The 42,624-nt window shown below is 71.8% G+C and carries 40 protein-coding genes and 1 pseudogene (1 of these 41 running past the window's edge); 14 read left to right on the top strand and 27 right to left on the bottom strand.

Annotated features, from left to right (window positions below):
* Nucleotides 1–142 precede the first annotated feature (142 nt).
* Both ACZ573_RS00480 and ACZ573_RS00475 read right to left on the bottom strand, forming a co-directional pair.
* Nucleotides 143–1,039: a glutaminase gene (locus ACZ573_RS00480; RefSeq protein WP_390172347.1), complete on the bottom strand. Its 897-nt coding sequence runs from the start codon at nt 1,037–1,039 to the stop codon at nt 143–145.
* Between the two features lie 38 nt (nt 1,040–1,077).
* The gene (locus tag ACZ573_RS00475) at nt 1,078–1,770 is read right to left on the bottom strand and encodes a demethylmenaquinone methyltransferase (protein WP_471297392.1); all 693 of its coding nucleotides are present in this window, start codon (nt 1,768–1,770) and stop codon (nt 1,078–1,080) included.
* A 266-nt stretch (nt 1,771–2,036) separates the two neighbouring features.
* Between ACZ573_RS00475 and ACZ573_RS00470 the strand changes: the two genes are divergently transcribed.
* Both ACZ573_RS00470 and ACZ573_RS00465 read left to right on the top strand, forming a co-directional pair.
* Nucleotides 2,037–2,942: a DUF3152 domain-containing protein gene (locus ACZ573_RS00470; protein WP_471297390.1), complete on the top strand. Its 906-nt coding sequence runs from the start codon at nt 2,037–2,039 to the stop codon at nt 2,940–2,942.
* A 44-nt stretch (nt 2,943–2,986) separates the two neighbouring features.
* The gene (locus ACZ573_RS00465; RefSeq protein WP_471297389.1) at nt 2,987–3,379 is read left to right on the top strand and encodes a response regulator transcription factor; all 393 of its coding nucleotides are present in this window, start codon (nt 2,987–2,989) and stop codon (nt 3,377–3,379) included.
* Here ACZ573_RS00465 and ACZ573_RS00460 read toward each other — a convergent pair.
* From ACZ573_RS00460 to ACZ573_RS00445, 4 genes are all read right to left on the bottom strand, one after another.
* Nucleotides 3,345–3,989 (bottom strand): imidazolonepropionase-like domain-containing protein, encoded by a 645-nt coding sequence (locus tag ACZ573_RS00460; RefSeq protein ID WP_471297387.1) that lies wholly within the window; start codon nt 3,987–3,989, stop codon nt 3,345–3,347. The genes ACZ573_RS00465 and ACZ573_RS00460 overlap by 35 nt on opposite strands.
* 16 nt (nt 3,990–4,005) lie before the next feature.
* On the bottom strand, nt 4,006–5,205 hold the full coding sequence (gene mqnC / locus ACZ573_RS00455; RefSeq protein WP_471297385.1) for a cyclic dehypoxanthinyl futalosine synthase: 1,200 nt from the start codon (nt 5,203–5,205) through the stop codon (nt 4,006–4,008).
* 78 nt (nt 5,206–5,283) lie between these two features.
* Nucleotides 5,284–7,128, bottom strand: coding sequence for a serine/threonine-protein kinase (locus tag ACZ573_RS00450; RefSeq protein WP_471297383.1), 1,845 nt, complete (start codon nt 7,126–7,128; stop codon nt 5,284–5,286).
* Nucleotides 7,129–7,333: 205 nt separating this feature from the next.
* Nucleotides 7,334–8,197, bottom strand: a complete 864-nt coding sequence (locus ACZ573_RS00445; protein ID WP_471297381.1) for a menaquinone biosynthetic enzyme MqnA/MqnD family protein — start codon at nt 8,195–8,197, stop codon at nt 7,334–7,336.
* 237 nt (nt 8,198–8,434) lie between these two features.
* Between ACZ573_RS00445 and ACZ573_RS00440 the strand changes: the two genes are divergently transcribed.
* The gene (locus ACZ573_RS00440; RefSeq protein WP_030012116.1) at nt 8,435–8,638 is read left to right on the top strand and encodes a cold-shock protein; all 204 of its coding nucleotides are present in this window, start codon (nt 8,435–8,437) and stop codon (nt 8,636–8,638) included.
* A gap of 181 nt (nt 8,639–8,819) precedes the next feature.
* On the opposite strand, the gene ACZ573_RS00435 is transcribed toward ACZ573_RS00440, so the two are convergent.
* Together ACZ573_RS00435 and ACZ573_RS00430 are read right to left on the bottom strand one after the other, a co-directional pair.
* Complete coding sequence (locus tag ACZ573_RS00435) at nt 8,820–10,529, bottom strand: lytic transglycosylase domain-containing protein (RefSeq protein ID WP_471297379.1); 1,710 nt, start codon at nt 10,527–10,529, stop codon at nt 8,820–8,822.
* Nucleotides 10,530–11,964: 1,435 nt separating this feature from the next.
* Nucleotides 11,965–13,692: an AMP-dependent synthetase/ligase gene (locus tag ACZ573_RS00430; RefSeq protein WP_471297377.1), complete on the bottom strand. Its 1,728-nt coding sequence runs from the start codon at nt 13,690–13,692 to the stop codon at nt 11,965–11,967.
* 149 nt (nt 13,693–13,841) lie between these two features.
* Between ACZ573_RS00430 and ACZ573_RS00425 the strand changes: the two genes are divergently transcribed.
* Together ACZ573_RS00425 and ACZ573_RS00420 are read left to right on the top strand one after the other, a co-directional pair.
* Complete coding sequence (locus ACZ573_RS00425) at nt 13,842–14,900, top strand: AraC family transcriptional regulator (RefSeq protein WP_471297375.1); 1,059 nt, start codon at nt 13,842–13,844, stop codon at nt 14,898–14,900.
* 89 nt (nt 14,901–14,989) lie between these two features.
* Entirely contained in the window at nt 14,990–16,168 is a 1,179-nt protein-coding gene (locus ACZ573_RS00420; RefSeq protein ID WP_471297373.1) for a lipase family protein, read from the top strand.
* Between the two features lie 49 nt (nt 16,169–16,217).
* Here the strand turns inward: ACZ573_RS00420 and ACZ573_RS00415 are convergent, their stop codons facing one another.
* The 3 genes from ACZ573_RS00415 to ACZ573_RS00405 all read right to left on the bottom strand — a co-directional run bounded on the left by ACZ573_RS00415 (nt 16,218) and on the right by ACZ573_RS00405 (nt 20,830).
* Nucleotides 16,218–17,846, bottom strand: a complete 1,629-nt coding sequence (locus tag ACZ573_RS00415) for an alpha/beta hydrolase (protein WP_471297372.1) — start codon at nt 17,844–17,846, stop codon at nt 16,218–16,220.
* 100 nt (nt 17,847–17,946) lie between these two features.
* Complete coding sequence (locus tag ACZ573_RS00410; protein ID WP_471298978.1) at nt 17,947–19,818, bottom strand: AMP-dependent synthetase/ligase; 1,872 nt, start codon at nt 19,816–19,818, stop codon at nt 17,947–17,949.
* A gap of 97 nt (nt 19,819–19,915) precedes the next feature.
* Complete coding sequence (locus ACZ573_RS00405) at nt 19,916–20,830, bottom strand: NAD(P)H-binding protein (protein ID WP_471297370.1); 915 nt, start codon at nt 20,828–20,830, stop codon at nt 19,916–19,918.
* A gap of 86 nt (nt 20,831–20,916) precedes the next feature.
* On the opposite strand from ACZ573_RS00405, the pseudogene ACZ573_RS00400 reads away from it, so the two are divergent.
* Nucleotides 20,917–21,586, top strand: a pseudogene (locus tag ACZ573_RS00400) (AraC family transcriptional regulator).
* Nucleotides 21,587–21,730: 144 nt separating this feature from the next.
* Nucleotides 21,731–22,579 (top strand): DUF4190 domain-containing protein, encoded by an 849-nt coding sequence (locus ACZ573_RS00395; protein ID WP_471297368.1) that lies wholly within the window; start codon nt 21,731–21,733, stop codon nt 22,577–22,579.
* Nucleotides 22,580–22,607: 28 nt separating this feature from the next.
* On the opposite strand, the gene ACZ573_RS00390 is transcribed toward ACZ573_RS00395, so the two are convergent.
* From ACZ573_RS00390 to ACZ573_RS00375, 4 genes are all read right to left on the bottom strand, one after another.
* The gene (locus ACZ573_RS00390; RefSeq protein WP_471297367.1) at nt 22,608–23,465 is read right to left on the bottom strand and encodes a helix-turn-helix domain-containing protein; all 858 of its coding nucleotides are present in this window, start codon (nt 23,463–23,465) and stop codon (nt 22,608–22,610) included.
* Nucleotides 23,466–23,887: 422 nt separating this feature from the next.
* Complete coding sequence (locus tag ACZ573_RS00385; RefSeq protein WP_471297365.1) at nt 23,888–24,703, bottom strand: hypothetical protein; 816 nt, start codon at nt 24,701–24,703, stop codon at nt 23,888–23,890.
* An 83-nt stretch (nt 24,704–24,786) separates the two neighbouring features.
* Nucleotides 24,787–25,740 carry a hypothetical protein gene (locus ACZ573_RS00380; RefSeq protein WP_471297363.1) on the bottom strand — a complete coding sequence of 318 codons (954 nt, stop codon included), beginning with the start codon at nt 25,738–25,740 and terminating at the stop codon, nt 24,787–24,789.
* Nucleotides 25,737–26,447 (bottom strand): ABC transporter ATP-binding protein, encoded by a 711-nt coding sequence (locus ACZ573_RS00375; RefSeq protein ID WP_471297361.1) that lies wholly within the window; start codon nt 26,445–26,447, stop codon nt 25,737–25,739. The genes ACZ573_RS00380 and ACZ573_RS00375 overlap by 4 nt, the downstream gene beginning before the upstream one ends.
* Before the next feature lie 407 nt (nt 26,448–26,854).
* Here ACZ573_RS00375 and ACZ573_RS00370 point away from each other — a divergent pair, with 407 nt between their 5' ends.
* From ACZ573_RS00370 to ACZ573_RS00355, 4 genes are read left to right on the top strand one after another with little or no spacing between them, the layout of a single operon-like run.
* A complete protein-coding gene (locus tag ACZ573_RS00370; RefSeq protein WP_471297359.1) occupies nt 26,855–27,298 on the top strand; it encodes a hypothetical protein in 444 nt (147 codons plus the stop codon).
* Entirely contained in the window at nt 27,295–28,698 is a 1,404-nt protein-coding gene (locus tag ACZ573_RS00365) for a hypothetical protein (protein ID WP_471297357.1), read from the top strand. Before ACZ573_RS00370 ends, ACZ573_RS00365 begins: the two co-directional genes overlap by 4 nt.
* Entirely contained in the window at nt 28,695–29,015 is a 321-nt protein-coding gene (locus tag ACZ573_RS00360; RefSeq protein WP_471297355.1) for a hypothetical protein, read from the top strand. Before ACZ573_RS00365 ends, ACZ573_RS00360 begins: the two co-directional genes overlap by 4 nt.
* 18 nt (nt 29,016–29,033) lie before the next feature.
* A complete protein-coding gene (locus tag ACZ573_RS00355; RefSeq protein ID WP_471297353.1) occupies nt 29,034–29,348 on the top strand; it encodes a hypothetical protein in 315 nt (104 codons plus the stop codon).
* A gap of 43 nt (nt 29,349–29,391) precedes the next feature.
* Here ACZ573_RS00355 and ACZ573_RS00350 read toward each other — a convergent pair whose 3' ends face one another.
* From ACZ573_RS00350 to ACZ573_RS00325, 6 genes are all read right to left on the bottom strand, one after another.
* Nucleotides 29,392–31,290 (bottom strand): SMI1/KNR4 family protein, encoded by a 1,899-nt coding sequence (locus ACZ573_RS00350; protein WP_471297351.1) that lies wholly within the window; start codon nt 31,288–31,290, stop codon nt 29,392–29,394.
* 123 nt (nt 31,291–31,413) lie between these two features.
* A complete protein-coding gene (locus ACZ573_RS00345; RefSeq protein WP_382543922.1) occupies nt 31,414–32,733 on the bottom strand; it encodes a dicarboxylate/amino acid:cation symporter in 1,320 nt (439 codons plus the stop codon).
* Nucleotides 32,734–33,104: 371 nt separating this feature from the next.
* Nucleotides 33,105–33,377, bottom strand: coding sequence for a DUF4229 domain-containing protein (locus tag ACZ573_RS00340; RefSeq protein ID WP_471298976.1), 273 nt, complete (start codon nt 33,375–33,377; stop codon nt 33,105–33,107).
* 156 nt (nt 33,378–33,533) lie between these two features.
* A complete protein-coding gene (locus tag ACZ573_RS00335; protein WP_471297348.1) occupies nt 33,534–34,058 on the bottom strand; it encodes a GNAT family N-acetyltransferase in 525 nt (174 codons plus the stop codon).
* 100 nt (nt 34,059–34,158) lie between these two features.
* On the bottom strand, nt 34,159–35,322 hold the full coding sequence (gene mqnE, locus ACZ573_RS00330; protein ID WP_150258694.1) for an aminofutalosine synthase MqnE: 1,164 nt from the start codon (nt 35,320–35,322) through the stop codon (nt 34,159–34,161).
* A gap of 60 nt (nt 35,323–35,382) precedes the next feature.
* Nucleotides 35,383–35,838: an Lrp/AsnC family transcriptional regulator gene (locus tag ACZ573_RS00325; RefSeq protein ID WP_030009228.1), complete on the bottom strand. Its 456-nt coding sequence runs from the start codon at nt 35,836–35,838 to the stop codon at nt 35,383–35,385.
* A gap of 123 nt (nt 35,839–35,961) precedes the next feature.
* Between ACZ573_RS00325 and ACZ573_RS00320 the strand changes: the two genes are divergently transcribed.
* Nucleotides 35,962–36,096: a hypothetical protein gene (locus ACZ573_RS00320; protein WP_471299103.1), complete on the top strand. Its 135-nt coding sequence runs from the start codon at nt 35,962–35,964 to the stop codon at nt 36,094–36,096.
* Here ACZ573_RS00320 and ACZ573_RS00315 read toward each other — a convergent pair.
* Complete coding sequence (locus ACZ573_RS00315; protein WP_301368054.1) at nt 36,093–36,782, bottom strand: UbiX family flavin prenyltransferase; 690 nt, start codon at nt 36,780–36,782, stop codon at nt 36,093–36,095. The genes ACZ573_RS00320 and ACZ573_RS00315 overlap by 4 nt on opposite strands.
* An 86-nt stretch (nt 36,783–36,868) precedes the next feature.
* On the opposite strand from ACZ573_RS00315, the gene ACZ573_RS00310 reads away from it, so the two are divergent.
* Nucleotides 36,869–37,477: a rhomboid family intramembrane serine protease gene (locus tag ACZ573_RS00310; RefSeq protein ID WP_471297345.1), complete on the top strand. Its 609-nt coding sequence runs from the start codon at nt 36,869–36,871 to the stop codon at nt 37,475–37,477.
* Nucleotides 37,478–37,520: 43 nt separating this feature from the next.
* Here the strand turns inward: ACZ573_RS00310 and mqnP are convergent, their stop codons facing one another.
* From mqnP to ACZ573_RS00295, 3 genes are read right to left on the bottom strand one after another with little or no spacing between them, the layout of a single operon-like run.
* Nucleotides 37,521–38,444, bottom strand: coding sequence for a menaquinone biosynthesis prenyltransferase MqnP (gene mqnP / locus ACZ573_RS00305; protein ID WP_471297343.1), 924 nt, complete (start codon nt 38,442–38,444; stop codon nt 37,521–37,523).
* On the bottom strand, nt 38,441–38,923 hold the full coding sequence (locus ACZ573_RS00300; RefSeq protein ID WP_471297341.1) for a hypothetical protein: 483 nt from the start codon (nt 38,921–38,923) through the stop codon (nt 38,441–38,443). Before ACZ573_RS00300 ends, mqnP begins: the two co-directional genes overlap by 4 nt.
* Entirely contained in the window at nt 38,920–40,377 is a 1,458-nt protein-coding gene (locus ACZ573_RS00295) for a menaquinone biosynthesis decarboxylase (RefSeq protein WP_471297339.1), read from the bottom strand. Before ACZ573_RS00295 ends, ACZ573_RS00300 begins: the two co-directional genes overlap by 4 nt.
* A 91-nt stretch (nt 40,378–40,468) precedes the next feature.
* On the opposite strand from ACZ573_RS00295, the gene ACZ573_RS00290 reads away from it, so the two are divergent.
* Entirely contained in the window at nt 40,469–40,774 is a 306-nt protein-coding gene (locus ACZ573_RS00290; protein ID WP_471297337.1) for a PLD nuclease N-terminal domain-containing protein, read from the top strand.
* 229 nt (nt 40,775–41,003) lie between these two features.
* Here the strand turns inward: ACZ573_RS00290 and ACZ573_RS00285 are convergent, their stop codons facing one another.
* Complete coding sequence (locus tag ACZ573_RS00285) at nt 41,004–41,507, bottom strand: SRPBCC domain-containing protein (protein ID WP_471297335.1); 504 nt, start codon at nt 41,505–41,507, stop codon at nt 41,004–41,006.
* 25 nt (nt 41,508–41,532) lie between these two features.
* Nucleotides 41,533–42,624 carry the 3' portion of a c-type cytochrome biogenesis protein CcsB gene (gene ccsB, locus ACZ573_RS00280; RefSeq protein WP_471297333.1) on the bottom strand. The gene runs 6 nt beyond the window's last position, so 1,092 of the gene's 1,098 nt are visible here — the last part of the coding sequence; the start codon falls outside the window, past its right edge; its stop codon occupies nt 41,533–41,535.

Below are 42,624 nucleotides of genomic sequence, written 5' to 3'. Positions count from 1 at the left end.
GGGTTCGGCCCCCCCCCCCTCCCCCCCCCCTCCCCCCCCCCCCCCCCTCCCCCCCCCACCCCCCCCCCCCCTCCCCCCCCCCCCCCCCCCCCCCCCCCCCCCCCCCCCGCGCCTCGAACGCCGGCGAGGCTGAACGCGCGCCTCAGAAGACGGACAGGCCCGTCAGGGTCGTAAAGCGGTCGAGGGCGGCCACGCCCGCCACCGAGTTGCCCCGGGCGTCCAGGCCCGGGCTCCACACCGCGAGGGTGCACTGGCCCGGGACGACGGCGACGATGCCGCCGCCCACCCCGCTCTTGCCGGGCAGCCCGACGCGGTAGGCGAACTCGCCCGCCGCGTCGTACGTCCCGCAGGTCAGCATCACCGCGTTGATCTGCTTGGCCTCGCTGCGCGTCAGCAGCCGCGTGCCGTCCGCGCGGAGCCCGTGCCGGGCCAGGAAACGCCCGGCGCGGGCCAGGTCGGCGCAGCTCATCTCGATGGAGCACTGCCAGAAGTAGTGCTCCAGCAGTGCGGGCACCGGGTTGTCGATGTTCCCGTACGAGGCCATGAAGTGGGCGACGGCCGCGTTGCGGTCGCCGTGCTCCTGCTCGGAGGCCGCGACCTCGGCGTCGAAGCCGATGTCCGGGTTTTGGCTCTCCAGCCGCAGGAACTCCAGCAGCTCGCTGCTCGCGTCGCCCGTCAGGGTCTGGAGCCGGTCGGTGACCACGAGGGCGCCCGCGTTGATGAACGGATTGCGCGGAATGCCGTTTTCGTACTCCAGCTGGACGAGCGAGTTGAACGGGTTGCCGGAGGGCTCCCGGCCGACCCGCTCCCACAGGCTGTCGCCGCCCTCCGCCAGGGCCAGGGCGAGCGCGAAGACCTTGGTGATGGACTGGGCGGAGAAGGGGACCCGCCAGTCCCCCACTCCGAAGACGTTGCCGTCGAGGTCGGCGATGGCCATCCCGAACTGCCGCCGGTCCACGGAGGCCAGCGCCGGGATGTACTCGGCCGGGGTGCCGCTGCCGATCAGCGGGGCGATGTCGGCGGCGATCCGCTCCAGCAGGGGCCCGTAGTCCGTGGGCGCGACGTCTGGCACGGCGGTCAGTCCTTGATGCCCCGGTGCAGCGCGACGATGCCGCCGCTGAGGTTGCGCCAGGCGACCTTGGACCAGCCGGCCTTCTGCAGCAGGACGGCCAGCGCCGGCTGGTCGGGCCATTCGCGGATGGACTCGGCGAGGTACACGTACGGGTCGGGGTCGGACACCACCGTGCGGGCCACCGGCGGCAGCGCCCGCATCAGGTACTCCATGTAGACCGTGCGGAACGGCGCCCAGGTGGGCTGCGAGAACTCGCAGATGACGACCTGGCCGCCGGGCTTCGTCACCCGGTACAGCTCGCGCAGGGCGGCGTCGGTGTCCTGGACGTTGCGCAGCCCGAAGGAGATCGTCACGGTGTCGAAGACGTCGTCCTTGAACGGCAGCTTCGTCGCGTCGCCGGCGGTCAGCGGCAGCCACGAGTGCCTCTTCTTGCCCTCCATGAGCATGCCCAGGGAGAAGTCGCAGGGGACGACGTACGCGCCGGCGGCGGCGAAGGGCAGCGAGGAGGTGGCCGTTCCGGCGGCCAGGTCGAGGACCACGTGCCCGGGGCGCGCGCCGACCGCCTTGGCGACCTGCTTGCGCCACAGCCGGGCCTGGCCCAGCGAGATGACGTCGTTGGTGAGGTCGTATTTCGCCGCGATGCCGTCGAACATGGAGGCGACTTCGTGCGGCTGCTTGTCCAGGGAAGCCCTTGTCACTGGCGTTCGCCCCTCGGTGTGCGATGCGGATCGGCGGGTACGCACCCATCCTCTCAGGCCGCGCCCCCCGCGGGCCGCGCGGGCTCCGGCACCCCCGCCCGCCTTACCCACCGGACAGGTGTCGGAAACTGTTCCGAAGGACAGTTACGCCACGACCCGGCGGACACGTTGACTGACATGGTGCGGCCCGGTGAGGGTCACCCACCGGACCGGTGACCGAATCGTGGCCGGTCCGGCAGTGGCCGCCGCGAACAGGAAGCTTCACGATGCCGGCAGGCCATTCCAGCGGTCGCTCCCGCCGCAGCAGCCCGCGCGCCCAGCGCCGGGCCGAGCGGCGCAAGCGGCTGCGGCGCACGATCCTCCTCGGCTCGGCGGCCCTCGCCGTGGTCTCGGCGACCGCGTACACCCTGCTGCCCCAGGACGACGACGCAAAGGCATCCGCCGGCCGGGCCGCCGCCAAGCCCGACCCGACGGCCGGGGAATCCGGCGACGGTTCCGCGAACGCGGTCCCGCAGGGCGGCCAGCAGTCCCCCTCCCCGCAGCAGCCTCCCGCCTCGCCCGCGGCGCCTCCCCCGGCCTCGCCCACGCCGTCCCCCGACGCGGCGAAACCCACCCAGCCGGGCGCCTTCAAGGCCTCCGCCACCGCCGGCAAGGCGCAGGGCAAGGGGCCCGCGCGCCGCTGGCGGATCGAGGTCGAGGAGGGCAGCGGGGTCGACCCGGAATCGGCCGCCCGCTCGGTCGAGGCGATCCTCGGGGACCGGCGCGGCTGGACCCAGGACCCGACGTACGGCTTCCAGCTCGTCGGGGCGGGCCAGCCGGTCGATTTCACCATCAAGATCGCCACGCCCAAGACCACCGACCGCCTGTGCGAGGTGGTCACGCCCGAGCTCATCGGCGAGACCAACTGCAGCACGGGGCACACCGTCGTGGTCAACCTCAAGCGCTGGCAGGAGGGTTCGCCGCAGTTCGACGGCACGCCCGAGGAGTACCGGGCGCTGATCGTCAACCACGAGGTCGGGCACGAGCTCGGCCGCGGACACGAGGGCTGCCCGGGCCCCGGCAAGCCCGCTCCGGCGATGATGCAGCAGATCAAGGGACTGCAGGGCTGCAAGTCCAACGCCTGGCCGTACGACTCCGATGGAACCTACCTGTCCGGTCCGCACGTCCTATAAGGGGGAGAGCCGGCCATCGAACCGGCCGGGGGCTAGGAGAAAACGTGCGCGTCGTCAGCTTCAGCGTCCCGGCGTGGTTCCCCTCGTACGAGGAGCCGGGCACGCAGGCTCAGGCGCCGGGCGAGGACGTGCCGGGCGGCTCCGCGCCCCACGGGGACCGGCCCGCCGACACCCAGCTGACCGAGCAGGAATCGGCGGTGTTCCTGTGCCTGGCCACCGGTGCCTCCAACCGGGAACTCGCCGACGAGCTCCAGCTCTCCGTCAGTACGGTCAAGTTCCACGTGGTCAACATACGGGCCAAGCTGGGCGGCATCAGCCGCCTGCAGGCCTGCCTGCTGGCCGCCCTCGCCCGGGAGGACACCCGGCGCGCCGAGGACACCGCCCCCGGCGGGGAGAACGGGCTCAGCGACGGCGGTGCAGCAGCCGCCCGCCGATGACCGTGGCCACGCACGAGGTCGCACCCTGCTCCAGCAACTCGGCCTCATCCGCCACCGCGAAGACCGCGAAGCGCGCCGGAACCCCCGCCTCCAGGATCCCGTGGAAGGCCTCCGCCGCAGCGCCCCGCCCGGCGAACGGATCCAGCGCGGGCAGCCCCTCGTAGGCGGCGGGCGGCAGGATCGTGAGCCCGGACCGGGACACCGCCGTGCGCACCGCCGGGATCGTGAAGCGGCCGCAGACCGCCACCACCCCGCGGGCCAGCAGCCGCTGCGTACCGCGCCGGGCGCTGTGGCCCCACCGCGGCTCGGTCATCTTCAGCGCCTCCAGCGCGGCCGCCCCCCGGATCGGGTCGGCGCCGAGCTCGGTGACCTCGTACGGGTCGTCCGGGTAGTACGTGCGCTCCAGCAGCTCGTCCGCCCCGCGCACCACCAGCCCCGGGGTGATCACCCCGGGCCAGCGGCGGGTCCGGGCGTGCGGGTGGGCCGCGGCGACCTCCTCGTACGGCCCCACGCGGGCTATCCGGTCGCCGTCGACGAGGACCGCACCGCCGGGCAGCGGCGCGGATCCCGGCCCGGGGACCAGGAGTTCGGCGGTGTGCAGCGTCAGCATCGGTCGGCGGGCGTCGTCAGTTCGTGGAGATGAGCTTCAGCTCGGGGTGCGCCGTTCCGCCTTCGATGGCGGTGGAGGAGATGTGCGAGACCACGCGCTCGTCGACCGGGTCGTTCGCCGGGTCGTCGTGCACGAGCAGGTGCTCGTACGTCGTCGCGCGCTGCGCCGGGGTACGGCCCGCCTTGCGGATCAGGTCGATGATCTCCTGGCGGTTGGAGCGGTGCTTGGCACCGGCCGAGGAGACGACGTTCTCCTCCAGCATGATCGAGCCGAGGTCGTCGGCGCCGTAGTGCAGCGAGAGCTGGCCCGCCTCCTTGCCGACGGTCAGCCAGGAGCCCTGGATGTGGGCGATGTTGTCGAGGAACAGCCGCGCGATCGCGATCATGCGCAGGTACTCGAAGATCGTCGCCTGGGTGCGGCCCTTGAGACGGTTGTTCTCGGGCTGGTAGGTGTACGGGATGAAGGCGCGGAAGCCGCCCGTACGGTCCTGCGTGTCCCGGATCATCGCGATGTGCTCGATGCGCTCGGCGTTGGTCTCGCCGGTGCCCATCAGCATGGTGGAGGTGGACTCCACGCCCAGCTTGTGGGCGATCTCCATGATCTCCAGCCAGCGCTCGCCGGACTCCTTGAGCGGCGCGATCGCCGTGCGCGGCCGCTCCGGCAGCAGCTCGGCGCCGGCACCCGCGAAGGAGTCGAGGCCGGCGGCGTGGATGCGCCGGATGGCCTCCTCCGCCGAGACGCCCGAGATGCGGGCCATGTGCTCGACCTCGGACGCGCCGAGGGAGTGGATGACCAGCTGCGGGAAGTCCTTCTTGATGGCGGAGAAGTGGTGCTCGTAGTACTCGACGCCGTAGTCCGGGTGGTGCCCGCCCTGGAACATGATCTGGGTGCCGCCGAGCTCGACGGTCTCCGCGCAGCGGCGCAGGATGTCGTCGAGGTCGCGGGACCAGCCCTTCTTCGTGTCCTTGGGGGCCGCGTAGAAGGCACAGAACTTGCACGCCGTGACGCACACGTTGGTGTAGTTGATGTTCCGCTCGATGATGTACGTCGCGATGTGCTCGGTACCGGCGTAGCGGCGGCGGCGCACGGCGTCAGCCGCCTGGCCCAGCGCGTGCAGCGGCGCGTGGCGGTAGAGGTCGAGCGCCTCTTCCTTGGTGATCCGGCCCCCCGCGGCGGCGCGGTCGAGGACAGACTGGAGAACGGCCTGGTCGGTCACCGGTGAGTCACCTTTCGGCGGTGTGTCTGTGTCAAGGTCCGGACCGATCCAGCCTACGCCAGCACCCGGCGGCGTTTTTCAGGGGCTGCGGGTGAGGTCTCCTTCGGGGTTCCCGGCCGGGCTGTCGCCCGACTTGTAGTGGAGCGTTCCGTTGGAGTTGAGGGTGAAGCGCTCGTCGGCGGAGCCGTTGGAGCAGACGCCGGGGGCGGGGTTGGGGTTGCCGGCGGTGTCCAGGACCAGCGAACGGTCGGTGGCCGAGGAGAGCTTCCAGTCGCCGCTGCAGTCGGTGCCCAGGGCGGCCAGGACCGACTTGTCCCGGGCGACGACCTCGCCGACCTTGCCGCCCTTGATGGTGATCTCGAACTCCGAGGGGAGGCCGAGGCGGGCGGTGGTGACCGTGCCCTTCCAGGTGCCGATGACCTCCTTGGGGACGTCCTGGCGGGTCCCCTTGGGCGCGGCGGCGGTCCCGCCCGGGGTCGGGGTGCCGTCGGGGGTGGCACCCGGGGCGACGCTCGACGCGGCCGGAGCCGGGACGGAGGGCCGGGTGTCGCCGGCCAGGTCCCGCTGCCCGCCGCCCTGGCCCGGCAGGACGTCCAGCCAGTACAGCCCGCCGGACAGCACCGCCAGCACGGCAGCTGCGGCCAGGACCACGGTGCAGCTGAACCGGCGCCCGGCCGCCCTGACGGTCACCTGCCGCCCCGGATCCTCCGCGCCGGTCCGCTGCCCGGGCAGCCCCCCGCCGCCGGTGCCCGGGCCGGGGGTCGCGTACGGACCGGAGCCACCGGGTGAGCCGGTGGTCGCGGTCGGCGAGCCGGCCATCCCGCCGCCGCCCGTACCGGCGGGGCCGGAACCATAGGGCGAGCCGGTGCCCGGCCCCCCGTACGCGGGGCCGGGCGGCCCGAAGCTCCCCGCCCCGGCCGGGCCTCCGTACGAGGCGGCCGTGAACGGCACCGGCCCCGACGGGCCGTCCGCGTACGGCGAGTACGGCGCCCCGAAGCCCCGGCCCGCCGACGCGTCGGACCCGCCCTCGGAGGAATCCGCGTCCAGGTCCAGCAGGGCCACGGCGGCCCGGCTGGCCTCCTCGACCAGCGGCCCGGGCAGCCAGCCGGGGGCGCCCAGCGCACCTCCGAGGGCCGCCACGACCGCCTCGGGGGCCGGCCGCTCCGCGGCCGTCTTGGCCAGGCAGGCCTCGATCAGGTCGCGCAGTTCCCCGGCCGGGAGCGCGCCCAGCTCGGGCGGCTCGTGGACCACCTTGTAGAGGAGGGTGGCCGAGTTGTCCCCGGTGAAGGGCGGCCGCCCGGTCGCGGCGAAGGCCATGACCGCGCCGAGCGAGAACACGTCGGCCGCCCCGGTGATCCCCTTGCCGAGGATCTGCTCGGGCGACATGTAGCCGGGCGAGCCGACGGATACCCCGGTGGAGGTCAGCGAGGCGGTGCCGTCCGTGGCCCGGGCGATCCCGAAGTCGATCAGCCGCGGCCCGTCGAGGGTGAGCATCACGTTCGACGGCTTCACGTCCCGGTGCACGAGGCCCAGGCCGTGCACGGCCACCAGGGCGCGGGCCAGCCCCGCGCCGATGGCCCGTACCGAGGCCTCGGGGAGCGGGCCGTGCGCGGCCAGCGCGCGGTCCAGGGAGGGCCCGGCCACGTACCCGGTGGCCACCCACGGCACCGGGGCCTCGGGGTCCGCGTCCAGCACCGGCGCGGTCCACTCGCCGCCCACCCGGCGGGCCGCCTCCACCTCGCGGCGGAACCGGGCCCGGAACTCCTCGTCGGTGGCGAAATGCGGGTGCACGATCTTGACGGCGACGGTCCTGCCGCCCGCGCTGCGCCCCAGGTAGACCCGGCCCATGCCACCCGAGCCGAGCCGGCCGAGCAGCCGGTAGGCGCCGATGGTCCGCGGCTCACAGGCTTCGAGCGGCTGCATCGCGTCCCCCAATTCCCCGTGATCCCGGGCGCCTTGTGCCGCCCGGCCGAGCAGCAGCCTAGGCGGTGCCGGGGCGGGGCGGGGGAAGGAGCGCAGTCACCCTTTTGCATTCCGCCCCAGGGCGGGAAATGCAAAAAGGGCGGGAATTCCCGGTAAACCTCACATGCGCCCGTCCGCCCTTCGGACTACCGCCGGGTAAACCCGGTCAGCACTCCTGGACCACCGCGCTCAGCAGCTCCACGGAGACATCCGCGGGATACCCGGTCGTCGATCCCGTACGGCGTGCGAATTCACGTACGCCGGCCAGCTGTTCGGGACCGAAGCGGAAGTCGAGCGTCGTGAAGTACCGCTCCAGCAGCTCCGCGTCGAAGGCCTCCCAGCGGGCCGCCTGCTCGGCGACCTTGGTGACCTCTTCCAGGGAGACGTCCCGGGAGGAGAGGAAGGCCTCGTGGACCTCCCGCACGACGGCGGGCTCGCGGGCGAGGTAGTCCTTGCGGGCGGCCCAGACGGCGAAGACGAACGGCAGCCCGGTCCACTCCTTCCACATGTGCCCGAGGTCGTGCACGGTCAGCCCGAGCCGGGGCGCGTCGTGCAGGGAGGCCCGCAGCGCGGCGTCCCCGATCAGTACGGCCGCATCCGCCTCCTGCATCATCACGCTCAGGTCGGGCGGGCAGGTGTAGTAGTCGGGCCGTACGCCGTACTGCTCGGAAAGCAGCAGCTGGGCGAGGCGTACGGACGTACGGGAGGTGGAGCCGAGTGCGACGCGGGCTCCGTCGAGCTGCTCCAGGGGGACCTGCGAGACGATCACGCAGGACATCACCGGACCGTCGCAGCCGACGGCGATGTCGGGGAAGGCGACGAGCTGGTCGGCGTTGCGGAGGAACTCCACGAGGGTGATCGGGGCGATGTCCAGGTCCCCCTGGACGAGGCGCTCACTGAGTTTCTCGGGGGAGTCCTTGGTCAGCTCCAGGTCCAGCAGAGTGCCGGTTCTGGCCAGCCCCCAGTAGAGGGGCAGGCAGTTCAGGAACTGAATGTGGCCGACGCGGGGCCGGCTGCGATAGACGTCCACATCGCGAGACTAGCCCCCGGGTCTGCGTCAGCCTTGCGGCGGGTCTCAAACGTCCGAGTGACGTGATCTTTCCCTCTGGTCTCGGCCGCAGGGTGCGTGCTAGGCTCGACGCAAGTTGCAGTTTGGTTTCCCTTGCAGTACGAGGCCTGCGGAGAATGTGACCCGCAGGCTTTTGTAGTTTTCAGACTTCTTAGCAGGTTCTGGAGCAGGGCGACCCTTTGGCCCATAGGAGGGCTCATGGCTACCGGAACCGTGAAGTGGTTCAACGCTGAAAAGGGCTTCGGCTTCATCGCCCAGGACGGCGGCGGCCCGGATGTCTTCGTCCACTACTCCGCGATCAACGCCTCTGGCTTCCGCTCCCTCGAGGAGAACCAGACGGTGAACTTCGACGTCACGCAGGGTCCGAAGGGCCCGCAGGCGGAGAACGTCACCCCGGCCTAGTCGCCTGGGCCAACCTAAATCGCGGGTTGGAAAAGCAGTACCCAAGGAGCCCTGTCCCCTCTGCGCGAGCAGATCCGGCAGGGCTCCTGCCTTTCCCCCCTCCCCCTGGGCGGGGCGGGGGAGCAATGCCAGTGGCCCCCGGCACCATGGGAACGGTGCCGGGGGCCACTGGCGTACGGTCTCAGGGGCGGGCCGGCTCCTTCGCGGGAACCGGGGCCGGGTCCGGGGTCGGGGTCGTGGCCGGAGCCGTGACCTTGAGCTCCAGGACCAGGGTCACCTTCTCCTTGGTCGTCAGGCGCACGAAGTAGGTGCCCGGGGCCACGTCCGTGGTGAACAGCTCCGGCAGGACGATCTTGCCGTCGGCGCCCGTCCTGGCCAGCAGCCGGCCCAGGACCGGCTTGCCGGACTCGTCCTTGAAGAACGGGCCCTTCGCGGTCTCCGGGTCCGCCGGGACCCACTTGCCGTCCGCGTCCTTCACGACCAGTTCGGCCACGGCCTCGGTACCGGCGACGGCCTTCCCGGCGGCGGTAGCGAAGACCTCCACCCCGGTGAAGCTCTTGCCGGCGACCGCCTCCAGCGGCTTCGCATCACCCGCACGGGCCAGCCGGTCCGCGACCGTCACCGTGACCTTGCCCTCGAATTTCACGGTGAACCGGCCATGCGGGTCGTAGGCCGAGGCCCGCAGCGTGAAGGTGCCGGCCTTGGGACCCGCCTTCAGCCCGGGCGCGGCGGCGATGCCGTCGGCGCCCGCCTTGACCACCAGGGAGTCCGCCGTCCCGAAGAGGGTGCCTCCGGTGGTGTCTGCTTCGACCGCGAAGACCACCTCCTGGTTGACGGCGGGCTTGCCGTCGCTGAGGAGCACCTTGACCTGCGGGATCTCCGCGAAGGCCGCACCGGCCTCGGCCCTGAGGCCGGGACCGCCGAGGACCGTCAGCTCCGCCAGGCGCGGGGTGGCCGGCTTCGGCTGCTCCGGCGTCGGAGTCGGGGTGGGGGTCGGCTTGGGGGTGGGGGTGGGGGCGGGGGTCGGCTTCGGTGTCGGCGTGGGCGTCACCGGATTCGACGGCGTGACCGGCACGCGCGGGGTGGGCAGGGTGCCCGGCGGCTGCGTGGGGTAGTCCCCGACCGGCGGGTTCGGCACCTCGCCGACGCCACCGGCCTGGTACTGGCGCATGTAGCCGAGCACGGTGTTCACGTACTCGCGGGAGTTGTTGTAGCTGAGGATCGCCTGGTCGAGCTTGGCCGCGTTCGACAGGTCGCGGTCGCCCGCGCACAGGTAGAGACCCGCGCCCAGGGCCGCGTCGTAGATGTTGTTCGGGTCGCGCTTGGAGTCGCCGTTGCCGTCGGCACCCCAGGTGCGCCATGTGGACGGGATGAACTGCATCGGGCCGACGGCCCGGTCGTAGACCGCGTCCGCGTCCCACTCACCCTTGTCCGTGTCGCGGATCTCGGCGAAGCCGTTGCCGTCGAGGCGGGGGCCGCGGATGGGCTTCTCGGTGTAGCCGTCCGCCTTGAGCCCGTAGCCCGAGGCGTGGACGGACTCCACCCGGCCGATGCCCGCGAGCAGCTGCCAGGGCAGCTTGCAGCCCGGGAGGGCGGCACCCACCGACAACTCGGCACGGTGATAGGCGTCGAGGGCGGTCGCGGGTATCCCGCTGGCCGCCTCCGGCGCGCCCACCCCGGTGGGCGGCGGGTCGGCGACGATGTCAGGCAGATCCAGCCGGGCGTCACCGCGGTCGGCGGCCTGCGGACTGTCCGGCGTGGGCTCGGACTCTCCCGCGTCGGCGGTCGACGGACTGGTCACGACCGCGGCGGTGGTCAGGCTGGCCGCGAGCGCGGCCGTGCACAGGACCTTGCGCGAGGTGTTGACGAGGTGGCGGTGAAGCGGCTTCACAGTGCGGCGATCCCCCCAAGGAGCCGTCAATTGCATGTGGCTGGTCGAGCCGTGAATATCCACTGTCTATCAGGTATTCGCCGCCGACTCGCCGTCCCTCCGGGAGATGTGACGCACCATTCGTCTCGGCTTCACCCGGGTCTCATGGCCGATTGGACAGACGCCCGAACCCCACGCCCGAATCACCCCGATGACAGCCCTTTTCTACCACCTCCCGCCGACCGGGTCCGAGACCGGAGGCGGCCACGGAATCCGTCACGGCCGGGTACGGCGCCCCGGGAACCGCCGATGCTGTGACCCAAGTCACATGACGCCCCAGACCCTGGGCGAGGCCGATCTGACGTGGAACACCACCGCGCCGGGCGGGGCGTGGGCTTCGGGGGGCGGGAGCTGCCCGACCGGAATCAGGGATGCGTATGGGGGTTTCCCGTCAGTCTCATCGTCTCTCCGTGTCGGGCCGGTCCCTCAAGGGCGCTCCTCCTTCGTCGTCGCGTCGCTGCGCGATGGCCTTCGGCCACCCTTGACCGACCGTCCCGCCCCGGACATACGAAGACTGCCGGGAAACCCCCAAAGGAACGGGCCGGGCACTCAAGGATCAGGACGGGGCGGTCAGAGACGCGCGAGGAGATCCCGGCCGGCACGACCGAGAGACGGGGCCCATGGCAGCCGGCTGCCGTGTCGGGGGAAGCGCGTCCAATCGCTACGTGCTCCTGACGTCTTGGCGCCCGACGACCGTCCTGGGCTGGGCAGAGGCCGCCTCAGATCGCTACGCGCTTCTCCACGACCGCGACCGACGGCCGTCAGGGGCTGAATGCTCGCTATTCCGTCGTGGAGCCGGGTCAACGCGAGCATCACCCCACAAGTCCATGCCGAAACAGGGATAATTGGGGCAAACGGTCGACTTTTCTGCCCACCCACGTGCCCTGCCCCGCATCCACGACGAAATAGCCGCAGTTTCGCGCTTCTCCGCCACGGACAGCCGGCAGACGCCTCCCATGAGGAGCGCTTGCGGGGTGTGGGCGGCCTATGTCCAGCCCAGGACGGGGTGGAGACGCTGAGAGATGAGGAGCGCGTAGCGATTGGACGCGCTCCCCCGTCCCGGCAGGCCGTTCCTATGGGCCCCGCCTCCTGCTCGCCCCTCACGCCCGACCCGCCCGAAGGTCTCTGATGTGCCCGTCCTGCTCCTGGATCGCCCGGCCCGTTCCTCTGGGGGTTTCCCGGCAGTCTTCGTATGTCCGGGGCGGGTCGGTCGGTCAAGGGTGGCCGAAGGCCATCGCGCAGCGACGCGACGACGAAGGAGGAGCGCCCTTGAGGGACCGGCCCGACACGGAGAGACGATGAGACTGACGGGAAACCCCCATACGCATCCCTGATTCCGATCGAGTGGCTCCCGACTACCGAAGCCCCCGCCTCCGCCCCCGCCCCCGCCCCCGCCTCATTCCCCGTACAGCCCCGCGATCTCCCGCGCGTACCGTTCCGCCACCACGCCCCGGCGGAGTTTCAGGGACGGCGTCAGGGTGCCCGCCTGGGGGGTGAAGTCCTCCGGGAGGATGTGGAAGGCGCGGATGCGGGACGGGCGGGAGACCGTGGCGTTGGCCTCCGTGACCGCCGCCTCGACGAGGGCGTGGACCGCCGGGTGCGTGGTGGGGGTGGGGCCCAGGTCGAGGGTTTCGCGTGCCGCCCAGGCCGTGATCTCCTCCGCGTCCAGGGTGATCAGGGCGACCGCGTACGGGCGGCGGTCTCCGATCAGGACCGCGCGGGAGACGTAGCGGGAGCGCTGGACGGCGAATTCGACCTCCGTGGGGGTGATGTTCTTCCCGGCGGAGGTGATGATCAGCTCCTTCTTGCGACCGGTGATGCGGAGGTAGCCGTCCTCGTCCAGTTCGCCCAGGTCACCCGTGTGGAGCCAGCCCTCGGGGTCCAGCGCCTCGGCGGTCGCGGCCTCGTTCGCGTGGTAGCCCGGGAAGACCATCGCCCCGCGCGCCAGCACCTCGCCGTCTTCCGCGATCCGCACCTCGCAGCCCGCTATCGGGCGGCCCACCGTCCCGTGGCGCACCGCCTCCGGGTGGTTGATGGAGATGACGCCGCCCGACTCCGTCATCCCGTACCCCTCGTACACGGATATCCCGCAGGCCCGCAGGAAGTCCAGCGTCGCCGCGGCGATCGGGGCGCCGCCGGTGAGGGCCCACCGGAGCCGGCCGCCGAAGGCGGCCCGGACCGGCGAGTACAGCGACTTCTCGGCCGCCTCGTGCTGCGCCCGGAGTTCCTCCGGCAGCCGTCCGTCCGCCGCGAGCACGCCCACCCGTACGGCCGCCTCGAAGCGTTCCCGGCCGCCCTCCTGCGACTCCGCGAGCGAGAGCACCACCGAGTGCAGCTTCTCGAACAGCCGCGGTACGGACGGCAGATGGGTCGGGGCGGCCTCGGTCAGCTCCGCGAGCACGTTCTCGATCCGGCCGCCGAAGTAGCACAGCTCTCCGCCCTCGGTGAGGGTCGTGTACTGGATCAGCTGGGCCAGCATGTGCGCGAGCGGGAGGTACAGGTACGTCGAGTCGCCCGGGCCGCCCTTGATCAGCGGGAGGGTGGCGTCCTGGATCGCGCCCAGGTTCCCGTGGGTGAGGCGGCAGCCCTTCGGCGGGCCGGTCGTGCCCGAGGTGTAGACGATCGACGCGTCCGCTGCGGGGGGCACGGCCGCGGCCCGGGCGAGCAGTTCGGCCTCCGCCGCACCGGGCAGGGCCGGCAGTTCGTCCATCAGCACCACCGCCCGCAGCGCGGGCAGTTTCGGCCGCAGCTCCTCGACGCGGGCCGCCTGCGGCCCGTCGTCGCAGACCACGACCACCGCCTCCGAGTCCGCCAGGACCCAGGCGAGCTCCTCCTCCCCCGCCGTCGGGTATACCGGTACGAGGACCGCGCCCGCCGCCAGCAGGCCGAGGTGCGTGTACGTCCACCGGGGCCGGGTCTGCGCCAATACGGCGACCCGCTCTCCGGGGGCCACGCCCAGGCCGAGCAGGGCGCAGCCCACGGCCCGTACCTCCGCGCCGAGTTCCGCGTACGTGCGGGTGTGCCATCCGCCCTCAGGTGACCGGAACCGCAGGGCGGGCCGGGGCCCGTACCGTTCCCCGGTCCACTGGGTGAACACCGCCAGCGTGCTCGGCCGACCGTCCATCGCATGCCCTCCCGCGGGTTGGTGACCTCCGACCCCTCCGACGCTAGGCAGCCGGACCGCCGCCGCGGCATGACCGGAAGCGTCACCCCCGCTGACCCGAGCGCTCATCCGGGGTCCATCCGGAGCCCATCCGGGCTACCGTCGGATCCATGGCGAGGCGGACGGTCACCGTGCACCACGTACGTGCCCTGCTGGCGGGGGCCCGCCGCAGCGGCTTCGACACCGTGCCGCTGCTGCAGGAGGCGCAGATCCCGCCACTGCTGCTGGGCGACGACCGGGCGCGCGTCACGCCCGCCCAGTTCGCCCGGCTCTTCCGGGCGCTGTACCGGACCACGCAGGACGAGTTCCTCACCCTGAGCCAGGTCCCGAGCCGCCCCGGCACCTTCGCGATGATGTGTCACGCCTCGCTCGGCTGCCACGATCTGGGCGGGGCCATGGAGCGCGCCGCCGCCTTCTACGGGCTCTTCCCCGGCGGGCCGGAGCTGGCGCTCGAAGTCGTGGGCGCACAGGCCCGGTTCACCGTCCGCAACGACTTCGCCCGGGACGAGGACCGGTTCCTCACCGAGTGCGTGCTCGCGATCTGGCACCGGCTGAGCAGCTGGCTGGTGGGGCGGCGCATCCCGCTCGCGCACGCCGCCTTCCGCTATCCCCCGCCGCCGCACCGGGAGGAGTACGAGATGCTCTTCGGCTGTCCGGTGCACTTCGGGCAGGACCGTACGGGCGCGGCCTTCGACGCGCGCTGGCTGACCGCTCCGCTCGTGCGGGACGAGGGCGCGCTCGACGCGATGCTCCGCCGCGCCCCCTTCGATCTGCTGTCGCGCCCGGAGTACGGGACCACGGTCGCCGAGCAGGTCCGCCGCACCCTGACGCAGCGGCTGCGCACGTCACCGCGGCTGCCCGCGCTCGGCGAGGTAGCGGCGGGCCTCGCGGTGTCCCCGGCGACGCTGCGGCGCCGGCTCCAGCAGGAGGGGACGTCCTTCCAGCAGCTGAAGGACCATGTGCGGCGGGATGCGGCGATCGCGGGCCTGGCGGAGAGCGCCGAGCCGATCGCGGAGCTCGCGGCGCGGCTGGGGTTCTCGGAGGACACGGCCTTCCACCGCGCCTTCCGCCGCTGGACGGGTACGACGCCGGGGGCCTACCGGATCGCGTCGGGCCCGCGTCCGGAGCCCGTGGCGACCGGGCGTGTGAGGCCGGGTCAGGAAAGCTGAGCTGCACGGTCAGCGACCTTCCTACCGGTCGGTCACTACCTTCGCCTCACCTACCCCCGCACGGAACGATCCCCCTGGGAGAGCCGCCCATGCGTTTCCGAAGCACCCCCCTCGCCACCGTGACCGCCCTGGCCGCACTCGCCGCCTCCGCCGCGATCCCCACGGCCACCGCGAGCGCCGCGAGCTCCGCAGCCGCCGACGCCACCGCCGCCGCCCCGGGCGATGTGGTCAGCAGCGCCCCCTCCGCCTTCCACCCGCTGCCCGGCCAGCCCACCGGCACCAAGGCCTGGAAGATCCACTACCGCTCGACCACCGCCGACGGGGCCCCGAACATCGTCTCGGGCACCGTCATCGTCCCGCAGGACGGCCGCCCCGGCCCGCGCCCGCTGATCACGTACGCCGTCGGCACGGTCGGGATGGGCGACTCCTGCGCGCCGAGCAACAACCTCCCCCACGGCACCGCCATGGAGGCCAACCTCATCCAGCAGCTCACCCTGCGCGGCTGGGCCGTGGTGGTCACCGACTACGAGGGCCTCGGCACCCCCGGCGTCCACACCTACACCGTCGGCCCCTCCGCCGGGCACGCCGTCCTCGACGCGGCGCGCGCCGCCCAGCGGCTGCCCGAGGCGGGGCTGCCGGCCGGCGGCCCGGTCGGCATCATGGGCTACTCCCAGGGCGGCCAGGCCAGCAGCTGGGCCGCCGAGCTGCAGGGCTCGTACGCCCCTGAGCTCCACGTCAAGGGCACGGCGACCGGCGGTGTCCCCGGGGACCTGCTGAAGGTGGCCGAGTTCAACAACGGCTCCTACGGGTCGGGGCTCATCTTCATGGCGGCCGCCGGGCAGGACGCGGCCTTCCCGGAGCTGGACCTGGACTCCTACCTCAACCCGGCGGGCAAGGCCCTGGTCGCCGGGATGAAGGAGAACTGCGTGGCGATCGACTCGATCGCCGGCTCCTTCAAGCGGATCTCCGACCTCACCACGCGCGACCCGCTGGCCCGGCCGGACTGGCAGGCAGCGCTGAACCGCAGCCGGCTCGGGGGGACGGCTCCGGCCGCGCCGGTGTACCAGTACCACGCGCTCGCCGACGAGTTGATCCCGTACGGAGTGGGGCGCCGGCTGCGCTCCGACTGGTGCGCGCGGGGCGCGGACGTCGAGTTCGACACGGTGTGGGTCGGTGAGCACGTCAGCGGCGTGATCACGCACTCCCTGGCGGCCGGGAACTGGCTGGCGGACCGCTTCGCGGGGCGTCCGACGCACGCCAACTGCTGAACGGAGGGGCCGGGTTGCCGCCGGGGCGGGCCGGTCCGGCCCGGCCGGTTCACTCTCCGGCGGGGCAGGACCGCGTCCCGGACGGCAGCCGCCCGTACAGAAGGAAGTCGTCGACGTACTGCGCCACGCAGCGCGAGCTCCCGTAGCCGGTGTGCCCGTCGCCCTTGTGGTCCACGATCACCGCCGAGCCCAGCCTCTCGGCCGTCTCCTCCGTCCACTCGTACGGCGTCGCCGGGTCGCCGCGGGTGCCGACCAGCAGCATCGGCGGTGCCCCGGGGTGGTCGATCTTCCGGATGAAGTCGGTGCCGGGGGGCCGTCCGTAGCAGGTGAGCACGGACAGCAGCTGCGCCACCCCGAACACCTTCGAGACCTGGAGGAACTCCTCCGCCAGTTCGTTGATCTCCTTCTCCAGCGCGGCCGGGGTGGCCTTGTCGATCGACCGGTCCGGGTCGTCGGCGCAGGTCACGGCGGCGAGGGCGGCAGCGAGGTTGTCGGCGGGCACCGGGTCGGATCCGTCGGCCTCCCCCGGGGCGGTCGGGTCCGGCGGGGCGGTCGGCTCCGGCGGAGGGGTCGGCTCCGGCGACTCCGTCAGGCCGACCAGGGCCAGCAGCCCGGCCGGATCGTGATCGCGCTCGGCCTGCGCCAGCGCCTTGGCGAGCGCGGGCCACGTGCTGCGCGAGTACAGGGCCTGCCCGATCGCGAGGGTGGCGATCAGGCCGCTCACCGGTATGCCGTCGTGGCCGACCAGCGGCTCCGTGTCGAGCCGCTCCACCAGGGCGGCCACCTTCTCCTTGGCGGTACGGGTGTTCGTCCCGTAGACGCAGTCGGTCTGATGGGCGCACCAGGTCAGGAAGTTGTCCAGGGCCTGCTGCTGGCCGCGGGCCGATACCAGCGCCTGCTCGGTCAGCGATTCGGTGAGGGTGTCGACGCCGTCCAGGACCATGCGGCCGGTGGCACGCGGGAACAGGGCGGCGTACACGGCACCGAGCCGGCTCCCGTAGGAGAAGCCGAGGAAGTTGAGCTTCTCGTCCCCGAGGACGCGGCGCGTCACGTCCAGGTCGCGGGCGACGTCGACGGTCCCCATGTGCGCGAGGACCGGGCCGGAGTTGACCTCGCAGCGCTTGACCTCGTCCCGCAGGGTGGCCAGCGCCGCGGCCATGTCGGCGTTCGGGTCCGCTTCGGCCTGCCGGACGCCGCCGCAGGAGACCGGGTCGCTGTGGCCCACGCCGCGGGGGTCGAAGCCGATCAGGTCGTAGCGTTCGCCGAGGTCGGCGAAGAGCTTGGGATCGGCGGCGAGGCCGGCCAGGCCCGGGGCGCCGGGGCCGCCGAAGTTGATCAGGAGCGAGCCGATGCGCCGGTCCGGGTCGGTGGCCGGGATCCGGCCCAGGGCCACTTCGACCGTGCCCTTGCCCGGGGCCGCGTAGTCGAGCGGGACCTCCACGACGGCGCACCGCATCTCGGCGGGGACGGGTTTCTCGGGGCAGTCGCCCCAGCGGACGTGCTGGGCGTGGAATCGCGCCAGGGGGTCGTCGCCCCCGGTGGGCGCGGGGCTGGGCGTGGGACTGGGCGCTGGCGCAGAGGTGGGCGTGGGCGCCGGGGCCGCCCCCAGCGAGGCCAGGAGCATCGCTCCGGCGGCCACGCCCCCGGCTATGGTCCTACGGACTCGGGAACGGTGCACTGCGCCCTCCTCGGGCGGCCCCCCGGACCCATCTGCCCACCATAGACCCGCTCCGCGGTCCCCGCCGCCCGGCGCGGGCCGGGGCGCTGCGGCCCGCCGCTCAGGCGTCCCGCGGCCCCCGGTACAGCTCCTGGATCCGGTCCGCGTGGTCCCGGGCGATCGCGCCCCGCCTGAGCTTCAGCGACGGGGTCAGATGCCCGCGCGCCTCGGTGAAATCGCCCGGCAGGACGGCGAAGCGTCGGATCGACTCGGCCCGTGAGACCAGCTGGTTCGCCTCGTCCACCGCCCGCTGGAGGTCCGCCCGCAGTTCCTCGTCCCGGACCAGCTCGCGCATCGGCATGTTCTGCTTCTTGTGCATCTGGCGCCAGTGCTGCAGCCCGTCGGGTTCCAGGGTGATCAGCGCGGTGATGTACGGCCGGTTGTCGCCGATCACCATGCACTGGCCGACCAGCGGATGGGCCCGCAGCCAGTCCTCCAGCGGTGCCGGGGCCACGTTCTTGCCGCCCGAGGTGATGATCAGGTCCTTCTTGCGGCCGGTGATGGTGAGGTACCCGTCGGCGTCGAGCTCGCCGATGTCGCCGGTGGCCAGCCAGCTCCCGTACGGGGCCGCGTGCGCGGCGTTCCAGTAGCCGGCGAAGACGTGGCGGCCGCCCAACAGCACCTCCCCGTCGTCCGCGATCCGTACGGCCGTGCCCGGAAGCGGCCAGCCGACCGTGCCGAGGCGGGGCCGCAGCGGCGGGGTCACGGTGCTCGCGCCGGTGGTCTCCGTCAGCCCGTAGCCCTCGAAGACCTCGATGCCGGCGCCGGTGTAGAAGGCGGCGAGCCGCCGGCCCAGGGGTGATCCGCCGCTCAGGACGTAGCGGACGCGGCCGCCGAGCGCGGCCCGGATGCGCCGGTAGACGAGCGGGTCGTAGACGGACCGGGCGAGGCGCAGCCCGGGCCCGGGGTTCCTGGCCTCGGCGGTCTCGGCGAAGCGCTGCGCGATGCGGGCCGCCCGGTCGAAGGAGGAGGCCCGGCCCATCTTCTCGGCGGTGGCCCGGGCGGTGTTGTAGACCTTCTCCAGTACGTAGGGGATGGCCAGGAGGAAGGTGGGCCGGAAGCCGGCGAGGTCTGCGAGGAGGTCCTCGGTACTAATGCTGGGCGCGTGCCCGAGCTTGACGCGGGCCCGCATGCAGCCGACGGCGACCATCCGCCCGAAGACGTGGCTGAGCGGCAGGAACAGCAGGGTGGAGGCGGGGTCCTTGCTGACGGACTTGAAGACGGGGTGCAGCAGCTCCACCGCGTTGTCGACCTGGGCGAAGAAGTTGGCGTGGGTGATCACGCATCCCTTGGGCTGCCCGGTGGTGCCGGAGGTGTAGATGAGCGTGGCGACGGAGTCCGGGGTGCGGGCGGCCCGCCGGTTGTGGACCACGGCGTCGGGGATGCGTTCCCCGGCCTTGACCAGCCGGGCCACCGCGCCGGTGTCGAATTCCCACAGGTGGGTCAGCCAGGGCAGGTTGCCGCGTTCGGCGCTGATGAGCCGGGCCTGCGCGGTGTCCTCGACGGCGCAGGCCACGGCCCCGGAGTCCTGGATGATCCAGCGCGCCTGGAGGGCGGAGGAGGTCGGGTAGATCGGTACGGTGACCAGGCCCGCGGCCCAGCCGGCGAAGTCGAGCAGGGTCCACTCGTAGGTCGTACGGGCCATGATGGCGAGCCGGTCGCCCTCCCGGAGCCCTTCGGCGATCAGGCCCTTGGCCACGGCGAGCACCTCGGCCGCGAACTGCGCGGCAGGGACGTCGTGCCAGACGCCGTCCTGGTCCTTGCGGGCGAGCACCGCCTCCCCGGGAGCCTCCCAGGCGTTGACGAAGGGGAGGTCCCCGAGGGATCCGCGCTCCGGAGGGCCCGCCAGTGCGGGCACCCGTACCTCGCGGACCACTCCGTCGATCACGGTCTTGACGGGTTCGACCGGTTCTACGGCCCGGACCGGCCTCAGCTCGGCTCCCACGGCGCACTCCTTGGCTCGGCACGAGTGTTACCGCCGGTAATTTACGTAGCGGTAACCCACTCCGACCAGCCCTTGGAGCCGTTCTTCACGGACGCTCCACGCGACCGCCACCGCCATTGCCGCCGCCCCACACCCCGGACACGGCGGTGGCCCGCACGTAGTCGGCGAAGTCACGGGGTTCCCTGCCGAGCACCCGCTGCACACCGTCGGCGAGGGTGGCGAAGCGGCCCTCGGCGATCCAGCCGTAGAGCAGGTTCAGCAGGCCGACGAACTCCTCCGGCACGCCCTGCCCCATGGCGTAGGCGGCGAACTCGTCCGCCGGGAGCGGACGGTAGGTGATCACCCGGCCGGTGGCCCGGGCGATCTCGCCGACCACGGAGTCCAGGCTCAGCAGCCGCGGTCCCGACAGCTCGTAGGCCTGCCCGCCGTGCCCCTCCCGGGTGAGGGCGGCCACGGCGACCTCGGCGATGTCCTCGGCATCGATGAACGGCTCGACGCCGTCCCCGGCCGACATCACGAGCTCACCGCCCTGGACCTGACCCCCGATGAACGGGTCCTCGCTGAAGTTCTGGAAGAACCAGGACGGCTTGAGGATGGTCCACTGCGCGCCGGACTCGCGGACCGCCCGCTCGCAGGGGAGCTTCTCCTCGCCCTCCGGCACCACCCAGTCGCGGGCGGACAGCAGCACCAGCCGCTCGACACCGGAGGCGACGGCCAGCTTGGTGAAGGAGCGCATCGACTCGGCGGCGTCGGGGAGCTGCGAGTCGACCAGATAGGCCGCGCCGGCCCCCTCCAGCGTGCGCTCCCAGGTGTTCTCGTCGGTCCAGTCGAAGGCGACCGGCCCCTTCCGGGAGGCGCCCCGGACCTCGTGTCCGCGCCGCCGCAGCTGCGCGGCCACCCGACTTCCCGTCTTGCCGGTGCTGCCCAGGACCAGGATCGGCTTGGCCGTCGCGCCGTTCGCCGTGTTGTTCTGCGTCGTGTTGTTCTTCGTCGTCGTCATGCGACCAGTCAATCCGGCGGAGCCCGGACGGAAAATGGTCGTCCCGCTCAGATACATGTCCGAGCGTCCAGCTAGGCTTCGACCGCATGGATGCGCTCGCGAGCCTGCTGTACGAAGTACGTTCCGACGGCGCCCTGTTCAGCCGGAACATCCTCGCCCCGCCGTGGTCGATCCGCATCGCCGACCCGACACCGGTCGCGCTGGCCACCATGCTGCGCGGCACGGGCTGGATCGTCCCCGGCGGCGGCGAGGAGCCCGTCGCGCTCGGCGAGGGCGACGTGGCCATCGTGACGGGGGCGCGGCCGTTCACCCTCGCGGACAGCGCCGACGGGGACGTGCGGACCCCGCCGCTGTGGGTGGTGCACGGGCCCGGATCCGCCCGGCTGGTACCGGGCGCTCGGCGACCCCGTCACGGGCCGGGCGCTGCGGCTGATCCACGACCGGCCCGAACGGCCGTGGACGGTGGCGGACCTCGCCGAGGAGGCCGGGGTCTCGCGGGCGACGTTCGCGCGCCGCTTCGGCGAGCTGGTCGGCAGGCCGCCGATGGCCTACCTGACCGACTGGCGCCTGGCCCTGGCGGCCGATCTGCTGGTGCGCACCGAGGACACGGTGGAGGCGATCGCCCACCAGGTGGGCTACCGCAGCGCGTTCGGCCTGAGCGCGGCCTTCCAGCGCGTCCACGGAACCCGCCCCGGCCGGCACCGCGCGACGGCCGCCGCCCGACGGGCCGGTCATGAGGGCGGGATGACGGGATGACGGAGGGGCGGGCGGCCCCTGGGCTGTCGGTGGCGGGAGGTAGCGTAGGGGCGGCGTAAAGACCACGGGCAGGCATGCGTCGGTGCGTTGCGACTGCCGGACCGTTTGATGCGTCTCACCCTTTGAGCAAGGAGCTCCACACGCATGTCCATACCACCGCAGCCTCCGTCGTCCCCCGGCCCGTACGGACAGCCCGGACCGTACGGACAGCCGGGCCAGCCCGGCCCCCCGCCGTACGGCGCCGGACCGCAGGGCTGGTACCCGCCGCAGCAGCAGCAGAAGACCAACACGCTGGCCATCGTCGGGTTCGTCATGTCGATCGTGTGCGGGATCCCGCTGGTCCCGATCATCCTCGGCATCATCGCCCTCTCGCAGATCAAGTCCCGCGGTGAGAAGGGCAAGGGCTTCGCCATCGCGGCGATCGTCATCCACAGCCTGGTCATCGTGTTCTACGGGACCTTCGTGATCCTCGGCCTCACCGGAGCACTGGACGACGACGGCCCGAAGCGCGACTCCACCGGCCAGGTCACCGGCCCGTTCTCCGGCGGCCCGGCCACCACCGCCCCGGCCACCAAAGGCCCGGCCACCAAAGGCCCGGCCTCCAGCGGCCTGACCGAGATCCGCAAGGGCGACTGCTTCAACACGAAGGACGATCTGGCCCAGTACGGCGACGAGGGCGGCACCCAGGCCGCCCGCTCGGTGAGCATCGTGCCCTGCACCCAGCCGCACAAGGGCGAGGCGTACGCGGTCTTCAACCTGGACGCCGGAACGTACCCGGGCACGGAGAAGGTCACCAAGAGCGCCGAGGAGAAGTGCAGCGGCACCGCGCTCACCTCGTACGTGGGCGACAACCCCAAGGTCTCGGAGAAGCTGGAGATCTACTACTACTACCCGCAGGCCGCCAGCTGGCTCCTCGGCGACCGCGAAGTCACCTGCTTCGTGGGCGACCCCGGCGGCCCGACCACCGGCTCGGTCCGCGCCGCCGGTTCCTGACCGTCACGGCCCCGCCGGGCGGACCCGCTCACGCCGCCGCGCTCTCCTCCGGCGGGCAGCCCCGGCAGCGGCCGGGACGGGGGGCGCGGAAGGCGCGGTCGCAGCCGCTGCAGTTCTGCAGCGGGTCCGGCCGTCTGGCGTCCCGGACCACCGGGGCCGCCGGGGCCGGGGGCAGGTGCGGTGGGAGCAGCTCGGTGAGCCGGTACGCGAGTACGGACGCGGGGCGCCGCATCCGCTCGGGAAGGTCTGCGGACAGGGCCCGCGCGACCACCTCGGGGGTGACCCCGCGCTCCAGCCAGGCCGATACGTCGGGCGCGAGCTGCCGTACGTCGCGCTCGGAGAGCAGGAGCCGCGGGTCGTAGCGCCTCAGCCCGGCGAGCAGTTCGACCGCACCGGGGCGCACGCGCCGGGCAGGCGCCGGAGCGACGGCTTCCGGCGTGGGCGTCGGCTCCGGTACGGGCCCGGATGCGGGCTCGGGCGTCGGCTCCGGCGTGGGCGTGGGCGTCGGCTCCGGTACGGGCCCGGATGCGGGCTCGGGCGTCGGCTCCGGTACGGGTTCCCGGGCCGGCGGGGGCGTCGGCGGAGGCGGGGGCGGCTCTGCCGAGGTGGCTCCCGGCTTGTTGTACGAGTACGTCCGGGTCACCACCCGCCCGTTCGCCAGCTGGTCGGCCCGCCGCTCCAGGTAGCCGTGCCGCTCCAGCTCCCGCAGGGCGGAGCCGATCCGGATCTCCCCCTCCGGGAAGCGTGCGGCCAGCGCCTTGATGCCGACCGGTGTCCCCTCCGGCAGCGACTGGATGTGCGCCGCGATCCCGATCGCCGTCGCCGACAGCTCCCGGTGCTGGAGGAGGTGGTTGCCGACCACGGTGTAGTGACTGGTGTGCCGCACGTTGACGTGGATGACACCGGATCGGGGGGTCGCGGAGGGAACGGCGGGCGAGAGGCGCGAGGGCGCGCTAGGGTTCTCAGGAGCCATGGGGAAGCTGCTTACTTCCTGCGATGGTCAGGCCCTCGGCCGGGATTCGCCGTCCCGTCGGGGGCCGTCTCGTATCTGCGGTTGTCGGAGCGAGCATATGCCAGCCAACCCGTATGAAATCCAGTCCAGTTGGCGCGATTCACCCGACCGAGCGACGCGGCCCCGTCGGCCGGGGTGGGGTGGGGTCGGTTGGTCTTTTCCCCCGGTTCTTTGGGTCTTTATGCGTCTGAGCACGCCGGATCGCGGGCCCCCGCGACACGGTCCGGGGACCTTCTCCCCGACATCGCCCCGGGCCGCGTCGCGGACCCTCGCTACCCGGCCGGAGCAGCCGGAAGTCAGTCGATGGGGCGGAGCACGCGCTCCGAGCGGAGCAGGAGTTGGGCGAGGAAGGCGGCGGCCGCGGCGAAGCCGGCCACCAGGGCCGCGGCGACCGCCGGTGAGGGTTCCGGTGTCGCCTGGACCCAGAAGTAGAGGCGGTACTGGGCCTCGCCCGGCAGGGACATCAGACTGGCGATCCACGCGTGGGGGACGAGCGGGCCGACCGGCAGGAGCAGCAGCGGGGCGGTCACGAGCCAGGGGCCGATGCCCAGCGCCAGGGCTCCGATGGAGTTGCGCAGGAGCGCCGCGGCGCACCACCCGAGCGAGAGGTACAGCGTCTGCGTCAGCAGGGCTCCGCCCGTGGCGGTGAGCGCCTCGGCCCAGCCGGCAGATCCGGCGGCGTCGGCCACGCCGAGGGCGGGCGTACCGGTGTCGAAGGCGGCCGGCGGCCGGGTCGGGGTCGGCCGGAGGGCCGCCATCCCCCGCATGACGATCCACAGGGTCAGGCCGTTCACCAGCTGCACCGCGGCGAGGAACACGGCGGCCGCGCAGAGCCTGCGCGCGTAGAGGACGTGGCTCCGGTTCTCGTACAGCCGGAGCACCCCCCACGTTCCGCTCTCGACGAGCTGGGCCCCTCCGATCGTCACGATCACCGTGGCGAGGAGGAGCCCGCCGAAGGTGGACGACTGCCAGGCCGCGGCACGCAGCGCGGACGCGGGTTCGACGAGGGCCCCCACCGTGGGGTGCTGGGCGCCGAACGCCGCACCGCCCCACCATTTCAGGGCGCCCGCGGCTGCGGTGGCCGCGATCAGCAGGGCGGCGGTCAGGTACACCGGAGGCACCAGGAGGACCCGGAACTCGCCCTTCCAGACGATTGCCTTCCGATACCGCGGGCGCCTTGCCGCGACGGTCGCGCTCACACCAGGTCCCGTGTCCGGGAGCGGTGGTGCAGGAAGGCGCACAGCAGGGCGATGCCCACGAGCGTCGGCACGGCACGCAGCGGGGCGGGGGCCGTCGACGGGTCGGTGGACGTCCACAGGTGGTCCCACACGCTGTCGACCCCGCCGAATCCGACCAGGTCGGAGAGAGCGCCACCGGGCAGCCACGCGCCCACGCCGGGGATCGCGGAGGTCTGCAGCACGAGCAGCAGGAGCACGATGCCCACGAGAGCGGTACGCAGGGGCAGGCGGATGAGTGCCCCGAGCGCCACGGCGGTGACCACGGCGCCCGCCAGGACGGCGGCGCCCGCGAGCAGGACGGTGGCCGTCTCGGCCAGGACCCGGCCGAGCGGTCCGGGAGACGGGAGCGGGAACGCGGAGCGGGTGTAGAGCATGCCGGCGGTCGCCGTCACGGCCGACGAGGCGGCCACCAGGGTGAGCATCCACATCCAGACCGCGACCGCTTTGGCGGTCAGCAGGCGGCCGAGCCGGGCCTCGTGGAGGAGGCGGGCGACGATGCTGCCCCGGCTCCATTCACCCGCGACGAAGAACGCCGCCACCAGGACGGCCAGCACCAGTCCCGGGAGGGATGTCGCGAGCTTCGTGGTCCAGGTCAGAGCGGCCACGGGGTGTTGCGCGTTGGCCGCGCGGCGGCCGTTCGCGGTGAAGGACGCCTCGTAGCGCCGCAGGGTCTTGAGTTCGTAGGGGACGGTCTTGAGGCAGGCGGCCTTCTGCGCGGGAGTGTTCAGGGTCGTCTCGCACCCCTGGGCGACGTCCTCGATGTTGTGGCGGACGTTCGCGAGACTTTCCGAAGCGGAACTCTGGCTGCCGAGAGCGCAGTAGAGGGATCCGAGTGCGAAGAGGACGGCGAGGGTCATCGCCAGGGGGTGGCGGCACAGCCGGCGGTATTCCCCGAGGATCAAGGGTCTCATCGGGCACCTCCGCCGCGGTGACCGACCAGTCCGAAGAACCAGTCCTCGAAGGCGTCGGGTCCGCGGGCGGGGTCGTAGCCGAGCTGGTCCAGGGTTCCGGCGGCAGCCACTTGGCCGTCCGCCACCATGATCACGCGGTGGCAGGTGCGCTGGATCTCGTCCAGTTGGTGGCTGGAGACCAGGACGGTGGCGCCGCGGGCCGATTCCTCGGCGATGACGCGACGCACCATCCGCAGGCCCTCCGGGTCGAGGCCGTTGGTGGGTTCGTCGAGGATGAGGAGGTCCGGCTTCTTCATGAGGGCCGCGGCGAGAGCGAGCCGCTGCCGCATTCCCTGGGAGTAGGTCCCGACCCGCTTGTCGGCCGCGTGGGTGAGACCCACGCGTTCGAGCACCGCTCGGGTCCGGCCGCCGTCGGGGCGTCCCGCGCTTTCGAGCAGCATGCGCAGGACCGCACGGCCCGTGAGCCAGCGGGGGAAGGACGGCGCGTCGAGCGCGGCACCGATCCGGGCGAGCTGCGCGGGCCGCATCGGCAGCGGCTCGCCGAACAGGCGGATGTCACCGGAGCTGGGCAGCGCGAGCCCGGTGATCAGGCGCATGAGCGTGGTCTTGCCGGCGCCGTTGAGGCCCAGGAGGCCGACGATCTCTCCAGCTTCCAGGCTGAGGCTGACGCCGTCCAGCACGGACTGCTTCCGGAATCTCTTGGTCACATCGCGACAGGAAAGGATGGTCATCGTGGCGCTTCACCTGCTGTAGCCGTACGCCGCACGCGCGGCGGGCGCCGAAGAAGAATCCCGCCCCATCGGCGACGGGACCGGGTGCCCGGTCGGCGGCACGCCATGCTGCTATGAAGATCACCAAAAGGTCAAGGAGCAAGATCGTCACGCCGTGGAGGCACCCCTCCCGTACCTCCATCAGGCTTCCGATCCCGGCCAGTTGATCGCCGAGGGGCCGCTGCAGGCCCACCCTGGCGGTCCGTCGCGGAACCGGAGGGTCCCCTACCGCGTCTCCGGTCCATATCGGCGCCGCGAGGTTCCACAGGCGGAAATCCCCGTATTAGCATGGACATGACCAGCTGATTCTGGCCATGTCCAGTTATCAACTATCCAGGGGATACATGTCGTTCGACGCGGAATGGGCCCAGCACAAGGCCGCCGTCCTCGCACAGCAGTCACCCGTCATGCGCCTCAACCACGCGCCGGCGGACGGCAGCGCGCCGGGGAGCCCCGCCGGGAGCCTGGCGGCCGGGGCCGCCTCCATCAACGGCAACGCCAACCTGCTGATCGAGATCGCCGCCCTCCTCCACGAGGGCCGGCCCGACGGCGACGCCGGCACGATGGCCCGCGCGCCGCGCGCCCACACCGACGTCTCGGCGCAGGTCCTGCGCTTCGCCCAGTTCGCCGACGACCAGTTCAAGGACACGATCGGCCTGTTCGCAGCCCTGGCCACCCGCCTGAAGACGACCGGCACCGACTTCGCCCAGGTGGACGACGGCACCGCCCGCTCCTTCCTCGCGGGCCTCCTCGATTCGGGCCGGTACGTGAAGCCGGAGGCCAAGTGAGCGGGCTCAGCCATCGCAAGGACGTCCAGTTCCTGGAGGAGTGCAATCCGGCGCTGGTCGAGCGCAACGCCGCCGAGTTCAAGCGCCTGCGCGATCTGCTCGTGCAGGCCGAGGAGCCCGCCCGGCGCGCCGAGACCGGTACGGAGTGGCACAGCGAGAACAGCCACACCTACACCTCGCGCCTGTCCGAGGCGCGGCAGCTCGTGCAGCACATCGCCGAGGGGTACGACAAGGCCGCCAGCGCCCTGCACGCGTACGCGGCGGCCCTGACGACCGCCAAGTCCCACTACGCGAACGGCAAGGGCTCCGAACGCAAGCTCGCCGCCCTGATCGCCACGAAGGGCACCGCGGTCACCCGCACGGCCCAGGAGGCGGAGCCGATGTGCCAGTGGGAGGACATGCGGGCGACGACCGGATTCCTCGACGGCCTCGCCGAGCTCACGATGGACGTCGACGACATCCGCGACGAGGCCAACCGCCTCCACGACGACGCGGGCGGCAACTTCCACCTGGCGAAGACCACCGAGCAGGAGGCGCGCAGCTCTTGCGTCCACGCGCTGAAGCAGGCGTACGAGCTGCTGCCCGAGTTCAGGCTGAAGGGCGGTGCGAGCGGGGTCGACCTCTACGCGGCCATGGCCGACATCCGCCGGGAGGCGGCGGAGGCCCGCACCAACCCCCTGACCCATCTGCCGGGCAGTGGCCCGAAGAAGGACATGACCGGCCCGGTGGGGCCGGACACCCCGGTCTCCCCGCAGCTGCGCGACATCCGCACGCGGGTCGCCGGGCTGCCGGGCGATGCCGCCGACAACTACTGGATCCCCCTGGTCACGGACGGCCAGCACGCGGACTGGATCTCCCAGAACAAGGAGGTCCTGCGGGCGGCGGCCAAGAACGCGGGTCTGCCGGAGGAGCTGGTCGCGGGCGTGGCCTGGCAGGAGATCGGCGGATACCAGCCCGGACTGCTGGACGACGTGACCGGCACGATCCGCGAACAGGCCGCCGCCCCGTGGGGCCTGAGCCCCGTCACCCCCGAGAACCTGCCGTGGCGGCTCGGCGGGAAGCTGGACGAGACCTCGTACGGGCCGATCGCCATCCAGCTCCGGCGCGGTGCCGAAGTGCTCGGCTACGACCCGGCGAACCTCACCGACCACCAGCGGACCCTGGTGGAGGAGGCGCTCCAGGACCCCAAGCAGAATGCCTTCATAGCGGCCGGCTTCCTGGCCCAGATCAAGGCGGAGAGCGGTCTCGCCGACGTCCCGGCCGATCAGATGACGGAGGCCCAGATGCGGGAGATCGCCGCCCGCTACAACGGAGGTCCCTACTGGGATCTCCCCAAGGCCCAGGGCTACGGTGACCGGTTCGTCGGGAACCTCGCCCAAGCGAAGGACGCAATGCGATGACGTACCCCCGCGAGAGCATCGACCTGCCCCAGGACCAGGGCTGCCTGCGGTGGGTACTGGGCGTTCCGCTCGGGATCATCCACCTGCTGAACGCCGCCGCCGTGTTCGGGGCCCTGTTCGCCGGGCCCCAGGGCGAGTGGGACGACCAGGGCTACGAGAACGTCGGCGCGCTGTGCCTGGTCTCCGTGTCCCTCAGCGTGCTGGGCCTGCTCATCACCGTGATACCGAGCGTGCGCCGGGCCATGGGCCCGTGGTGGCTCGCCCCGCCCCTCCTCCTCGGGCTGACCGCGTTCATCCGCGGCGCGACGCTCGGCTGAGGCACGGATGAGGCACGGATGAGGCTCCCGCGCGAGAACATCGACCTGCCCGAGGACCGCGGCTGCCTGCAGTGGGTCCTCGGGATACCGCTCGCCCTCTCCTACATCCCCGCGGTGTTCACCTGCTACGTCGCCCTGTCGATCGGGCCGGGGCCCCGCGACGACCTGCTGCGCGAGGACGTCCGCTTCCTGACCGGCTGCTGCCTGGTGCTGTGCCTCACAGGACTGCTGATCACCATCACCCCGCTGTTCCGGCGGACCATGGGCCGGTGGTGGTTCGCCCTGCCGTTCCTGCTGGCGACGGTCGCCTACGTCCGCGCGCAGACGGTCTGACCGCACGAAGGCCGCGGCTCCCCGCCCGCCGGCACGCGGCATGTCACCCGATGCTGACCACGGTGTACGCCTCCCCGTCTCCCGGGGGCCGCGTCCATGAGCGGGTGGTGAAGGTGTGCAGCCGCCCGTTCATGAGCGCGTGGCGCGGCAGTCGGACCCCGAACTCGGCGGTCACGGCCTCCAGCAGCGACCGTTCCGTCTCGGCGGCCTCCGCCCGCGAGCCGAAGAACCGGTCCGGGTCCAGCGCTCCTGGTATCACCCCGGCCCGGCTGATCTCCCCGTCCGCGTACGTGAAGGCGTACTGCTCGGCTCCGCCCTGCGCCATGGAGAGGTGGAAGAAGGGTTCCCCGCGCCGGTTCCGCAGACCGCTCCACACCACCACCGAGCGGGTGCCCGCGGCGGCGGCCGCTGCCGGGGAGACGAACCGCTGCCGGTGGAAATCCGCAGGGCCACGGTCGAAGGCGAAGCTCCACCCGGTGCCGGCCCGGCCGACCACCATGAGGGCCTTGTCGTCGTAGGACGAGAACTCCCGCTGTCCGCCGAACAGTCTCCAGCGCACTTCGGCGGACGTCATGGGAACGCGGAGCGCCGCCTCGTCACCGTCCGCGAGGCGTCCGGGAAGGTCCTCCGGCTCCACGTCTTCGACCAGGACGAACCGGTAGGACGTGAGGTCGTGGCCGGGGTCCGGGTCCGCGAGCCACGCCAGGCCGTCCGGGTCGAGGCCGGCCGTCGGGTCCGGTGCCTCGCCCGTCTGCCCGCCCCTGGGGGTGGACAGCATCTCGCGGCCCCGTTCCGGGGTCAGCAGGGTTCCCAGCAGGGGGTCGGCCACCCACCCCAGCGGCGCCAGGTGGTCGGGGCCCAGCGGCTGCCATGCCGGCAGGGCGTCCAGCAGCGTCCGCCATGCCCCGTCGGTGTCGCCCCACCGCGCCAGCTCCCGTGCCCGCTCGACCGCTTCCCCGAACGGCCCGGCCGCCGTGTACCGGTACGTGCCGGCGCGCACCTGCTCCAGCGTCGCGTAGGCCAGCGACACCACGTCGTCACCGGCTCCCCGCAGGTGGTACTTCAGCGTGGAGTCGTCCCTGGACGAGTGGGCCGCGTGCTCGGCGACCAGCGCCGGCAGCAGCTCGGGCGCGTACAGCGGGTCGGTCACGAGGTCCTCGAAGTGCACCATGTAGGTCTGTCCGAGCAGGCGGCGTATCTGGTCACCGAGCCCGGCGGCCCGCGGTCTGCCGTACTCCTTGGCCTCGTCCAGCGCGTGCACGGCGCGTTCCCCATGGCCGCGCAGCGCCTCCAGCCGGGCCTGCTCCATCAGGGCGTCCAGTTCGCGCGTCGTGTCGTTGGCGAACTCCGGCTCCCCGTCGACCGGGCGTGCGTGCAGGCAGTGGAACTCCCGGTACATGGCCCGCATGAACTCGGCGAAGTTCGCGTGCCGCTCGGGTGCCTCGGCCAGCCAGCTCGCCCACGTGTACACGGCCCACTCGCCGTCCTCGTCCACGTCCTCGGGATCCAGGAGGACGTGCGTGAGGTCGGACTCGACGTCGAGCTGGAGCCCGCGCCGCCAGATGTCCGCATTCCGCCGCGCGTCGGGGCCGGAATCGTCGTCCAGGTACTCCTCGAACATGTCCGCGAGACCGGACTCGTTGTCGTGCCGACGCACGTCCGTGGTCCCCGCCAGCAGCCAGATGAACCCGCCGGCGTGCCGCCACCCGTCGCTGACTTCGAGGAACTCCCGGTACGACGGGGGCATCCGTCGGCCGAGGCGCTCCTCCATGGCCGCGATCCGCTCCTCGGACGCGGGCGGGAACCCCAGCCACCGATCCCGCCGGGCGGCTTCGTCGCCCTCGCTCCGCGTCTCGTCGTCGGGCAGGGAATCCGCCCACTCCCCGCTCCAACGGAGCAGGAACGGGCGCCAGTCGAACCGTGGCGCAGTCGTCTTCGTCATGCTCCCGATGCTGCCATCCGCCGCTGACAGTGCTCCGGGGCGGTGCCTGCCGCGGGCGGGGCGAACGCCGCAGCCCCCGCCCGGTCGGGGGCGGGGGCTGCGGCAAGTGGTGTGCGGTGCGGGTCAGGCCGCGACCGCGACCGGCTCGGCGGCCGGGGCGGGCTCGTCCAGCGGGGAGGCCGAGGCGGAGGCGTAGGCCTCCTTGTCCAGGATCCCCTCGCGGGCCGCGACGATGACCGGGACCAGGGCCTGGCCGGCCACGTTGGTGGCGGTGCGCATCATGTCCAGGATCGGGTCGATCGCCAGCAGCAGGCCGACACCCGCGAGCGGGAGGCCCAGCGTGGACAGGGTCAGCGTCAGCATGACGGTGGCGCCCGTCAGACCGGCCGTGGCGGCGGAGCCGATGACCGAGACGAAGACGATGAGCAGGTACTCCTTGATGCCGAGCTGCACGTCGAAGATCTGCGCGATGAAGATGGCGGCGAGGGCCGGGTAGATCGCGGCGCAGCCGTCCATCTTGGTGGTGGCGCCGAACGGGACGGCGAAGGAGGCGTACTCCTTCGGGACGCCGAGGCGCTCGGTGACCTTCTGGGTGACGGGCATGGTGCCGACCGAGGAGCGGGAGACGAAGGCCAGCTGGATGGCGGGCCAGGCGCCCTTGAAGAACTGGAGCGGGCTGACCTTGGCGACCGTCGCGAGCAGCAGCGGGTAGACCACGAACATCACGAGGGCGCAGCCGATGTAGACGTCGGCGGTGAAGGTCGCGTACTTGCCGATCAGGTCCCAGCCGTACGTGGCGATCGCGGTGCCGATGAGGCCGATGGTGCCGATCGGGGCGAGGCGGATGACCCACCACAGGGCCTTCTGGAGCAGCTCCAGGGCGGACTCGGCGAGGTCGAGGACCGGCTTGGCCTTGGCGCCGATCTGGAGGGCGGCGATTCCGGCGACGACGGCCAGGAAGACGATCTGAAGGACCTTCAGCTCGGTGAACGGCGTGACGATGTCCGTCGGCACGATCCCGGTGAGGAAGTCGATCCAGGAGCCGGTCTTCTTCGGGTCCTTGCCGTCGGCCGCGGTGAGGCCGGTGCCGGAACCGGGGTCGGTCAGCAGGCCGATGGCGATGCCGATGCCGACCGCGATCAGCGAGGTGATCATGAACCAGAGGAGGGTGCGGGAGGCGAGGCGCGCCGCGTTGTTCACCTTCCGCAGGTTGGTGATCGACACCAGGATCGCGAAGAAGACGAGCGGGGCGATGGCCAGCTTCAGCAGCTGGACGAAGATGTCGCCGGTCTTCTCCAGGGTGGTGCCGAGCCAGCTGATGTCCTGGCTGCGGGCTATCCAGCCGAAGAGGACACCGAGGGCGAGACCGGCGACGATCTGGGCCCAGAAGGGGAACTTGAACGAGGCCTTGGCAGGGGCCTGGGGGGTCGCGGACACGGACACTCTCCGGAGGTGGCGCACGAAGACAGGGGGGAAGTACTGCGGCGGTGAAGCGGTGCGGCAGCAGCCAGAAGGGCCGGCCGGGACGGCTGCTGTATCGATTCAGCTCAACAGCAACAGGCCGCGGACGCGCGGCGGCAGAGGTCGACGTGCAGGCGCATCACGAGCGGAAGGCTCGTGATCATGGGGGGCGCAACTGTGGTCAACATGTTGAACACGCTAACACTTCCCCTTTGGGAATCTCAAAGGGGCGCTTTGAGACAGCGGCGCACGAGGCCCTCTTGCGCAGGCCCGGAAAACACCACCGCCCCAGCGTTACGGGCGGTATACCCGGTGCTGGGGCGGTTCGATGTGTGATGAAGCCAACTGTGGCGTTACGAGGCCACCCGTGCCGCGTCGTCCGCCTGGTCCTCCTGGCTGCGGTTCGCGGCGAGCCGCTCCTTCGCACCCGCGACGCGTCCGGAGATCTGCGTGGACATCTCGTCGCGCTGCCTGCGCAGAAGGACGAAGGAGAGGGGGGCGGAGATCACGATGGCGAGCAGCACGACCCAGGCGGCGTTGGCCTCCCCGAGCCCCGCGGGCACCCAGCCGAGCCGGACGAGGCCCGCGACGGCGACGAGGCATCCGACGAAGATGCCCAGGCGCATCGCGGTGTAGCGGATCGTTGCGCTGGTCTTGAGGGACACGGTGACCCCTTCTCTCTCGTCGTGGTCTGCGGCGGCCGGTGCCCGGTGCCCGTCAAGTGAAGCACGCCGGGGTGCGGCCGCGGCCCTCCGGGGTCCGGCCGCGGGCAGCGCCGCGGGTCAGTGCAGCGGCAGCAGCATCGTGATGTCGTCGCGGTCGTCGCCCGGCGCCACCCGGATGGCGCCGGGCACGCGTCCGACCTCCTTGTAGCCGCAGGAGGCGTAGAAGTGCTCCAGGCCGTGACCGCCGCGGCAGCTGAGGCGGATGGCGTCGATGTTCCCGACGGAGCGGGCCGCGGCCTCGGTGGCGGCCATCAGCGCGCGCCCGTACCCCTTGCCCTGATGGCGCGGGTGGACCATCACCGTGTAGGCCCACAGCCAGTGGAGCTGGAGCCGGTGCGTGTTGCGGGTGAGGAAGGCGGTCGCGGCGACCGCCCCGTCCTCGTCGTACCCAAGGACCGGCCGGCAGCTCCCGTCGGCGACGCCGGCGAGGTGGCTGTCGAGCGAGGGGCGGATGTCGTCGGGGGTGACCGGGGGCACGAAGCCCACGGCGCCGCCCGCGTTGGAGACGTCGGCCCACAGCGCCAGGATCCCCTCACGGAGGGGAGGGTCGACGACCGGATCCAGGACGAAAGTAAGAGTCACTGCGCAAGATTACCCATTACTCGATCGGCCCGTCCAGAAAAAGGCGAACCCCGGCCCACGGGCCGGGGTTCGACTCACCGGGAAGCGGTCGGACGAGGCGTCAGACGCGCATCGCCTGCGGGGTCTCGCGCAGGTTCGCGTCCGGACCGGGGTACTCGCGGATGATCTCGTAGCGCGTGTTGCGCTCGACCGGGCGGAAGCCCGCTTCCCGGATCAGCTCCAGCAGATCGTCACGGCCCAGCTTGTTCGGGGTGCCGTAGTTGTCCGCGTCGTGCGTGATCTTGTATTCGACGACCGAGCCGTCCATGTCGTCCGCGCCGTGCTGCAGCGCGAGCTGGGCGGTCTGCACACCGTGCATCACCCAGAAGACCTTGACGTGCGGCACGTTGTCGAAGAGCAGTCGCGAGACGGCGAAGGTCTTCAGCGCCTCGGCGCCGGTCGCCATCGTCGTACGCGCCTGGAGCTTGTTGCGTACCTTGCCGTCCTGCATGTCCACGAAGTCGTGCTGGTACCGCAGCGGGATGAAGACCTGGAAACCGCCGGTCTCGTCCTGGAGCTCGCGCAGGCGCAGCACGTGGTCCACGCGGTGGCGCGGCTCCTCGATGTGCCCGTAGAGCATGGTCGAGGGGGTCTTGAGACCCTTCTCGTGCGCGAGCCGGTGGATGCGCGACCAGTCTTCCCAGTGGGTGCGGTGGTCGACGATGTGCTGCCGGACCTCCCAGTCGAAGATCTCCGCGCCGCCGCCCGTGAGCGACTCCAGACCGGCCTCGATCAGCTCGTCGAGGATGTCGGAGGCCGACATCCCCGAGATCGTCTCGAAGTGGTGGATCTCGGTCGCCGTGAACGCCTTCAGCGAGACGTTCGGCAGCGCCTTCTTCAGCTCGGAGAGCGAGCGCGGGTAGTAGCGCCACGGCAGGTTCGGGTGCAGGCCGTTGACGATGTGCAGCTCGGTGAGGTTGTCGTTCTCCATGGCCTTGGCCAGGCGCACGGCCTCCTCGATGCGCATCGTGTACGCGTCCTTCTCGCCCGGCTTGCGCTGGAACGAGCAGTACGCGCACGAGGCGGTGCACACGTTCGTCATGTTGAGGTGCCGGTTGACGTTGAAGTGGACGACGTCACCGTTCTTGCGCGTGCGCACCTCGTGGGCGAGGCCACCGAGCCAGGCCAGGTCGTCCGACTCGTAGAGGGCGATACCGTCCTCACGGGTCAGCCGCTCGCCGGAGCGGACCTTCTCCTCCAGCTCACGCTTGAGCCCAGCGTCCATGTGCCGGTCGCCTCCTCTAGATGCCTCTGCCTGTCCTGCGAACCCTGGCCAACCGTACTCTCAGGCTTCCTCGGGAAGTTCCCCGACCCGGTTCTCCCACTTCGTGGAGAGCACGATGGTCGTGCGGGTGCGCGATACGCCCTTGGTTCCGGAGAGCTTGCGAATGATCTTCTCCAGGCCGTCCACGTCGTTGGCGCGCACCTTCAGCATGAAGGAGTCGTCGCCCGCGATGAACCAGCAGTCCTCGATCTCCGCGAGGTCGCGCAGCCGCCGGGCCACGTCCTCGTGGTCCGCGGCGTCGGAGAGCGAGATGCCGATCAGCGCCGTGACGCCGAGGCCGAGCGAGGCGGAGTCGACCGTCGCGCGGTAGCCGGTGATGACGCCGGCCGTCTCCAGCCGGTTGATGCGGTCGGTGACGCTGGGGCCGGAGAGGCCCACGAGACGGCCCAGCTCCGCGTACGAGGCACGACCGTTCTCCCGGAGTGCCTGGATGAGCTGCCTGTCCACCGTGTCCATTTACGTGGAGCCTTCCATTATTCGGCGATCCTGCAAGTCTAGGTATAGAATCTAAGGCACACAGGGTCAACACCCTGTGAAATCTTTCAGCTGATCAATGACGATCTTCAGGAGTGGTTCACCGTGTTCACGATCGAGATGGCCTACGCACACATGCGGGAGCTCCAGGAGCTGGCCAACCGATCCCGTGCCCACCAGCCCGCCGCCGCCCACCGCGTCGACAAGGCCCGCAAGCCGCTCGGCCGCAAGAAGGCCTAGTCACCGGCGCTTGCCTCCCGGGGAGTACGGGAGCCTCCCAGCTCCCCCTCCCAACGGCGGTACAGCCGGTGCGGCACACCTGCCGCGTCCAGCACCCGCCCCGCGACGAAGTCCACCAGATCCTGGATGTGCGTCGCACCCGTATAGAACGCCGGAGAGGCGGGCAGCACGATCGCGCCCGCCTCGTCCAGCGCCACCAGATGGCGCAGCGTCTGCCCGTTCAGCGGGGTCTCCCGCACCGCGACCACCAGCCGGCGCCGTTCCTTGAGCGTCACGCTCGCCACGCGCTGGAGCAGGTCCTTCGACAGTCCGAGCGCCACCCCGGCCACACAGGCCGTGGACGCGGGGACGATGAGCATCCCCTTGACCGGATACGAGCCCGAACTCGGGCCCGCCGCCAGGTCCCCCGCACCCCAGTACCGGACGTCGTCCAGCTCCGGCCGTGCGAAGGTCTCGGGCTTCCCGTCGGCCCCGCGCCCCAGCCACTCGCCCAGGTCCTCGCGCCAGTGCGCGTCACGGAAGGCGATTCCGGTCTCGTCCAGCAGCGTGAGGCGCGAGGCGCGGCTCACCACCAGGTCGACACTCTCCCCCGCGGCCAGCAGCCCGCGGAGCACCGCCGCCGCGTACGGCGTCCCGGACGCTCCGGAAACCCCGACCACCCACGGGGTGCGCTTGCGCTCAGTCATACCTCCGAGACTATCCGGCCACCACCGATGGGCACTCAGTAAGGTGTCGAGACGTTCCCGTGACGGGACGCTACGAGGGGGCGAAGATGAGCACGACGGTGGAACCGGCCTGGACGCAGACCGACCGGGCCAAGGCTGCGGCCAAGCTGATGCTGGGCTGGGTGGCCCTGCTGTGGGCCCTGGAGGCCGTCGATCACCTCACCGGCCACGCCCTCGACCAGTACGGGATCGTCGCCCGCGACCCCGACAGCCTGACCGGCGTCGTCTCCGCGGCCTTCCTCCACTTCGGCTTCGACCACGTCGCCTCCAACAGCGTCCCGCTGCTGGTCCTCGGCTTCGTGGCGGCCCTGTCCGGGATCCGCCGCTTCCTCGCGGTGTGCGGCCTGATCGTGCTGGGCGACGGCCTCGGCACCTGGCTGATATCCCCGTCCGGCACGCTGACGCTGGGCGCCTCCGGCGTCGTCTTCGGCCTCTTCGGCTACCTTCTCGTGCGCGGCTTCGTCGAGCGCAAGGTGCTGGGCGTGGCGGTGGCCGTGGGCGTGACCGCTGTCTGGGGCACCTCGATCTTCGTCGGCATCCTCCCGACGAACACGGGCGTCAGCTGGCAGGGCCACCTGTGCGGCCTGGTGACGGGCATCGTGACGGCCCTGTACTTCCGCCGCCCGGCCCGTCGGCAGCCCGCCCTCACCGGCTGAGGCAGCTAGTGCTGTGACCGGGAAGGTTCACCGGGTCACAGCACTAGAGGGTCAGGCCTCGAACCGCCAGGTCGGCCAGCGCGCACACGAACAGGGCGATCCCGATGAAGCCGTTGACCGTGAAGAAGGCGCGGTTCAGGCGGGACAGGTCGTGCGGCTTCACGATCGTGTGCTCGTAGAAGAAGGCGACGACGACGATCGCCAGGCCCACCCAGAACAGCGCGCCCGCGTCGGTGGCCAGCGCGTACCAAGCCAGCAGGGCCGTGGTCACGACGTGCGCGCCGCGCGCGCCCCAGAGGGCGGCCGGGACGCCGAAGCGGGCCGGGACGGACTTGACGCCGTCCGCGCGGTCCGAGGCCACGTCCTGGGAGGCGAAGATCAGGTCGAAGCCGCCGATCCACACGCCCACCGCCAGGCCCAGGATCACCGCGTCCCAGGACCACTCGCCGGTGACGGCCAGCCAGGCCCCGATCGGCCCTATGGCCTGGGCCAGGCCCAGGATGGCGTGCGGGAAGTTCGTGAAACGCTTGCCGTACGGATAGACCACCATCGGGATCACCGCGACGGGCGCCAGCATCAGGCACAGCGGGTTCAGCAGCGCCGCGGAGCCGAGGAATACCAGGAGCGCGATCCCCGCCCCGGTCCAGGCCGCGCGGACCGACACCGCGCCGGTGACCAGCTCACGGCCGGCCGTACGGGGGTTACGGGCGTCGATCTCGCGGTCGATGATCCGGTTGGCGGCCATCGCGAAGGTCCGCAGCCCCACCATGCAGATGGTGACGAGCAGCAGTACGCCCCAGTGGATGCGCCGGTCGAGCTGGAACATGGCGGTGAACGCCGCGATGTAGGCGAAGGGCAGCGCGAAGACCGAGTGCTCGATCAGCACGAGCCTCAGGAACGCCTTGACCTTGCCGGTCGGCTGCGGCGCCGGGTCCCGCCCGATCACCTCGTCGGCGGTCGTCATCATGCGAGGGCTCTCCGGAATTCTTCGAGGTCGGCCAGCAGGCTCGCGCGGTTGATCGTGCCCGTCTCCAGGGAGACCGTCGGCGCCCCTTCGGGCTCGGGCGGGGTGGCGTGCACCGTGAACACGTAGCCCTCGCCCGTGCGGGGGTCGGTGTTCGGGCGGCCGTCGAGCCGCAGCACCGCGCCGGCCTCGACGGTGAACGCCTCACCGGTGCCCAGCGCGGCCTGCAGCCGCTCCGCGAAGTCGTCGGCCTCGGCGTCGCGCAGGCCGGGCAGCTCGAAGCCGCCGTCGCACTCGAAGCTGTCGTCCAGCACCAGGGCCCACACGTTGCCCGGGCCCGCGAACTCCTCGGCGGAGACGCCCGCCTGCTCGGCGGCAGCCCGGACCCCCGGGTCCGCCGGGTCGAGCCGCGGGCGCATGAGGAGCATGAACGTCGTGTCCCCGCCGATGAACAGCGCCGGTCCGCCGAAGTCGGAACTCACAGGCCGTACTCCTTCCAGCGGCGGTCCACCAGGGCGGCGGTGGCCGGGTCGGACTCGACCATGTCGGGCCAGCCGCCGTCGCGGGTGTAGCCCTCCTCGGGCAGTTTCTTGGTGGCGTCGATACCCGCCTTGCCTCCCCAGAACTGCTGGTACGAGGCGTGGTCCAGGTGGTCCACCGGTCCCTCGACGACGGTGAGGTCGCGCGAGTAGTCGGTGTTGCCGAGGGCTCGCCAGGAGACCTCGTGCAGGTCGTGGACGTCGCAGTCCTTGTCGACCACGATGATCAGCTTGGTCAGCGACATCATGTGCGCGCCCCAGATGGCGTGCATGACCTTCTGGGCGTGCTTCGGGTACTTCTTGTCGATCGAGACGATCGCGCAGTTGTGGAAGCCGCCCGATTCCGGGAGGTGGTAGTCCACGATGTCCGGCACGATGATCTTGAGCAGGGGCAGGAAGAACCGCTCCGTCGCGCGGCCGAGCGGGCCGTCCTCGGTCGGCGGCCGGCCGACGACGATCGACTGGATGAGCGGACGCCTGCGCATCGTCACGCAGTCGATCTTCAGGGCCGGGAAGGGCTCCTGCGGGGTGTAGAAGCCGGTGTGGTCGCCGAAGGGACCCTCCGGGAGCATCTCGCCGGGCTCCAGCCAGCCCTCGATCACGACCTCCGCGTTGGCCGGGACCTGGAGGGGGACCGTCTTGCAGTCGACCATCTCGATCCGCTTGCCCGCGACGAAGCCGGCGAAGAGGTACTCGTCGATGTCGCCCGGCAGCGGCGCGGTGGACGCGTACGTCACCGCGGGCGGGCAGCCGAAGGCGATCGCGACCGGCAGCCGCTCGCCCTTCGCCGCGGCGACGGCGTAGTGGTTGCGGCTGTCCTTGTGGATCTGCCAGTGCATGCCGATGGTGCGCTTGTCGTGGCGCTGGAGCCGGTAGAGGCCGAGGTTGCGGACGCCGGTCTCGGGGTGCTTGGTGTGGGTCAGGCCGAGGTTGAAGAAGTCGCCGCCGTCCTTGGGCCAGGTGAAGAGGGCCGGGAGCTGGTCGAGGTCCACGTCGTCGCCGGTGAGGACGACCTCCTGGACGGGCGCGGATTCGCCCTTCACCTTCTTCGGCGGCACGTGCACCATCGAGCCGAGCTTGCCGAAGGCCTCGCGGACCCCGATGAAGCCCTGCGGGAGCTCCGGCTTCAGCAGCCCGCCGATCTTCTCGCTGATCTCGCCGTACGACTTGAGGCCGAGGGCCTTCAGGAGGCGGCGGTCGGTGCCGAAGACGTTCATGGCCAGCGGCATCGCCGAGCCCCTGACGTTCTCGAAGAGGAGCGCCGGGCCCCCCGCCTTGTTCACTCTGTCGACGATCTCCCCGACCTCCAGGTACGGGTCGACTTCGGCCTTGATGCGCTTGAGGTCGCCCTCCCGCTCCAGAGCCCGGAGCAGCGAGCGGAGATCGTCGTAAGCCATAGGGGTCAGTATCCGTCACCAACTACCCTGGAGGCGTCACCGGGGCCCTGACGCGGGCCCCCCGTCACTGACTGGGAGTCGGTCCCACACCGTGCTGCGCTATCTGCCGTTCCTGCTGATCCTCGCGCTGACCATCTACGCCTTCATCGACTGCCTGAACACTCCGGAGCCGGAGGTCAAGCACCTCCCCAAGGTGGTCTGGGTGATCATCATCCTGCTCTTCTCCATCGTGGGGCCGGTCGTATGGCTGTTCGCGGGCAAGGACCGGGCGGCCCCGGGCGGGGGCCGCGCGCGCCGGACGCAGTGGGTGGCGCCCGACGACAACCCGGAGTTCCTGAAGTCGCTGCGCGACGAGCAGGAGAAGAAGGACAGGGACCAGGACAAGGGCCAGGGCTAGGCCGGATCCTTCGTCCAGCGCGCCCACGGCAGCACGCGGCCTTCTCGGTACCGGCGCAGGTGACCTCCAGGGAGCCTGCGGTCAGGGTCCACACCTGCTCGCGGCCCACGGAGTGCTCGGGGCCTGGCTGTCGGCGGGCATGGCCACGTGCCGGCTGCTGAGCTCGGAGCTGGGTCGTGCGCGCCAGCCTTCCACGGGGAGGGCGGACTGCGCCCGGTGGGGTGACCCCTCAGGCGCGGGCGAGGGAGGCGTAGGCCTCCCGCAGGGCCGCCCAGCGGGTGTCCGTCCAGGCGGACCAGTCCGCCGGCTGCCCGGCCAGGGCGGAGTCCAGCAGCTCGAAGTGTTCGTGCCAGCCCGCCAGGCAGTCCAGGCGCTCGTCCTCCGGCCCGCCCCGCTCGTTCACGAACCGGATCACGGTCGAATCGGTCCCGACGGGCTCCAGGTGGAAGCGGATCCGCCCGTGCTCGGTGACCGTGTATTCGGCGACCCGCTCCACGTCCCAGGCGGTGACCCGCCCGGTCACCACGGCCCCGGTGTTCAGCCAGCGCAGCGTGATCGCCCCGCCGAGCCTGCGCTCCAGGACGTCCGCCGCCGCCAGCCAGCCGCGCAGCCCGTCCGGCGTGGTCAGGGCGGGCCACAGGGCCTCGTAGGCGTGCGGCAGGTGCAGCTCGAAGCGGAGCAGCCAGTGGTCCTCGCCGCGCTGCTCGCTGGTGGCATGGCTCACGAGAGTCATGCCACCAGCGTCCCACTCCCGCCGGTCAGACGCCCGCGTACGAGTGCTTGCCGCTGAGCAGGATGTTCACGCCGTAGTAGTTCCAGATCCAGCAGGCGAAGGCGAAGAGCGCGAGGTAGGCGGCCTTGCGGCCCTTCCAGCCGGCGGTGGCACGGGCGTGCAGGTAGCAGGCGTAGGCCACCCAGGTGACGAAGGACCAGACCTCCTTGGGGTCCCAGTTCCAGTAGCGGCCCCAGGCGTCGCCGGCCCAGATCGCGCCCGCGATGATCGTGAACGTCCACAGCGGGAAGACGGCCGCGTTGATGCGGTACGAGAACTTGTCGAGGGAGGCCGCCGAGGGCAGCCGCTCCAGCACCGAGCTGCGGAACCTGCCCGGCGTGCGGCCCGCCTCCAGCTGGCTCTCGTAGGAGTCCCGGAAGAGGTAGAGCACCGCGCCCGCGGCGCCGATGTAGAAGACCGCGCCGCAGAAGATCGCCGTGGAGACGTGGATCCACAGCCAGTACGAGTGCAGGGCCGGGACGAGCTGGTCGCTGTCGGTGTAGAGCCAGGTGACCGCGATGCCGAGGTCCAGCAGGACGGTGGTGACCAGGATCAGGCCGAGCCAGCCGACGTTCTTCTTCAGGGCGAGCAGCACCAGGTACACGCCGACGGCCACCGTGGAGAAGGTGATCGAGAACTCGTACATGTTGCCCCAGGGGGCCCGCTCCACCGACAGGGCGCGGGCGACCACCCCGGCCGCCTCGACGAGGAAGGCGAGCGCGGTCAGCGAGACCGCGATCCGCCCGTACAGGTCGCCCTGCACGGTGCCGCCGGCGGCGCCGGGGCCGTCCGGGACGTCCCGGGTGCCGGCGGCGGAGCGGGTGGTGACCTTGGGCTGTTCGAGGACGGCGGTGGCCCCGGCCTTGCCGCGGACCTGCACGGCGGGGGCGGCCGCTCCGCCCGCCGCGGCCTCCTTGGCGGCGGTCAGCGCGGCGGCCGTACGGCCCACCTTGCTGCGGCTGCCGAAGGTCCACTCGGCGATGTGCGCGAAGAAGGCGAGCATGTAGACCGCCATCGACGAATAGATCAGGTAGTTGCTGATCTCAGCCAGGTTCTCGTTGGCTGCGGCTGCGAGCGG

This window comes from Streptomyces sp. NPDC040545 (genome assembly GCF_055595065.1).
This window is presented reverse-complemented; position numbering and strand designations above follow the sequence as displayed.

Excerpts from the sequence above, each read along its gene's own strand:
- ACZ573_RS00470 (WP_471297390.1), top strand. The coding sequence starts at position 2,037 with ATGCCGGCAGGCCATTCCAGCGGTCGCTCCCGCCGCAGCAGCCCGCGC.
- ACZ573_RS00460 (WP_471297387.1), bottom strand. The coding sequence starts at position 3,989 with ATGCTGACGCTGCACACCGCCGAACTCCTGGTCCCCGGGCCGGGATCC.
- ACZ573_RS00450 (WP_471297383.1), bottom strand. The coding sequence starts at position 7,128 with ATGCAGCCGCTCGAAGCCTGTGAGCCGCGGACCATCGGCGCCTACCGG.
- ACZ573_RS00440 (WP_030012116.1), top strand. The coding sequence starts at position 8,435 with ATGGCTACCGGAACCGTGAAGTGGTTCAACGCTGAAAAGGGCTTCGGC.
- ACZ573_RS00430 (WP_471297377.1), bottom strand. The coding sequence starts at position 13,692 with ATGGACGGTCGGCCGAGCACGCTGGCGGTGTTCACCCAGTGGACCGGG.
- ACZ573_RS00425 (WP_471297375.1), top strand. The coding sequence starts at position 13,842 with ATGGCGAGGCGGACGGTCACCGTGCACCACGTACGTGCCCTGCTGGCG.
- ACZ573_RS00420 (WP_471297373.1), top strand. The coding sequence starts at position 14,990 with ATGCGTTTCCGAAGCACCCCCCTCGCCACCGTGACCGCCCTGGCCGCA.
- ACZ573_RS00405 (WP_471297370.1), bottom strand. The coding sequence starts at position 20,830 with ATGACGACGACGAAGAACAACACGACGCAGAACAACACGGCGAACGGC.
- ACZ573_RS00395 (WP_471297368.1), top strand. The coding sequence starts at position 21,731 with ATGTCCATACCACCGCAGCCTCCGTCGTCCCCCGGCCCGTACGGACAG.
- ACZ573_RS00380 (WP_471297363.1), bottom strand. The coding sequence starts at position 25,740 with ATGAGACCCTTGATCCTCGGGGAATACCGCCGGCTGTGCCGCCACCCC.
- ACZ573_RS00370 (WP_471297359.1), top strand. The coding sequence starts at position 26,855 with ATGTCGTTCGACGCGGAATGGGCCCAGCACAAGGCCGCCGTCCTCGCA.
- ACZ573_RS00360 (WP_471297355.1), top strand. The coding sequence starts at position 28,695 with ATGACGTACCCCCGCGAGAGCATCGACCTGCCCCAGGACCAGGGCTGC.
- ACZ573_RS00355 (WP_471297353.1), top strand. The coding sequence starts at position 29,034 with ATGAGGCTCCCGCGCGAGAACATCGACCTGCCCGAGGACCGCGGCTGC.
- ACZ573_RS00350 (WP_471297351.1), bottom strand. The coding sequence starts at position 31,290 with ATGACGAAGACGACTGCGCCACGGTTCGACTGGCGCCCGTTCCTGCTC.
- ACZ573_RS00340 (WP_471298976.1), bottom strand. The coding sequence starts at position 33,377 with ATGCGCCTGGGCATCTTCGTCGGATGCCTCGTCGCCGTCGCGGGCCTC.
- mqnE (WP_150258694.1), bottom strand. The coding sequence starts at position 35,322 with ATGGACGCTGGGCTCAAGCGTGAGCTGGAGGAGAAGGTCCGCTCCGGC.
- ACZ573_RS00325 (WP_030009228.1), bottom strand. The coding sequence starts at position 35,838 with ATGGACACGGTGGACAGGCAGCTCATCCAGGCACTCCGGGAGAACGGT.
- ACZ573_RS00315 (WP_301368054.1), bottom strand. The coding sequence starts at position 36,782 with ATGACTGAGCGCAAGCGCACCCCGTGGGTGGTCGGGGTTTCCGGAGCG.
- ACZ573_RS00310 (WP_471297345.1), top strand. The coding sequence starts at position 36,869 with ATGAGCACGACGGTGGAACCGGCCTGGACGCAGACCGACCGGGCCAAG.
- mqnP (WP_471297343.1), bottom strand. The coding sequence starts at position 38,444 with ATGATGACGACCGCCGACGAGGTGATCGGGCGGGACCCGGCGCCGCAG.
- ACZ573_RS00295 (WP_471297339.1), bottom strand. The coding sequence starts at position 40,377 with ATGGCTTACGACGATCTCCGCTCGCTGCTCCGGGCTCTGGAGCGGGAG.
- ACZ573_RS00285 (WP_471297335.1), bottom strand. The coding sequence starts at position 41,507 with ATGACTCTCGTGAGCCATGCCACCAGCGAGCAGCGCGGCGAGGACCAC.